This is a genomic window from Micromonospora sp. URMC 105 (assembly GCF_051386295.1).
In the GTDB taxonomy this organism is placed as follows: Bacteria; Actinomycetota; Actinomycetes; order Mycobacteriales; family Micromonosporaceae; genus Micromonospora.
In genome coordinates this window covers 1-53827 of the sequence record NZ_JBPQTL010000025.1, presented here as the reverse complement: position 1 = coordinate 53827, position 53827 = coordinate 1, and the positions used below count along the sequence as shown (strand labels likewise).

General features: G+C 74.7%; 60 protein-coding genes (1 of these 60 cut by a window edge). 28 read left to right on the top strand and 32 right to left on the bottom strand.

Annotated features, from left to right (window positions below; translation table 11 throughout):
- On the top strand, window positions 1-215 hold the end of the coding sequence (locus tag ACSNN7_RS11480; protein ID WP_436680692.1) for an ATP-binding protein. The gene continues 1189 nt to the left of window position 1, outside the view; the window shows 215 of its 1404 coding nt (coding positions 1190-1404); its start codon lies off the left edge, out of view; it ends in the stop codon at window positions 213-215.
- 424 nt (window positions 216-639) lie between these two features.
- Here ACSNN7_RS11480 and ACSNN7_RS11475 read toward each other — a convergent pair whose 3' ends face one another.
- Both ACSNN7_RS11475 and ACSNN7_RS11470 read right to left on the bottom strand, forming a co-directional pair.
- Window positions 640-1665, bottom strand: coding sequence for an adenosine deaminase (locus tag ACSNN7_RS11475; RefSeq protein ID WP_436680691.1), 1026 nt, complete (start codon window positions 1663-1665; stop codon window positions 640-642).
- The gene (locus ACSNN7_RS11470; protein WP_436680689.1) at window positions 1662-2453 is read right to left on the bottom strand and encodes a trans-aconitate 2-methyltransferase; all 792 of its coding nucleotides are present in this window, start codon (window positions 2451-2453) and stop codon (window positions 1662-1664) included. Before ACSNN7_RS11470 ends, ACSNN7_RS11475 begins: the two co-directional genes overlap by 4 nt.
- Before the next feature lie 85 nt (window positions 2454-2538).
- On the opposite strand from ACSNN7_RS11470, the gene ACSNN7_RS11465 reads away from it, so the two are divergent.
- Both ACSNN7_RS11465 and ACSNN7_RS11460 read left to right on the top strand, forming a co-directional pair.
- The gene (locus ACSNN7_RS11465) at window positions 2539-3522 is read left to right on the top strand and encodes an aldo/keto reductase (RefSeq protein WP_436680687.1); all 984 of its coding nucleotides are present in this window, start codon (window positions 2539-2541) and stop codon (window positions 3520-3522) included.
- Window positions 3523-3610: 88 nt separating this feature from the next.
- Entirely contained in the window at window positions 3611-3805 is a 195-nt protein-coding gene (locus ACSNN7_RS11460; RefSeq protein ID WP_436680685.1) for a hypothetical protein, read from the top strand.
- A 186-nt stretch (window positions 3806-3991) separates the two neighbouring features.
- Here ACSNN7_RS11460 and ACSNN7_RS11455 read toward each other — a convergent pair whose 3' ends face one another.
- From ACSNN7_RS11455 to ACSNN7_RS11425, 7 genes are all read right to left on the bottom strand, one after another.
- Window positions 3992-4195: a cold-shock protein gene (locus tag ACSNN7_RS11455; RefSeq protein ID WP_007075740.1), complete on the bottom strand. Its 204-nt coding sequence runs from the start codon at window positions 4193-4195 to the stop codon at window positions 3992-3994.
- A 289-nt stretch (window positions 4196-4484) separates the two neighbouring features.
- Entirely contained in the window at window positions 4485-4757 is a 273-nt protein-coding gene (locus ACSNN7_RS11450; protein ID WP_436680684.1) for a DUF4235 domain-containing protein, read from the bottom strand.
- Window positions 4754-5095, bottom strand: a complete 342-nt coding sequence (locus ACSNN7_RS11445; RefSeq protein WP_436680683.1) for a DUF3618 domain-containing protein — start codon at window positions 5093-5095, stop codon at window positions 4754-4756. The genes ACSNN7_RS11450 and ACSNN7_RS11445 overlap by 4 nt, the downstream gene beginning before the upstream one ends.
- Entirely contained in the window at window positions 5092-5526 is a 435-nt protein-coding gene (locus tag ACSNN7_RS11440; RefSeq protein WP_436680682.1) for a phage holin family protein, read from the bottom strand. The genes ACSNN7_RS11445 and ACSNN7_RS11440 overlap by 4 nt, the downstream gene beginning before the upstream one ends.
- 183 nt (window positions 5527-5709) lie before the next feature.
- Window positions 5710-6933, bottom strand: coding sequence for a mechanosensitive ion channel family protein (locus ACSNN7_RS11435; protein WP_436680680.1), 1224 nt, complete (start codon window positions 6931-6933; stop codon window positions 5710-5712).
- 70 nt (window positions 6934-7003) lie between these two features.
- A complete protein-coding gene (locus ACSNN7_RS11430) occupies window positions 7004-7825 on the bottom strand; it encodes a DUF1206 domain-containing protein (protein ID WP_436680679.1) in 822 nt (273 codons plus the stop codon).
- 56 nt (window positions 7826-7881) lie between these two features.
- Window positions 7882-8247 (bottom strand): hypothetical protein, encoded by a 366-nt coding sequence (locus ACSNN7_RS11425; RefSeq protein ID WP_436680678.1) that lies wholly within the window; start codon window positions 8245-8247, stop codon window positions 7882-7884.
- 84 nt (window positions 8248-8331) lie between these two features.
- Here ACSNN7_RS11425 and ACSNN7_RS11420 point away from each other — a divergent pair, with 84 nt between their 5' ends.
- A complete protein-coding gene (locus ACSNN7_RS11420) occupies window positions 8332-9558 on the top strand; it encodes a cysteine desulfurase-like protein (protein WP_436680677.1) in 1227 nt (408 codons plus the stop codon).
- Window positions 9555-9842, top strand: coding sequence for a GNAT family N-acetyltransferase (locus tag ACSNN7_RS11415; RefSeq protein ID WP_436680676.1), 288 nt, complete (start codon window positions 9555-9557; stop codon window positions 9840-9842). Before ACSNN7_RS11420 ends, ACSNN7_RS11415 begins: the two co-directional genes overlap by 4 nt.
- Window positions 9843-9929: 87 nt before the next feature.
- Here ACSNN7_RS11415 and ACSNN7_RS11410 read toward each other — a convergent pair whose 3' ends face one another.
- Window positions 9930-11414, bottom strand: a complete 1485-nt coding sequence (locus tag ACSNN7_RS11410) for a glycoside hydrolase family 3 protein (protein ID WP_436680675.1) — start codon at window positions 11412-11414, stop codon at window positions 9930-9932.
- A 141-nt stretch (window positions 11415-11555) separates the two neighbouring features.
- Here ACSNN7_RS11410 and ACSNN7_RS11405 point away from each other — a divergent pair, with 141 nt between their 5' ends.
- The 5 genes from ACSNN7_RS11405 (at window position 11556) to ACSNN7_RS11385 (ending at window position 16201) form a co-directional block, all read left to right on the top strand.
- Complete coding sequence (locus ACSNN7_RS11405) at window positions 11556-11681, top strand: hypothetical protein (protein ID WP_436680673.1); 126 nt, start codon at window positions 11556-11558, stop codon at window positions 11679-11681.
- A 78-nt stretch (window positions 11682-11759) separates the two neighbouring features.
- Window positions 11760-12710 carry a TIGR03557 family F420-dependent LLM class oxidoreductase gene (locus ACSNN7_RS11400; RefSeq protein WP_436680671.1) on the top strand — a complete coding sequence of 317 codons (951 nt, stop codon included), beginning with the start codon at window positions 11760-11762 and terminating at the stop codon, window positions 12708-12710.
- A gap of 139 nt (window positions 12711-12849) precedes the next feature.
- A complete protein-coding gene (locus ACSNN7_RS11395) occupies window positions 12850-14481 on the top strand; it encodes a RecQ family ATP-dependent DNA helicase (protein WP_436680670.1) in 1632 nt (543 codons plus the stop codon).
- Window positions 14482-14532: 51 nt separating this feature from the next.
- The gene (locus ACSNN7_RS11390) at window positions 14533-15036 is read left to right on the top strand and encodes a hypothetical protein (protein WP_436680669.1); all 504 of its coding nucleotides are present in this window, start codon (window positions 14533-14535) and stop codon (window positions 15034-15036) included.
- Window positions 15037-15139: 103 nt separating this feature from the next.
- A complete protein-coding gene (locus ACSNN7_RS11385) occupies window positions 15140-16201 on the top strand; it encodes a helix-turn-helix domain-containing protein (RefSeq protein WP_436680668.1) in 1062 nt (353 codons plus the stop codon).
- Window positions 16202-16388: 187 nt separating this feature from the next.
- On the opposite strand, the gene ACSNN7_RS11380 is transcribed toward ACSNN7_RS11385, so the two are convergent.
- The 8 genes from ACSNN7_RS11380 to ACSNN7_RS11345 are packed head-to-tail and all read right to left on the bottom strand — an operon-like array spanning window position 16389 to window position 25077.
- Entirely contained in the window at window positions 16389-17372 is a 984-nt protein-coding gene (locus ACSNN7_RS11380; protein WP_436680667.1) for a DNA topoisomerase IB, read from the bottom strand.
- Window positions 17356-18297: a glycosyltransferase family 9 protein gene (locus ACSNN7_RS11375; RefSeq protein WP_436680665.1), complete on the bottom strand. Its 942-nt coding sequence runs from the start codon at window positions 18295-18297 to the stop codon at window positions 17356-17358. The genes ACSNN7_RS11380 and ACSNN7_RS11375 overlap by 17 nt, the downstream gene beginning before the upstream one ends.
- Window positions 18294-18995 carry an SDR family oxidoreductase gene (locus ACSNN7_RS11370; RefSeq protein ID WP_436680664.1) on the bottom strand — a complete coding sequence of 234 codons (702 nt, stop codon included), beginning with the start codon at window positions 18993-18995 and terminating at the stop codon, window positions 18294-18296. Before ACSNN7_RS11370 ends, ACSNN7_RS11375 begins: the two co-directional genes overlap by 4 nt.
- Window positions 18992-20488 (bottom strand): PfkB family carbohydrate kinase, encoded by a 1497-nt coding sequence (locus ACSNN7_RS11365; protein WP_436680663.1) that lies wholly within the window; start codon window positions 20486-20488, stop codon window positions 18992-18994. The genes ACSNN7_RS11370 and ACSNN7_RS11365 overlap by 4 nt, the downstream gene beginning before the upstream one ends.
- A gap of 11 nt (window positions 20489-20499) precedes the next feature.
- Window positions 20500-21189 carry a D-sedoheptulose-7-phosphate isomerase gene (locus ACSNN7_RS11360; protein ID WP_436680661.1) on the bottom strand — a complete coding sequence of 230 codons (690 nt, stop codon included), beginning with the start codon at window positions 21187-21189 and terminating at the stop codon, window positions 20500-20502.
- On the bottom strand, window positions 21189-22406 hold the full coding sequence (locus ACSNN7_RS11355) for a glycosyltransferase (protein ID WP_436680660.1): 1218 nt from the start codon (window positions 22404-22406) through the stop codon (window positions 21189-21191). Before ACSNN7_RS11355 ends, ACSNN7_RS11360 begins: the two co-directional genes overlap by 1 nt.
- Window positions 22391-23365, bottom strand: a complete 975-nt coding sequence (locus ACSNN7_RS11350; RefSeq protein WP_436680659.1) for a glycosyltransferase — start codon at window positions 23363-23365, stop codon at window positions 22391-22393. Before ACSNN7_RS11350 ends, ACSNN7_RS11355 begins: the two co-directional genes overlap by 16 nt.
- Window positions 23362-25077, bottom strand: coding sequence for an HAD-IIIA family hydrolase (locus ACSNN7_RS11345; RefSeq protein ID WP_436680657.1), 1716 nt, complete (start codon window positions 25075-25077; stop codon window positions 23362-23364). The genes ACSNN7_RS11350 and ACSNN7_RS11345 overlap by 4 nt, the downstream gene beginning before the upstream one ends.
- 176 nt (window positions 25078-25253) lie before the next feature.
- On the opposite strand from ACSNN7_RS11345, the gene ACSNN7_RS11340 reads away from it, so the two are divergent.
- Window positions 25254-25712 carry an SRPBCC family protein gene (locus tag ACSNN7_RS11340; RefSeq protein WP_436680656.1) on the top strand — a complete coding sequence of 153 codons (459 nt, stop codon included), beginning with the start codon at window positions 25254-25256 and terminating at the stop codon, window positions 25710-25712.
- An 82-nt stretch (window positions 25713-25794) separates the two neighbouring features.
- On the top strand, window positions 25795-26562 hold the full coding sequence (locus tag ACSNN7_RS11335; RefSeq protein WP_436680654.1) for a polyprenol monophosphomannose synthase: 768 nt from the start codon (window positions 25795-25797) through the stop codon (window positions 26560-26562).
- A 152-nt stretch (window positions 26563-26714) separates the two neighbouring features.
- Here ACSNN7_RS11335 and ACSNN7_RS11330 read toward each other — a convergent pair whose 3' ends face one another.
- The gene (locus ACSNN7_RS11330; RefSeq protein ID WP_436680653.1) at window positions 26715-28319 is read right to left on the bottom strand and encodes a phytoene desaturase family protein; all 1605 of its coding nucleotides are present in this window, start codon (window positions 28317-28319) and stop codon (window positions 26715-26717) included.
- 72 nt (window positions 28320-28391) lie between these two features.
- Here ACSNN7_RS11330 and ACSNN7_RS11325 point away from each other — a divergent pair, with 72 nt between their 5' ends.
- Entirely contained in the window at window positions 28392-29825 is a 1434-nt protein-coding gene (locus ACSNN7_RS11325; RefSeq protein WP_436680652.1) for an aldehyde dehydrogenase family protein, read from the top strand.
- A gap of 63 nt (window positions 29826-29888) precedes the next feature.
- On the opposite strand, the gene ACSNN7_RS11320 is transcribed toward ACSNN7_RS11325, so the two are convergent.
- Complete coding sequence (locus ACSNN7_RS11320; protein ID WP_436680651.1) at window positions 29889-30311, bottom strand: ChaB family protein; 423 nt, start codon at window positions 30309-30311, stop codon at window positions 29889-29891.
- 155 nt (window positions 30312-30466) lie between these two features.
- Between ACSNN7_RS11320 and ACSNN7_RS11315 the strand changes: the two genes are divergently transcribed.
- The 4 genes from ACSNN7_RS11315 (at window position 30467) to ACSNN7_RS11300 (ending at window position 32814) form a co-directional block, all read left to right on the top strand.
- On the top strand, window positions 30467-31450 hold the full coding sequence (locus ACSNN7_RS11315; RefSeq protein WP_436680649.1) for a YihY/virulence factor BrkB family protein: 984 nt from the start codon (window positions 30467-30469) through the stop codon (window positions 31448-31450).
- 53 nt (window positions 31451-31503) lie between these two features.
- The gene (locus tag ACSNN7_RS11310) at window positions 31504-31920 is read left to right on the top strand and encodes a DUF2795 domain-containing protein (protein ID WP_436680648.1); all 417 of its coding nucleotides are present in this window, start codon (window positions 31504-31506) and stop codon (window positions 31918-31920) included.
- A gap of 52 nt (window positions 31921-31972) precedes the next feature.
- Complete coding sequence (locus ACSNN7_RS11305) at window positions 31973-32434, top strand: SRPBCC family protein (RefSeq protein WP_436680647.1); 462 nt, start codon at window positions 31973-31975, stop codon at window positions 32432-32434.
- Window positions 32435-32550: 116 nt separating this feature from the next.
- Window positions 32551-32814, top strand: a complete 264-nt coding sequence (locus ACSNN7_RS11300; protein WP_334453195.1) for a hypothetical protein — start codon at window positions 32551-32553, stop codon at window positions 32812-32814.
- 61 nt (window positions 32815-32875) lie between these two features.
- On the opposite strand, the gene ACSNN7_RS11295 is transcribed toward ACSNN7_RS11300, so the two are convergent.
- Window positions 32876-34066, bottom strand: a complete 1191-nt coding sequence (locus ACSNN7_RS11295; RefSeq protein WP_436680645.1) for an MFS transporter — start codon at window positions 34064-34066, stop codon at window positions 32876-32878.
- A gap of 162 nt (window positions 34067-34228) precedes the next feature.
- Between ACSNN7_RS11295 and ACSNN7_RS11290 the strand changes: the two genes are divergently transcribed.
- Window positions 34229-34441 carry a hypothetical protein gene (locus ACSNN7_RS11290; RefSeq protein ID WP_334453199.1) on the top strand — a complete coding sequence of 71 codons (213 nt, stop codon included), beginning with the start codon at window positions 34229-34231 and terminating at the stop codon, window positions 34439-34441.
- Here ACSNN7_RS11290 and ACSNN7_RS11285 read toward each other — a convergent pair.
- On the bottom strand, window positions 34438-34887 hold the full coding sequence (locus tag ACSNN7_RS11285) for a hypothetical protein (RefSeq protein ID WP_436680644.1): 450 nt from the start codon (window positions 34885-34887) through the stop codon (window positions 34438-34440). The two genes, ACSNN7_RS11290 and ACSNN7_RS11285, sit on opposite strands and share 4 nt — an antisense overlap.
- A gap of 165 nt (window positions 34888-35052) precedes the next feature.
- Here ACSNN7_RS11285 and ACSNN7_RS11280 point away from each other — a divergent pair, with 165 nt between their 5' ends.
- Window positions 35053-35421 (top strand): DUF6401 family natural product biosynthesis protein, encoded by a 369-nt coding sequence (locus tag ACSNN7_RS11280; protein ID WP_436680643.1) that lies wholly within the window; start codon window positions 35053-35055, stop codon window positions 35419-35421.
- A gap of 69 nt (window positions 35422-35490) precedes the next feature.
- On the opposite strand, the gene ACSNN7_RS11275 is transcribed toward ACSNN7_RS11280, so the two are convergent.
- The gene (locus tag ACSNN7_RS11275) at window positions 35491-36348 is read right to left on the bottom strand and encodes a mechanosensitive ion channel family protein (RefSeq protein WP_436680642.1); all 858 of its coding nucleotides are present in this window, start codon (window positions 36346-36348) and stop codon (window positions 35491-35493) included.
- Window positions 36349-36549: 201 nt separating this feature from the next.
- On the opposite strand from ACSNN7_RS11275, the gene ACSNN7_RS11270 reads away from it, so the two are divergent.
- The 3 genes from ACSNN7_RS11270 (at window position 36550) to ACSNN7_RS11260 (ending at window position 40787) form a co-directional block, all read left to right on the top strand.
- The gene (locus tag ACSNN7_RS11270) at window positions 36550-38676 is read left to right on the top strand and encodes a SpoIIE family protein phosphatase (RefSeq protein WP_436680641.1); all 2127 of its coding nucleotides are present in this window, start codon (window positions 36550-36552) and stop codon (window positions 38674-38676) included.
- A gap of 42 nt (window positions 38677-38718) precedes the next feature.
- Window positions 38719-39432, top strand: coding sequence for an HAD family hydrolase (locus tag ACSNN7_RS11265; protein WP_436680640.1), 714 nt, complete (start codon window positions 38719-38721; stop codon window positions 39430-39432).
- A gap of 68 nt (window positions 39433-39500) precedes the next feature.
- Window positions 39501-40787 (top strand): cation:proton antiporter, encoded by a 1287-nt coding sequence (locus tag ACSNN7_RS11260; protein ID WP_436680639.1) that lies wholly within the window; start codon window positions 39501-39503, stop codon window positions 40785-40787.
- On the opposite strand, the gene ACSNN7_RS11255 is transcribed toward ACSNN7_RS11260, so the two are convergent.
- Together ACSNN7_RS11255 and ACSNN7_RS11250 are read right to left on the bottom strand one after the other, a co-directional pair.
- Window positions 40746-41735 carry an anti-sigma factor RsbA family regulatory protein gene (locus ACSNN7_RS11255; protein ID WP_436680637.1) on the bottom strand — a complete coding sequence of 330 codons (990 nt, stop codon included), beginning with the start codon at window positions 41733-41735 and terminating at the stop codon, window positions 40746-40748. The two genes, ACSNN7_RS11260 and ACSNN7_RS11255, sit on opposite strands and share 42 nt — an antisense overlap.
- 99 nt (window positions 41736-41834) lie before the next feature.
- The gene (locus ACSNN7_RS11250) at window positions 41835-42782 is read right to left on the bottom strand and encodes an NAD(P)/FAD-dependent oxidoreductase (protein ID WP_436680704.1); all 948 of its coding nucleotides are present in this window, start codon (window positions 42780-42782) and stop codon (window positions 41835-41837) included.
- A 99-nt stretch (window positions 42783-42881) separates the two neighbouring features.
- Between ACSNN7_RS11250 and ACSNN7_RS11245 the strand changes: the two genes are divergently transcribed.
- Entirely contained in the window at window positions 42882-43097 is a 216-nt protein-coding gene (locus ACSNN7_RS11245; protein WP_436680636.1) for a DUF3072 domain-containing protein, read from the top strand.
- Between the two features lie 3 nt (window positions 43098-43100).
- On the opposite strand, the gene ACSNN7_RS11240 is transcribed toward ACSNN7_RS11245, so the two are convergent.
- On the bottom strand, window positions 43101-43601 hold the full coding sequence (locus ACSNN7_RS11240; protein ID WP_436680635.1) for a metallophosphoesterase family protein: 501 nt from the start codon (window positions 43599-43601) through the stop codon (window positions 43101-43103).
- Window positions 43602-43686: 85 nt separating this feature from the next.
- Window positions 43687-44466, bottom strand: a complete 780-nt coding sequence (locus tag ACSNN7_RS11235; protein ID WP_436680633.1) for a glucose 1-dehydrogenase — start codon at window positions 44464-44466, stop codon at window positions 43687-43689.
- 345 nt (window positions 44467-44811) lie between these two features.
- Here ACSNN7_RS11235 and ACSNN7_RS11230 point away from each other — a divergent pair, with 345 nt between their 5' ends.
- The gene (locus ACSNN7_RS11230; protein WP_436680632.1) at window positions 44812-45399 is read left to right on the top strand and encodes a general stress protein; all 588 of its coding nucleotides are present in this window, start codon (window positions 44812-44814) and stop codon (window positions 45397-45399) included.
- 54 nt (window positions 45400-45453) lie between these two features.
- On the opposite strand, the gene ACSNN7_RS11225 is transcribed toward ACSNN7_RS11230, so the two are convergent.
- Window positions 45454-46044: a DUF1684 domain-containing protein gene (locus ACSNN7_RS11225; RefSeq protein ID WP_436680630.1), complete on the bottom strand. Its 591-nt coding sequence runs from the start codon at window positions 46042-46044 to the stop codon at window positions 45454-45456.
- A gap of 186 nt (window positions 46045-46230) precedes the next feature.
- Here ACSNN7_RS11225 and ACSNN7_RS11220 point away from each other — a divergent pair, with 186 nt between their 5' ends.
- Together ACSNN7_RS11220 and ACSNN7_RS11215 are read left to right on the top strand one after the other, a co-directional pair.
- Entirely contained in the window at window positions 46231-46710 is a 480-nt protein-coding gene (locus ACSNN7_RS11220; RefSeq protein ID WP_436680629.1) for a MarR family winged helix-turn-helix transcriptional regulator, read from the top strand.
- A 10-nt stretch (window positions 46711-46720) separates the two neighbouring features.
- Entirely contained in the window at window positions 46721-47707 is a 987-nt protein-coding gene (locus ACSNN7_RS11215) for a pirin family protein (protein ID WP_436680628.1), read from the top strand.
- 43 nt (window positions 47708-47750) lie between these two features.
- On the opposite strand, the gene ACSNN7_RS11210 is transcribed toward ACSNN7_RS11215, so the two are convergent.
- Window positions 47751-47879: a hypothetical protein gene (locus ACSNN7_RS11210; protein WP_436680627.1), complete on the bottom strand. Its 129-nt coding sequence runs from the start codon at window positions 47877-47879 to the stop codon at window positions 47751-47753.
- Between the two features lie 135 nt (window positions 47880-48014).
- Here ACSNN7_RS11210 and ACSNN7_RS11205 point away from each other — a divergent pair, with 135 nt between their 5' ends.
- Entirely contained in the window at window positions 48015-49604 is a 1590-nt protein-coding gene (locus ACSNN7_RS11205; RefSeq protein ID WP_436680626.1) for a phospholipase D family protein, read from the top strand.
- Here the strand turns inward: ACSNN7_RS11205 and ACSNN7_RS11200 are convergent.
- Window positions 49553-50308, bottom strand: coding sequence for a hypothetical protein (locus ACSNN7_RS11200; protein ID WP_436680625.1), 756 nt, complete (start codon window positions 50306-50308; stop codon window positions 49553-49555). The two genes, ACSNN7_RS11205 and ACSNN7_RS11200, sit on opposite strands and share 52 nt — an antisense overlap.
- A gap of 379 nt (window positions 50309-50687) precedes the next feature.
- On the opposite strand from ACSNN7_RS11200, the gene ACSNN7_RS11195 reads away from it, so the two are divergent.
- Window positions 50688-51512: a SigB/SigF/SigG family RNA polymerase sigma factor gene (locus tag ACSNN7_RS11195; protein WP_436680624.1), complete on the top strand. Its 825-nt coding sequence runs from the start codon at window positions 50688-50690 to the stop codon at window positions 51510-51512.
- 168 nt (window positions 51513-51680) lie between these two features.
- On the opposite strand, the gene ACSNN7_RS11190 is transcribed toward ACSNN7_RS11195, so the two are convergent.
- Together ACSNN7_RS11190 and ACSNN7_RS11185 are read right to left on the bottom strand one after the other, a co-directional pair.
- Window positions 51681-52274, bottom strand: coding sequence for a GNAT family N-acetyltransferase (locus tag ACSNN7_RS11190; RefSeq protein WP_436680623.1), 594 nt, complete (start codon window positions 52272-52274; stop codon window positions 51681-51683).
- A complete protein-coding gene (locus ACSNN7_RS11185; protein ID WP_436680622.1) occupies window positions 52271-53791 on the bottom strand; it encodes an APC family permease in 1521 nt (506 codons plus the stop codon). The genes ACSNN7_RS11190 and ACSNN7_RS11185 overlap by 4 nt, the downstream gene beginning before the upstream one ends.
- Between the last annotated feature and the right edge of the window lie 36 nt (window positions 53792-53827).

Sequence of the window (53827 nt, the reverse complement as noted above, 5' to 3'; positions counted from 1 at the left end):
ACATCGCCAAGCGGGTGGCGCTGCAGGCCAACGGTTCGGTGAGCATCGACCGGGCCCGGCTGGGCGGGGCGAGCGTGGTGATGCTGCTGGCCGACCCCGAGGCGACGCCCCGGCAGGTCAACCGCTTCGGGCTGGTCGGCCGGATGGCCCGGGAGGCGCGGGAGCAGAAGACCGGCGGGCGCCGGTGGCCCCGGCAGCGGCCGGCCGACGACTGAACCGGCCGGCCGGGCGGCCGGCGACGCCCGCGCGGCACGGGCCGACGGCGGTGTTTGTGCGGTGGTGCAAGTCTTCCTTAGATCCGGATTAACGCCGTCGGCAGGCCGGCCGCGCGCTGCCAGGATCGGGGGGAACCCATCAGCTCCACCGGTCTTGTCGCCCCTGACAACTGCCGGCCGGTGGAGCCCGAGCGCGCGGCGGGGGCACGGTCCCCCCACACCCACCCCCGTCGCGCGCCCCACCTCTCACCGGCCCGGCAGTCGTGAGGTGCCCCGATGAACCCGTTGGTGACCCGGCTGCTGCGCTGGGCCGTGGTGATCGGCGTGGGCATAGCCCTCACGCTGGCACTCTGGCAGGACCCGGTGCTCGCCTGACGGCGGGCCGGGCGGCGTGGCCCGGACCGCGGCGGCGTGGCCCGGCCGGTCAGCGGGTCCCGGTGGCCGCCCAGGCGTCGATCTCGGCGCTGATCCGGGACTTCTCGCCCGGTTCGAGGAACGAGGCGGTCACCGCGTCCCGGGCCAGCGCGGCCACCCCGTCGGCGTCGAGGTCGAGCAGCCGGGCGGCGACCGCGTACTCGTCGTCGAGGGTGGTGCCGAACATCGGCGGGTCGTCGGAGTTGATGGTGACCAGCACGCCGGCGTCGACCAGCCGCCGCAGCGGGTGCTCGTCCAGGTGCGCCACGGCCCGGGTACGGACGTTGGAGGTCGGGCAGACCTCCAGCGCGATCCGGTGCTCGGCCAGGTACGCCAGCAGTTCCGGGTCCTGCGCGGCGGAGATGCCGTGCCCGATCCGCTCCGCGCCCAGCTCCCGCAGGGCGTCCCAGACCGTCTGCGGGCCGGTGGTCTCCCCCGCGTGCGGCACCGAGCGCAGCCCGGCCGCCCGGGCCTGGTCGAAGTACGGCTTGAACTGCGGCCGGGGCACCCCGATCTCCGGGCCGCCGAGGCCGAAGCTGATCAGCCCGTCCGGCCGCTGCTCCAGCGCGATCCGCAGGGTCTCCTCGGCCGCCGGCAACCCGGCCTCGCCCGGGATGTCGAAGCACCAGCGCAGGGCGATGCCGAAGTCGGCCTCGGCCCGCTTGCGGGCGTCCTCGATCGCCTCGCAGAACGCCGGGGCGGGAATGCCCCGGCGCACATGCGAGTACGGGGTGATGGTCAGCTCGGCGTAGCGGACCTGCTGGCGGGCCAGCTCGCGGGCGACCTCGTGGGTGAGGATCCAGACGTCCTCCGGGTCCCGGATCAGGTCGACCACGCTGAGGTAGACCTCGATGAAGTGGGCGAAGTCGCGGAACGCGAAGTAGTCGGCGAGGGCGGCCGGGTCGGCCGGGACCGGGCTGCGTCCCTCGTGGCGGGCGGCCAGCTCGGCGACGATCCGGGGTGAGGCGGAGCCGACGTGGTGCACGTGCAGCTCCACCTTGGGCAGTCCGGCGATGAAGGTGGGCAGGTCGGTCACAGGTTCTCCTCTGCACGGGCGCCGGTACGGGCGACGGTGAAGATCCGGCGGAACGGGAAGTACACCTGACCCTGCCGTACTGGGTACGCCTCGCCGAGGCGTACCCCCAGCTCGGCCCGGAAGTCCGCCCATTCGGCGGCGTCCAGCGCGGCCCGGACCGGGCGCAGCGCGGTCCCCTCCATCCAGGCCAGCACCGGGTGGTCGGCGGTGCCGGCCGGCAGCAGGTGCACGTAGACAGTCTCCCAGGCGTCGACCGCGCAGCCGGCGGCGGCCAGCGCGGCGGCGTAGTCGACGGCGTCGTCGACCGGGGTGTCGCGCAGCAGCGGCGCCAGCGTGGCCGCCCAGCGGTCGCGGCGGGCCACCTCGCGCAGCGCCCGGTGCGAGGGGGCGTCGAAGTTGCCGGGCACCTGGAACGCCAGCCAGGCGCCGGCGGGCAGCTCGCGCGCCCAGCGGGCGAGCAGTTCCCGGTGCTCGGGAACCCACTGGAGCACGGCGTTGCAGACCACCACGTCGACGTCGGGCGCGGGCCGCCAGTCCCGGACGTCACCCACGGTGAACGCGACCGGGGCGGCCAGGGCGGCGGCCCGGTCGATCATCTCCGGCGACGAGTCGACGCCGTGGACCTCGGCGGCCGGCCAGCGGGCGGCGAGGGTGGCGGTCAGGGTGCCCGGCCCGCAGCCGAGGTCGACCACGGCTCGCGGCCGGTCGGCCGGGACGCGGGCGACGAGGTCGTGGAACGGGCGGGACCGCTCGTCGCCGTAGCGCAGGTAGGTCGTCGGGTCCCACATCACAGCCTCCAAACCGTACGTACGTCTTGCTATGACCCTACGGCCCCCGCTGCGGCCCGGCAAGGCGCTCACTAGGCTCGACCCAATGGAACAGCGCAGCTTCGACCGGCTCGGCCGGCGAGTGGGTGTGGTCGGCCTCGGTGCCTGGCAGCTCGGCGCGGACTGGGGCGAGGTCAGCGAGAGCGACGCCCAGGCCGTCCTTGCCGCCGCCGTGGACTCCGGGGTCACCTTCCTGGACACCGCCGACGTCTACGGCGACGGGCGCAGCGAGCAGCTGATCGGGCGGTTCCTGCATCAGCGGCCCGGGCACGGCCTGACCGTGGCCACCAAGATGGGCCGCCGGGTGGAGCAGACGCCCGAGGCGTACACCCTGGACAACTTCCGGGCCTGGACCGACCGGTCCCGGGCCAACCTCGGCACCGACACCCTGGACCTGGTCCAGCTGCACTGCCCGCCCACGGCCGTCTTCGCCGACGACCGGGTCTTCGACGCCCTCGACACGCTCGTCGCGGAGGAGCGCGTCGCCGGGTACGGCGTCAGCGTGGAGACCACCGAGCAGGCGCTGACCGCCATCGCCCGGCCCGGGGTGGCCAGCGTGCAGATCATCCTCAACGCGGTCCGGCTCAAGCCCCTGGAGCGGGTGCTGCCGGCCGCCGCCGCGGCCGGGGTGGGCGTCATCGCCCGGGTGCCGCTGGCCAGCGGCCTGCTCTCCGGCCGGTACGACGAGCACACCACCTTCCCCGCCGACGACCACCGCACCTACAACCGGCGCGGGGAGAGCTTCGACGTCGGCGAGACCTTCTCCGGCGTCGACTACGACCTGGGCCTGGCGGTCGTGCGGCGGCTCGCCCCGCTGGTCGGCACCGGGCGCACGATGGCCCAGTTCGCGCTGCGCTGGATCATCGACCAGCCCGGCGTCACGGTGGTCATCCCCGGCGCGCGCGACGCCGCCCAGGCGCGGGCCAACGCCGCCGCGGCCGGCCTGCCGCCGCTGAGCGCCGCCGAGCGGGACACCGTCCGGGCGGTCTACGACGAGTTGGTGCGCCCCCGGGTGCACGGCCGGTGGTGAGCCGCGTCGGCGCGGCGCACGCGCACCGCCCGCAGGGGCCGCACGCCGGCCGGAGGCCGGGACGTCCGGCGCAGGTGAGGAGGGACCGATGAGGGGTTGGCTCACGCTCACCCTCGGGCTGCTGGCCGTGGTGGTCGGAGCGGTGTGGACGGTGCAGGGGCTCGGGTACGTCGGCGGGAGCGTGATGACCGACCAGCGGATCTGGGCGGTCATCGGGCCGGTGCTGATCCTGATCGGACTCGTGGTGCTCTGGCGCGGCCTGAAGGCCCGCCGCCGCACCTGACGGCCCGCCGCACCTGACCGGCCCGGCCGGCCACCGGCCGGCGGCGACCGTGGCCGGCACCGGATGCGCAGACGCGCGACACCGGGCCCGCAGACGCGGAAAGCCCCGCGTCCCTGGAGGACACGGGGCTTCTCGTCGATCCGGGGGGCCGGATCACCCGGGCCGGCGGCTGCCGACCGGCACTGCTCAGATGGGGCGGACCTGCTCGGCCTGCGGACCCTTCTGACCCTGGGCGATCTCGAACTCCACCCGCTGGTTCTCCTCCAGCGTGCGGTAGCCGCTGGTCTGGATGGCCGAGAAGTGGACGAACACGTCAGCACCCCCGCCGTCGACGGTGATGAAGCCGAAGCCCTTGTCAGCGTTGAACCACTTCACGGTTCCCTGCGCCATGTGTATCTCCTTCTAAAACTGGCGGCCGAGCACGCCGTGCGGCCGATTGGCCGTTTTCGAGCAGCGGTGCCTGAGGCGGCCCCCACGAAGGAGACTTCTCTCAACCCACGCCATCTCGCAACAGCGGGGATCAGCAAACCACGTACGCAAAAACTCTGCACAGACTACCGGACCGAAATTCTCCGACATGTGACCTGACGGATGCCGAAGATCGCTGGGCGGGTGCCCGGGGCCGTGCGAAAGGCCCCCCACCCGTCGATGCGGTGGGGGGCCTTCGACCCGCTCGGATTCAGTCCGGCCAGCGGCCGGTCAGCCGTCGTACGCCGACTGCGCCGCCGCGATCCACCGCCGCCCGGACCACCGCGAAGATGGCGCCCTGCAACGCCGCCGCGGCCAGGACCTCGCCCCAGCCGCGGTCCTCGTCGGTCGCGCTGGGCGCCTCGCCGTCGCCGGCCGTCATCGTCCAGACCTGCCGGAAGATCGCCCCGGCGACCGTACCGGCGGCCAGCCCGAGGAGCACCCCGACGGGCTTGTACGCGGCCCTACCGATGCCCTTGCTCACCTGCGCCTCCCTCGGACGATCAGCAGCACCACCACCGCCGCCATGGCGCCGGCCGCGACCGTCGCCCACGGCACCGGGTTGCTCCGGACCGTCGCACCCTTCTCGTGCGCCTGGGCCCGCGCCACGTCGGCCTTCTGCGCCGCCTGCCCGCGCACCCGGGCGACGGTCTGCGCGGCCTGCGCGCGCATCCGCTCCTTCGCCTGACCGGCGGACTCCCGCAGCCGGGCCTTCACGTCGGCCTTGGCGGCCAACAGCTCCATCGTCTCGCCCAGCTCCACCCGGGTACGCCGGATCTCGGCGCGCAGCGCCTCGGCGTCGCCGGTCCCGTTGCCCGTCATGCCCGTCCCCTGTCCTTCACCGCGGCGGTGACGACGTCCACGTCCGCCCGGACGCTCTGCACCGTCGACGCCGGCACCGGCGGGACCGCCTGGCTGACCTGCTTCTTGCCCACCAGGGCGAGCACCCCGGCGACCAGGAAGAGCACCACCGCCACGATCAGGGCGGCCAGCCACGCGGGCATGACCAGGTCCAGCAGCAGCACCCCGGCGGCGATCAGCGCGCCCAGCCCGTAGAAAGCCAGCGCACCACCCCCGCCGAAGAGACCGATTCCGATCCCGGCGTGCTTGCCCTTCTGGGTCAACTCCGCCCGGGCCAGCGCCAGTTCGTCCCGCACGAGGCGGGAGACCTGCTCCGTGGCCCGCTGCACCAGTTCGGCGGTGGACGGCTCGCTCCCGGTCCGGGACGTCTGGTGGTTAGCGACGTCAGCCATGCTGTCCTCCTTTCATCATCACCGCGCTGTATGCCCGGAGTCGCCGCCCGTCAATCCTGCGCGCAGTGACCAACCACATCTGACCGCAGGAGGGGCCGCAGCGTCCGGCGAAACGCGGAAGCCGGTACCACGAAGCACCCGCCGACGCGCGCGGGCGGGTCGGCGGGTGCGGGTGGGGCCGGCTCAGCGGCGGGCGTCGGCGTGCTCCTCGGGGCCGACGAAGGCCTCGCGCTCGTCGGGGCCGACGAAGGCCTCGCTGCGGGCGGCGCCGTCGTCGCTGCCGCCGAAGACCCGGGCGTCGTCGGGCACCTCGGGCTCCTGGCGCCGGCGCACCGGCCGGCGGGGCTGCACCCACTGCCAGGCCAGGGCGCCGGACGCGTCGCCGATCTCGGTGCGCTGGCGCGGCAGCGCGGTCGGCCGGTGCTCCCGGATCCAGCCGACCAGGTGCTCCCGGACCAGGCAGCGCAGGTCCCAGAGGCTGCCCGCGTCGGCGGCGCTGACCAGCGCCCGGACGGTGATGCTGCCGCCGGTCGCGTCGGTCACCTGCAGCACGCAGACCCGGCCGTCCCACAGCTCGGTGCTCTCCACCAGGCGGCGCAGCTCCTCGCGCATCGCCTGCACCGGGACCGCCCAGTCCACCTCGAACTCCGCCGTGCCGAGCACGGCCGCCTCGGTGCGGGTCCAGTTCTGGAACGGCTTGCTGGTGAAGTACGAGGTGGGCAGGATCAGCCGCCGGTCGTCCCAGATCTGCACCACCACGTAGCTGAGGGTCAGCTCCTCGATCCGGCCCCACTCCCCCTCGACCACGACCACGTCGTCGAGGCGTACCGCGTCGCTGAAGGCGAGCTGGAGGCCGGCGATGACGTTGCCGAGCAGGCTCTGGGCGGCCAGTGCGGCGACCACACCGACCACACCGGCGGAGGTCAGCACACCGGCGCCGATGCCGCGCACGGCGGGGAAGGTCATCAGCATCACGCCGACGGCCAGCACCACGATCACCGCGATGGTCAGCCGGCGCAGCAGCACCACCTGGGTGCGTACCCGGCGGGCGTGGCGGTTGTTCGGCACGTCCACCCGGAACCGGGCCAGGGCGGTGTCCTCGATCACGACCAGCAGCGAGGCGACCAGCCAGGCCACCGCGGCCACCACGGCCAGCACCAGGGTGTGCAGCACCACCTGCCGCCAGGGTGCGCCGACGGCGTACCCGGTGGTGAACCGGACCGCGAACTGGACCGCGAGTACGGTGCCGGCCACCTGGAACGGGCGGTGCGCGTGCTCGGTGAGCTCGGTCATCAGCAGCGAACGCCGGCCGAACCGGCGGATCATGCGATGCACCACCTCGACGAGCAACACGGCGATCGCCGCCGCGGTGGCCGCGGCGGCTATCGTCTCCAGGTAATCCTGCACAGGCTCTCTCCCTCCGGCCGGGCTTCGGGCAAAAGCCCTATGGTGCCCGGCGTTTCCGGAATCGACCAACTCAGACCTTGCGGTACCGGGACTGCAGGAAGCAGAACGTGCCGAAGGCGGCGATGCCGAGGGCGACCAGCACCAGCAGGACCTGGCCGTAGGACTGCTCGCGCAGGGTGCGCAGCGCGGCGTCCAGGCCGCGGGCCTTCTCCGGGTCGTACTTCACCGCGGCGACCACGATGAGCAGGCCGGCGATGGTGTACGCGATGCCCTTGGCGACGTAGCCGGCGACACCGAGCCGGCGGGCCAGGGTACGGGTCTTCGGGCTCATCTCGCCGGTCTTGAGGTGCTTCTCGAAGCGCTTGACCACGCCGTAGATCACCAGGCCGACACCGATGACGGCGAGCACCAGACCGGCCAGGCCGACCACCAGGCGGCCACTGCCGGAGGTCATCAGCTTGCCGGTGAGCGCCTCCTGCTGGTCGGCGCTGTTGGAGCCGGCGTCCTTGAACACCTTGAAGGCGGTCCAGGCGAAGTAGAGGTAGACGATCGTCCGGCCGGCGGAGGCGAGCCGTTCCCAGACGCGCTCCTTGCCCCGCTCGACGCGGTGCCCGACGGCCGCTTCCAGGCCCTGCCAGATGGCCATCGCCAGCAGGCCGACCGCGATCAGGACGACCAGCGTCTTGCCCAGCGGCTGGGCGGCGATGGTGCGCAGCGCGCCGGACTGGTCGCCGTTCTCACCGGGCTTGCCGAAGGCGATCTGCAGGGCCAGCCAGGCGAACAGCAGGTGCACGACCCCGTAGCCGATGAAGCCGGCCCGGGCGAGGAGTTCCAGCCAGCGACTGTCCGCGGTACGGGCGGCGGTGGCTTCGGCGTTCCGGGTGAGAGACATGGCGCCACAGTCTCCGAATGCCGAGATCGTCAAACGTGGCGCCACGCACCCGGCCCTCAGCTGCTGCTGTTGCGCGCCACGCGGATCGTGACCTGCTGGTCGGTGACGCTGTCCAGGGTGACCGCGAAGCCGCCCACCTCGGTGGCCTGCTGGCCGACGGTGAGGGAGAGCTGCTCGCCGGCGACCTCGACGGTGACCTGGTCGCCCTGGGCGCCGATCAGCTTGGCCTCGACGCCGAGGATGGTGGCCCGCGCGTCGACGCCGCGGTCGAAGACGACCGTGCAGGCGTCCAGGCCGCAGTCGGTCTGGGCGCCCTCGGAGCTGCATCCGGCCAGCACGGCCACGCCGAGCGCCAGGCCGGCCAGCAGACCGGCGACACGGCGGGTGGGGGTCAGCGGGGAGGTACCGGGTCGCGTCGTCACGCGACCAAGGGTACGAGACGGCGGCGAGACCGCCACCGCACAGTGATCATCGGACCCGGCGGCGGGCCGCGTTAGGGTCCGGTCATGCCGTTCGACATCGCCCGGACCCGGGCCGCCTACCCCGCCCTGACCGAGGGTTTCGCCCACTTCGACGGTGCCGGCGGCACCCAGACCCCGCAGTCGGTGATCGACGCGGTCAGCTCGGCGATGGGCACCGCCCTCGGCAACCGCACCCCCGCCTTCACGCCCGGCCGGCGCGCGCTGGAGCTGGTCGACGCGGCCCGCGCCGCGGTGGCCGACCTGCTCGGCGCGACGCCCCGCGGGGTGGTGCTCGGGCCGAGCGCGACCGCGCTGACGTACACGCTGGCCCGGACCCTCGGCGAGACCTGGCGCCCGGGCGACGAGGTGGTGGTCTCCCGGCTCGACCACGACGCGAACGTGCGGCCGTGGGTGCAGGCGGCCCGGGCGGCCGGCGCGACGGTGCGCTGGGCGGAGTTCGACCCGGCCACCGGTGAGCTGCCCGCCGGCCAGTACGCCGACCTGGTCGGCGAGCGGACCCGGCTGATCGCGGTGACCGCCGGCAGCAACGCCGTCGGCACGGTGCCGGACGTGGCGGCGATCGCCAAGACCGCGCACGCCGCCGGGGCGCTGGTCTGCGTCGACGGGGTGCACTCGGTGCCGCACGGCCCCACCGACCTGGCCTCCACCGGCGCGGACTTCCTGGTCACCAGCGCCTACAAGTGGTCCGGCCCGCACCTGGCCGCGATGGTGGCCGACCCGGCGCGCTGGGAGTCGCTGCGCCCGGCCAAGCTGGTGCCCTCCTCCGACGCGGTGCCGGACCGGTTCGAGGCCGGCACGCCGAGCTTCCCGCTGCTGGCCGGGGTGGCCGCCGCGGTCGACCATCTGGCCGGGCTGGACCCGACCGCGACCGGCGACCGGCGGGAGCGGGTCCGGGCCGGGCTGGCCGCCGCCCAGGCGTACGAGGAGGGGCTCTTCGACCGGCTGCTCGCCGGGCTGGCCGACAACGGTGCGGTGACCGTGTACGGGGCCGCCGCCCGGCGCTGCCCGACGGTGTCCTTCCGGCTCGCCGGCTGGTCGCCGGCCGGGCTGGCGGCGGCGCTGGGCGAGGCGGGGCTCTGCCTCTCCTCCGGCGACTACTACGCCTACGAGTACTTCCAGGCGATGGGGCTGCGGGAGACCGGCGGGGCGGTGCGGGCCAGCGTCTACCACTACAACACGGCCGACGAGGTGGACCGGTTGCTCACCGAACTGGTCACGCTGGCCGGACGGCGGGAGACAATGGGCCGGTGAGCATCCTGGTCGAGGAGAACCCCGCCAAGCGCCGCTTCGAGATCCTGGTCGACGACGCGCTGGCCGGCTTCACGGCGTACCTGCCGCGCGGCGAGGTGCGGGTCTTCACCCACACCGAGGTGCGCCCGGAGTTCCAGGACATGGGGGTCGGCGCCGCGCTGGTCCGGGCGACCCTGGAGCAGGTACGCGAGCAGGGCGGCCGGCTGGTGCCGCAGTGCCCGTTCATGCGGGCCTACATCGAGCGGCACCCCGAGTACGCCGACCTGATCTTCCAGCCGGCCTGATCTTTCAGCCGGCGTCGCACCGGCCGACGCCGGCGGGCGGCGGGCCGGGTGTCCGCGTACCGGACGTCCGGTCCCCCAGGGTGCGGTTCAGCGCGGGCCGGCGAGCAGTTCCGCGGCGGCCCGCGCGCCGGCCCGGGTGGCGCCGTGGGTGGCCACGTGCACCCGGCCGACGACCAGCTCGGGCACGCCCAGCTCCACCACGACCGCGTCCGGCCGGGCGGTCAGGGCCCGCTCGACGGCGTCGCGCATCCAGTCGTGGCGGTGCAGGTCGCGGACGACCAGGACGACCGGCCGGCCTCCGGCCCCGGCCGTCGGCTCCGCCGGCACCTCGGCCTCGGCGAACCGGGCGCTGGTGGTGCCGGGGCGCAGCGCGGCGAGCGGGGCGGCGATGCCCCACGGGGTCTCCGGACCGATGGCGATGTTGCGCGGCGGGGAGAACTCCACCACGTGGGCGGGGGCGACCAGCGGCAGTGCGGTGGCGGCACCGCTGACCCGCAGCGCCCGGCGCGCGGCGGCCAGGCCGACCGCCGACCCGTCGGCCGGCGACCCGGCCGCCGACGGACGGTCGGCGCGGGCGGCCACCGTCCAGGCGGCGAGCTGACCGACCCGCTTGGCCGCCTCGGCGAGCCGCTCCTCGGGCAGCTCGCCGGCGACGACGGCGGCGACGATCGCGTCGCGCAGGTGCCGGGCGGCGTCCTCGTCGGCCCGCTCGCCGCCGACGCAGATCGCGTCGGCCCCGGCGGCGAGGGCGCGCACGGCCGCGCCGGTGAAGCCGTACCGGTCGGTGACCGCCCGCATCTCCACCGCGTCGGTGACCACCACCCCGGAGAAGCCGAGCTCGTCGCGGAGCAGGTCGCCGAGGATGCGGGGACTGAGGGTGGCCGGCAGTTCCTCGTCGAGGGCGGGCACGAGCAGGTGTCCGGTCATCACGGCCTGCACTCCGGCCGCCACGGCGGCGCGGAAGGGGACCAGCTCGCCGGCGTCGAGGCGGGCCCGGTCGGCACCGATGCGGGGCAGGTCGTGGTGCGAGTCGACCTGGGTGTCGCCGTGGCCGGGGAAGTGCTTGGCGCAGGCGGCCACGCCGGCGGACTGCAGACCGCGTACCCAGGCGGCGGTGTGCCGGGCGACCAGCTGCGGGTCGGCGCCGAAGGACCGCACCCCGATCACCGGGTTGGCCGGGTTGTTGTTGACGTCGGCGTCCGGGGCGTAGTTGAGGGTGACGCCGAGCCGGGCGAGGTCGACGCCGAGATCCCGGGCGACCTCCTCGGTCAGCGCCGGGTCGTCGACGGCGCCGAGGGCGAAGTTGCCCGGCCGCGAGCTGCCCAGCGCCGACTCGATCCGGGTGACGTCGCCGGCCTCCTCGTCGATGGCCACCAGGACGTCCGGGCGTTCGGCGCGCAGGGTCGCGGTGAGCGCGGCGAGCTGGCCGGGGTCGACGACGTTGCGGGCGAAGAGGACCACCGCGCCGAGCCCCTCGCCGAGCCACCGGCAGACCCACTCGGGCGGGGTGGTGCCGACGAAACCGGGCTGCAGGACGGCGGCCGCCAGGCCCGCCAGGTTGCGCTCGCTCATGCGGCCCCCGTACCCCCGTGTGGATGTCCGACGGCCGGTCGCCGTCGCGGTGCTGCCATGGTCACACCGGGCAACGAAATAGTCAATAAACCTTACTGTTACCGTCTGGCGTCTCCCCGGGCGGCGTGCGACAGTGCGGGAATGGACCTGCTGCCACTCGCCGACGCCACCTCGCCGGCCGACGTCCCCGGCGTGCGCCTGCTCGGCGTGGTGGTCGGCGGCCTGCTGCTGCTCGCCGCCATCCGGGCGATGTTCCGCCGCCGCTGACTGATCCCCCGAGTCCGGGGTAGGGCACCCCGTGGTCAGCCCGGCGCGACCGGTGCCGGGCGACGGCGAGGGGGAAAGATGAAGATCGGTTACTTCCTGTCCAGTGAGGAGTTCACCCCGGCAGAGCTGCTGGAGCAGGCGCGCGGCGCCGAACGGGCCGGGTTCGAGGCGCTGTGGATCTCGGACCACTACCACCCGTGGGTGGACGCGCAGGGGCAGAGCCCCTTCGTCTGGTCGACCATCGGCGCGCTCAGCCAGGTCTGCTCCCTGCCCGTCACCACCGCGGTGACCTGCCCGACCGTCCGCATCCACCCGGCGGTGCTCGCCCAGGCCGCGGCCACCAGCGCCGTCCTGCACTCCGGGCGCTTCGTGCTCGGCGTCGGCTCCGGCGAGGCGCTCAACGAGCACATCCTCGGCGACGCCTGGCCGCAGACCGACGTCCGGCTGGAGATGCTGGAGGAGGCGGTCGAGGTGATGCGCGAGCTGTGGCAGGGCGGATTCGTCAACCACCACGGCAAGCACTACACCGTCGAGCACGCCCGGATCTACACCCTGCCCGACGCGCCCCCACCGGTCTACGTGTCCGGCTTCGGCCCCAAGGCCATCGACCTGGCCGCCCGGATCGGCGACGGCTACGTCAGCGTCATGCCCGACGCCGACATGGTCCGCCGGTTCCGGGAGAGCGGCGGCGGCGACAAGCCGTGCCAGGCCGGCTTCAAGGCGGCGTACGCCGACAGCGAGGACGAGGGGATGCGGATCGCGTACGGGAAGTGGCCGAACGCCGGCCTGCCGGGCGAGCTGTCCCAGGTGCTCCCCTCCCCGCGCCACTTCGAGCAGGCCGCCCAGCTGGTCAAGCCGGAGATGATGAAGGAGTCGTTCGTCTGCGGCAACAGCGCCGACGCGCACCTGGAGATGATCGACCGGTACGCCAAGGCCGGCTTCGACGAGGTCTACGTGGCCAACACCGGCCCGCACGCGCAGGGCCTGTTCGACCTCTACCAGCGCGAGGTGCTGCCCCGCCTGCGCTGACCCGCGGCGCCCGGGCCGGCGGTGAGCCGGCCCGGACACGCGCGGTCGCCTCGTACGCGATGACCTGAGCCACTCCGACGGCGCTCCGCGCGCCTGCGCCGGTTTCGCCGGTGATCGGCTCGGGTACCTCCGGCCCTCGATGAAGCTGTCCATGCATTCGACGACGTTGCGCCGCGCGGCGCGGAGCCTCTTCGGCTGGACCGCGCTGCGGCCCAACCAGCTCGCCGCGATGCGCGCGGTGATGAAGCGACGCGACGCGCTGGTGGTCCTGCCCACCGGCGCCGGCAAGTCGGCGATCTACCAGATCCCGGCCAGCCTGATCCCCGGTCCGACGGTGGTGATCTCCCCACTGCTGGCGTTGCAGCAGGACCAGATCGCCGCGCTGAACGAACGGCAGCGCCCCGAGCTGCGGGCGGTGCGGATCAGCTCCGACGAGTCCTCCGCCCAGCAGGCCGAGGCGATCGAGGAGATCCGCGACGGCCGGGCCGAGTTCCTCTTCATCACCCCGGAACAGCTCAGCAACCCCGACCGGCTGGCCGAGGTCAGATCCCTCAAGCCGGCGCTGGTGGCGATCGACGAGGCGCACTGCATCTCGGCGTGGGGTCACGACTTCCGCCCGGACTACCTGGCGCTGGGCCACCTGATCGAGGGCATCGGCCGGCCGCCGGTGGTCGCCCTGACCGCCACCGCCTCGCCCCCGGTCCGCGACGACATCATCGCCCGGCTGCGGCTGCACGAGCCGGAGGTGGTGGTCTCCGGGCTGGACCGGCCCAACATCTTCCTTGAGGTGGCGCACTGCCCCACCGACGACTACCGGTGGCGGCGGCTGCTGGCGCTGCTCCGCGACGACCAGCGCCCCGGCATCATCTACGTGCCGACCCGGCGGGCCGCCGAGGACCTGGCGCAGCGGCTGACCGACGCGGGGTTCCGGGCGCAGTTCTACCACGGCGGTATGCCCACCGGCGCCCGGCACGACCTGCACGAGGCGTTCCTCGCCGACCAAGTACCGATCATGGTGGCCACCTCGGCGTTCGGCATGGGCATCGACAAGCCGAACATCGCCTGGGTGGTGCACATGGCGCTGCCCGACTCCCCGGACAGCTACTTCCAGGAGATCGGCCGCGCCGGCCGTGACGGCGCGCCCGCCCGGGTGCTGCTGCTCTGGCGGGCGGAGGACGTCGGGCTGCAGCGCTACTTCAGCGGGGGCCTGCCCGACGCCACCGAGCTGCGCGACCTGGCCGCCCTGCTGCGCAAGCAGGCGCGGACCAAGAAGGAGCTGCGCGAGGTGACCGGCCTGGGTCCGCGCAAGCTCGGCCAGTACCTGTCCCTGCTGGAGCAGATCGGGGCCGCCGAGCCACGGGCCCGGCAGAAGATCGGCGCGCCGCGCTACTCCCCCACGCCGGTGGACGCCGCGGCGGCGGCCCTGGCCGAGGCGGAACGGCAGCAGACCGTGACCCGGTCCCGCACCGACATGATGCGCGCCTTCGCCGAGACCACCGCCTGCCGCGGCCAGACGCTGCTGGCGTACTTCGGCGAGCAGATGTCCGAGGTCTGCGGGCACTGCGACAACTGCCACGCCGGCACCAGCACCGCCGACGACGGCGCGGTCGGCCCGTTCCCGGTGCACAGCCAGGTCCGTCACCCCGAGTGGGGGCCAGGGCTGGTGCTCAACTACGAGGAGGACCGGATGACGGTGCTCTTCGACGAGGTCGGCTACAAGACGCTCTCCGTGCCCGTGGTGTCCGAACAGGGCCTGCTGACGCTCGACTAGCCTGACCGGGCACCGGGGGCGCAGACGCAACGAAACGAGAGGGGCTCAGTCGTGATCGAACAGCCGGCGTACACCGGGTTCGGGTTCTCCGACGAGGAGTGGGGGCTGCTGGTCGGCCTGCCGCAGGCGGTCCTGACCGCGGCCAGTGCCGCGGAGCACGACGGCAGCCGGCGCACCCGCGCGGAGAACGCCGCCGGGCTGGAGACCATCTCCGCCGGCCGCGAGTCGGCCAACCCGCTGGTCGCGGCGGTCGCCGGGGAGATCGTGTCCCGGGTGGGCGACCCGGAGGCGGGCGAGGAACTGCCGGTCATCGAGCCGGCCGACCCGCAGGGCCTGATCGACGACGTGCTGGCCCGGGCCGGCCAGGCGTCCGCACTGCTCGCCGCCAAGGTGGACGAGGGCGAGGCCGGGGCGTACCGGCACTGGCTGGTGGAGATCGCCGAGCAGGTGGTCGTCGCCGCCCCCAGCGGTGGTCTGCTCGGCCTCGGCGGCGACCAGGTCAGCGACTCGGAGCGCCGCTTCCGCGACCGGCTCTCGCACGTGCTCAACGACTGACCGCCACCGCCGAGGAGATCCGCGCGCCCTGACCGGGTGGCGCGGATCCGGCGTTTTCGTCGGCTTTCGCGCATCGCGTCGCTGACCGACAATCGACCCGCACGTGCGACAGATTGGGGTGGGCGGGAAGATGCTGGACCGGAACGTCGTCGACACGGAGGCGTTGCCGCCACGCGAGCGGTTCGGGATGTGGCTCGACCTGGTCGCCCGCACCGCCGCGCCGCTGCGGATGCGCTCCGCGCACGCCGACGACTTCACCGCCCGGGCCGAGATCATCCCCCTGGGCCCGATCCAGCTGGTGAACTACCGCTACCCCTCACTGGACGCGGTCCGGACGGCGAAGCTGGCCCGGCAGACCGAGCTGGACTACTTCCTGCTCGCCCTGACCACCACCGGCACCGGCGCGTCCGGGCAGGCCGGCCGGCAGAGCGTGATCCGGCCCCGGGAGTTCACCTTCTACGACGGATCGCGTCCGCACCAGGTCAGCCACGAGGGGGAGCAGGGCGGGCGGCAGCTCGCCACCTCCGTGGTGGCCCTGATCCCGTACGGCGCGCTGCCGCTGCCCCCGGAGCGGCTCGCTCCCCTGCTCGCCGGCCGGATGTCGGGCACCGAGGGGGTGGGCGCCCTGCTGGCGCAGTACCTCATGCAGATCGCGGGTAATCCCGAGCAGTACCACGCGGCGGACGCCGAGCGGCTCGGCACCACCGGTCTCGACCTGATCGCCACCCTGCTCGGCCGGCACCTGGTCGCCGAGGACGAGGTGCCCCGGGAGGTCCGCCGCCGGGCGCTGCTCGCCCAGGTGCGCGCCTACGTCCAGCGGCACCTGGGCGACGCCACGCTGACCCCGCAGACGATCGCCGAGGCCCACCACGTCTCCGTCCGTACCCTGCACCGGCTCTTCGAGGCGGAGGAGACCACCGTGGCGTCGTACGTGCGGGACCTGCGCCTGCAGCGGTGCCGCCGCGACCTCGCCGACCCGGCGCAGGCGCACCGGCCGATCCAGGCCGTCGCCGCCCGCTGGGGCTTCGCGGACAAGGCGGTGTTCAGCCGCGCCTTCCGGGCCGCCTACGGCGAGTCCCCGCAGGGGTACCGGGCGGCCCGGCGGGAACAGGCACGGATCGTCAACGGCTCGGCATCCGTCGTCAACTCGACCTCGCCATACTGACTGCGGATCGGCGGTCGGCAGGCCCGTGCCGGCCACCGATAACGGGGGACCGCGGTGGCGCCCGTGACCTCCTTGTCACGGGCGGCCGCCCCGGTTGCCGTACGGACGGCGGCACCGGCGTCCGCTCCCCCGCCGCACTGGCCCCGGTCCCGCCGCTCTTCCCCCCCAGGACTGACGGCGGGGCCGGTCAGGCGTCCTCCAACAACTCCAGGACCGTCCGCTCGGCCTCGGGCCGTGGGGGGTCCGGCCGGACCGGCGCGACCACCCCGTCGTGGTACAGGTCGACCACCCGCGGGTCCACGTAGGAGGTCCGGGCCACGGTCGGGGTGTTGCCCAGCAGCTCGGCGACCTCCTTCATCACCCCGGCGACCGCCCTCCGGCGGGCGGTGGCGGAGCGTGGCACGCCGACGGTGGCCAGCTCGATCGCCGCGAGCACGGTGGCGTGCCAGGTACGGAAGTCCTTCGCGGTCATCTCCCCGCCGCTGGCGTCACGCAGGTACTCGTTGACCTCGTCGCTGCGCACGTCGCGCCACTGCCGCCCGTCCCAGTAGCCGAAGAGGCGCTCCTCCGCCCGGCGCCGCCGGCGCAGGTTGGTCAGCACCTGGCACAGCTCCCGGTCCTCGATCCGGCGGACCTGCTCGATGCCGCCCTTGGCGGGGAACTCGAAGACCACACACCCGCCCCGGGACCGGGCGTGCTCGGGACGCAGCGTGGAGACCCCGAAGGTGGCGTCCTCGCCGATCGCGTACTGGTCGTTGCCGACCCGGAACATCCCCATGTCCAGCAGCCGGGCGACGGTGGCCAGCACCCGGTCCCGGTTGAGGCCCCGTTTGCCCAGGTCGTCGGCGATCCGCCGGCGCAGCACCGGCAATCGGTGGGCGACCTGGAGCACGTGGTCGAACTTCGCCTCGTCGCGCTTGCGCCGCCACTCCGGGTGGTAGAGGTACTGCTTGCGGCCGGCCGCGTCGACGCCGGTCGCCTGGATGTGCCCGTTCGGGTACGGCGAGATCCAGACGTCCTGCCAGGCGGGCGGGATGACCAGCTCGCGCAGCCGGGCCAGCACGTCGGGGTCGCGGACCGGCTCGCCCCGGGGGTCGAGGAACACCCAGCCCTTGCCGGCCCGGCGGCGCCCGTATCCCGCCCGGCCCGGATCACTACGCCGCAATCGCACCGGGGATCCGCACCGCCTCTTCGGCCTCTGCCACGGCGGCCAGCACCCGGTCCACGGGCAGGGCCGCCAACGTCGGATGGCTTCCTACCCCGGGCGGGCCGGGCCAATCCCGCGTCCCGGCGAAGAGCACCCGGTGCCGGAGGCGGTCCGGCGGCGGGCCCCACTCGGCCGGTGGGACCGGGCCGAAGAGCAGCACGGACGGGGTGGCGTAGGCGGTGGCGAGGTGCCCGACGCCGGTGTCGCCGCTGACCACCAGGCGGGCGCCGGCGACCAGTGCGGCCAGCTCGCCTAGGTCGGTCCGGCCGGCCAGGACGGCGGCGCCGGGCAGGCCCGCCGCCCCGGCCACCCGCCGCGCCAGTTCCCGCTCGTCGGCCGAGCCGGTCACCACCACCCGGTGCCCCCGCTCGGCGAGCGCCCGGGCGACGGCGGCGAACCGGGCGGCCGGCCAGCGCTTCTCGGGGATCTTGCTGCCCGGGTGGACGACGCTGACGCCGGTCGGCGCCCGGCCCGCCGCCGGCCGGCGCAGGGCGAGGTCGCCGGGGTCGGCGGGAATCCCGTACCAGGCGAGCAGCCGGCACCAGCGGTGCACCTCGTGCTCACCGGCGCGCCACCGCGGGCCGTCCGGGTGGCCGGCCTCCGGGCAGCGGAAGGCGAGCAGCCGGCCCGCGCCGGCCAGCATCCGGTGCGAGCCGGGACCGCGCCCGTGCAGGTTGACCGCGACCGGCGGGGGCGGCCACGGCGGCGGGCCCAGGCCGTCGGTGGGCAGCAGCCGGTCGACGCCGCCGACGAGGTCCACCAACGGCCCGAGCCAGGCCGGCGCCGCCAGCGCCAGCTCCCGATCCGGGTACGCGGCCCGCAGCGCGCGCAGCGCCGGCACCGCCGTGGCCAGGTCGCCCACGCCGAGGGCGCGGAGCACGAGGATCACGGGTACGACGTCTCCTGCTCGGCGCAGACCACCATCTCGCGCACCGCGCAGCCGGGCGGCTGGGAGAGGGCGAACATGATCGCGGCGGCGGTGTCGCCCGGCGCGTTGAGCTTGGCGTCCGGGCCGGGCCGGTACTGCGGGTCGCGCTCGTCGAAGAAGGCGGTGCGCATCCCGCCGGGGATCAGCAGGGTCACGTTCACCCGGCCGGCGAGTTCGGCGGCGAGCGCGCGGGTGAAGCCGACCACCCCGAACTTCGCCGCGCAGTACGCGGTGGCGTCGCTGACCGCCTTCACCCCGAGGGTGGAGGCGACCGTGACGATCCCGCCCCGGGACGCCTCCAGGTAGGGCAGCGCCGCGCGGATCACCGCCACCGTGGCGAGCAGGTCGACCGCGACGATCCGCTCCCAGGTCTCCCGGGGTACGTCGGCGAGCTTGCCGGGCACGTCCATGCCGGCCGCGGTGACCACCGCGTCGAGGCCGCCGGAGCGCTCGGCCAGCTGCCGGGTGGCCTCCTCGGCGGCCCGGGTGTCGGCCAGGTCGCACTCGATCCAGGGCACCCCGTCACCGGGGCTCTGCCGGTCCAGCACCAGCGGACGGCCGCCGGCGCGGGCCACCGCGGTGACCACCGCCGCGCCGAGCCCGCTCGATCCGCCGGTGACCAGGACGGTCGGACCGGCACCGGGTGGACTGTTCGTCATCGTGCTCCCTCCGCCGTCGGACGCTGTGCACCGGCCGGCGGGGCGCCGCCGGCGGGTGCGGCGCGGTACGCCCCGGGGCGCTCGCCCCGGGCCGCCGCGATCATGTCGGTGGTGGAGCGCCCGTCCAGGTAGGGCACCACCACCGCGTGCCCGCCCCAGCGGCGCAGCGTCTCGGCCTCCGGCAGGCTCGCCGGATCGCCGCCGCCGGTGGCGTAGTCGCCGCCCTTGACCCAGATGTCCGGCCGCAGCCAGCCCAGCACCGCGTCCGGGGTCGACTCGTCGAAGACCAGCACCGCGTCGACGCAGCCCAGCGCCGCGAGCAGCCGGCTGCGGTCGCCCTGCGGCACGACCGGGCGCTCCGGCCCCTTCAGCCCGGCGACGCTGGCGTCGGAGTTGAGACAGACGATCAGGCAGTCGCCGAGCTGCCGGGCGGCCTGGAGGGTGGCCACGTGCCCGGCGTGCAGCAGGTCGAAACAGCCGCCGGTGGCGACCACCGTGCCGCCGGCCGCGCGGACCTCGGCCACCACGGCGCCGGCGGCGGCGGCCCCGATCCGCTCCCCGCCGCCGCCCAGCGGCGCCGGCGCGGCGGCGCTGACCTCGGGCGGCAGCGCGACCGCCACTCCCCCGCCGGCCACGTACGCCGACGCCTCCGCCACCGCCTCCTGCACCGCCTCGGAGACCAGCGCACCACGGGCCAGCGCGAGGGTGGCCGCCGAGGCGAACCGGTCCCCCGCCCCGCAGGTGTCCCCCTCGGCGTTGACCGGGGCGGCCACCACCAGCGGGGTGGCACCGGCGTGGCAGAGCAGCGCGCCGTCGCCGCCCAGGGTCACCGCGACCGCGCCGGCGCGCCACCGCTCGCGCAGCCCCTGCGCGCCCCGGGCTGCGGTGGCCAGCCGGGACGAGCCGGGCGGGACCTTGGTCAGGTCGCGTACCTCCGCCTCGTTCGGGGTGGCCAGGGTGACCCCGGGCACCGCCGCCGGCCCGCGCGGGTGCGGGTCCCAGACCACCGGCGCGCGGGTCGCGGCGAGCGCGGCGCGCAGCGCGGGCTGCCGGACGACGCCCCGCCCGTAGTCGCTGACCAGCACGGCGGACGCCCCGGCGATCAGCCGCAGCACCGCCTCGCTCGGCGGTCCCGGGTCGGCGGCCGACCCGCCCCGGTCGTGGCGCAGCAGCACCCGGCCGCGGGCCCGCAGGCGGATCTTCTCCGGGGTGGCGCCGGGCAGGGGCAGCGCGTACACCTGGACCCCGGCGGCGGTGAGCAGGCAGCTCAGCCGGGCTCCGCCGGCGTCGTCGGCCAGGGCCGTCACCAGCGCCACCTCCACGGCGCCTCCGGCGGCGGCGAAGACCGCGGCCAGCCCGGCGCCGCCGGGGCGGTCGGCGTACGACGTCTCGTCGAGCACCGGTACCGGCGAGTCCGGGCAGAGCCGATTCACCACGCCCTCGACGTCGCGGTCGAGCAGCGTGTCGCCGATGACCACCAAGGGTCCGCGCACCGCCGGCCCCCTCATCCCGCCTCGACCCGCCGCTCGCCGTCGAGCACCACCTCGACACCGGTACGCACCGGCGCGGTCGGCTCGCCGACGGGCGCGGCAGCGGCCGCAGCGGTCACCGCCAGCGCCGCGGGCAGCGCGCGGTCGACGTATTCGCAGAGCACGTGGGTGGAGACCAGGTGCAGCTCCTGCACCACCTGGCTCTCCGGGGAGGCGATGGCGAGCACCTCGTGGCAGGCGTCGGCGAGCGGGTTGGGCGCCGGGCCGGTGAACGCCCAGCAGCGCAGCCCGGCCTCTCGTCCGGCGCGGGCGGCGGCCAGCAGGTTGGCGCTGGCGCCGCTGGTGGACATCAGCAGCAGGACGTCGTCGCGGCGGCCGTGGGCGCGGACCTGCCGGGCGAAGACCTCGTCGTAGCCGTAGTCGTTGCCGATCGCGGTCAGCGCGGAGGTCTCCGCGTGCAGCGCGATCGCCGACAGCGGCCGGCGGTCGTCGCGGAGCTTGCCGACCAGCTCGGCGGTGAGGTGCTGGGCCTCGGCGGCGCTGCCGCCGTTGCCGGCGACCAGCAGCCGGCCCCCGCCGGCCAGGGTGGCGGCCAGCTCGGTGCCCCAGCGGGCCAGCAGCTGCTCCGAGGACCGGTAGGGCAGCAGCGCCTCGGCCAGCAGGGTCAGGTGGGCGTCCAGCAGTCCCGGAGTCGCCGTCGTCATCAGGCGACCACCCGGCTCGGCCGGCGCACCGCGGCCACCTCGCCGTACAGCTCCGCCAGCCGCTCGGCGGCGCTCGCCCAGGAGTAGCTGCGCCGGGCCCGTTGCAGCGCCGCCGTGGCGTACCCGAAGCGGCGGATGCGGTCGTCGAGCAGCCGCTGGATCGCGGTGCCCAGGGCCTGCGGGTCGCGGGCCGGGACCAGGTCCCCGGTCAGCCCGTCGACCACGGTGTCCTTGATCCCGCCGACCGCCGTGCCGACGACCGGTACGCCGCAGGCCATCGCCTCCAGCGGGGTGAGCCCGAACGGCTCGTACCAGGGGGCGGCGACCAGCACGTCGGCGGAGCGGTACCAGAGCCCCATCTCCTCCCGGGGCACCGCGCCGACCAGCCTGACCCGGTCGGCCACCCCGCAGGTGGTGGCGAGGGCGCGCAGCCGGCGGGCGTACGGGTCGGTCTCCAGCAGGCCGGCCGGCGGGCCGCCCACCACCACGCACTCGGCGTCGGGCACCAGGGCCATCGCCCGGATCACGGTCTGGAACCCCTTGCGTTCCACCAGCCGCCCGACGGTGAGGATCCGGGGCCGGTCGGGCTCCCGCTCGGCGGCCGGGCCGAGCGGGGCGAAGCTGGCCAGGTTCACCCCGGACGGCACGATCGTCATCCGCGAGCGCGGGACGCCGAGCCGGACCAGCTCCCCCACCTCGTCCTGGCACTGCGCGACCACCCGGTCGACCGAGCGGCCCAGCTCCCGCTCGTAGGCGATCCGCCGCGCCGGGCTGGTGTCCTGCACGCCCTGGTAGCGCCGCTTCACCGCGCCGAGCGCGTGGTAGGTCTGCACCACCGGCACCCCGGTCTGCCGGCTGGCGGTGAGCGCGGCGAGACCGCTCATCCAGAAGTGCGCGTGGATCACCTCGGGCACCCAGTCTCCGCCGCGCCACCGGTCCACCAGCCAGGCGCTGAACTCCTTCATGTGCGGCAGCAGGGCGTCCTTGGCCAGCGGCTCCGCCGGACCGGCCGGTACGTGCACCACGTCGTACCCGGCCGGGGCGCGGACACTGACCGGCAGGTCGACGGCGTCGCGCCGGGTGTAGACCCGGACGTCGTGCCCGGCGGCCACCAGCGCGGCGGAGAGCTCGGCGACGTGGGTGTTCTGCCCACCGGCGTCCTCACCGCCCAGGATGGCGAGCGGGCTGGCGTGCTCGGAGATCATCGCGATGCGCATACTTCCTCCTCCAGCAGGCGGTCCCAGTCGGCGAGGAAACGGTCCAGGCCGTAGCGGGCCCGGGCGGCGGCGCGCGCCCCGGCACCGACGCGGCGGGCCTCGGCGGGCTGCGCGACGAACCGCCCCGCGGCCTCCACCAGCACGTCCACCCGGGTGGAGAGGGCGCCGGCCCCGGGCGGCACGGCCTCGACGGCCTCGGTGGTGGCCAGCGCGACGATTGGCATGCCCATCGTCATGGCCTCGATCAGGCTCAGTCCCAGCGACGTCCACCGGCACAGGTGCAGGTACGCCCGCCGGCGCGCCAGCTCGGCGTGCATCTGGTGCTGCGGCACGTCGTCGTGGCTGGTCAGCCGGTCGGCGGGCAGGCCCAGGTGTGCCGCGAGCCCGGCGACCTTCATGCCGAACACGTCCAGCGGGGCGAGTTCGGCGAAGCGTGGCAGCAGGTCGGTGCCGGTGACCCGCCAGCGGCGCACCGGCTCGTTGATGACGACCGCGAGCCGGTCCAGTTCGCCGGTCCACTCCACCGCCGGTGGGACCACCCCGTGCTCGACGACGGCGGTGCGGGTGCCGCCGTTGTCCCAGAACAGTTCGTTGAAGTGGGTGACGTGGGTGAGCAGCAGGTCGTCGCGGTCGGCCATCGGGTGGCGGGTGTTCGGTACGTCGCCCTTGGGGGTGTTGTGCTCGACGTACACCGCCGGCACGTCGCGCCCGGGCCGCCGGCCCAGCCAGTCCCCGGCGAGGTCGATCTCCTCGGGGCGTTGCAGCAGCACCACGTCGACCTGCTCCCGGCGCAGCTGCTGCGGGGTGACCTCGACGGCGCTGTCCGGCCAGGGGTAGGTGCGGGCCCGGCCCAGCCCGTACGGGCCGCGGTCGGGGGTGACCGGCACCAGGTAGCGGTGCCGGCCGTGCACGAAGGACGTGGTCCAGGAGCCGTGCACGTGCCAGACCAGGATGTTCATCGGGCGCTCCCGCCGCCGGCGATCACCGGGTCGATGCCGACCGTGGCCGGCGCCGCGCCCGGCGGGGGCGCGTCGGCGGGTACGCCGAGCAGGCGTACCGCGGCCAGGACGTGCCCCGGCTCGATGGCGGACAGGCAGGGGTGGCCGGGCACCGGGCAGCGGGTGGCCCGGGTGTCCCGGCAGGGTGCGCCCGCGTCGCCCAGGCGGACGGCCGGCACCCGGTAGGGCCCCCACTGTCCGAACGGGACGGTGGGGGCGAAGAGGCTGACCACCGGTACGCCCAGCGCGGCGGCCAGGTGCGCGGGACCGGTGTTGCCGACCACCAGCGCGCCGGCGCCGGTGAGCACGGCGGCGAGGTCGGCGAGGCCGGTCCGGCCGCCCAGGTCGATTCCGGCGTCCCCGGCCACCCGGGCGGTCAGTTCCGTCTCGTCCGGTCCCCCGGTGACCGCCACCCGGTGTCCGGCCGCGGTGAGCACCCGGACGATCCGGGTGGCCAGTTCGGGCGGGCAGGCCCGGGTCGGCACCGCCGAGCCGGGGTGCAGCACCACGTAGCCGGGGCCGCCGAGCCGGGCCGGTGGGGGCGGCAGCCCGTCGGTGCGGATGCGCAGCGCCTGGTCGTCGGCGGCCGGGAGCGGGAAGCCGGCGGCCGCGGCCAGCGCCAGCGCCCGCTCCGGTTCGGGCGGCCCGTTGGGCACCCGGTGCCGCACGTCGAGCAGGGAGCCGGGGTAGTCGTCGCTGATGGCGCTGATCCGGGGCACGCCGGCCAGCCGCAGCAGCAGGGCGAGCGGGAGCGGGGACTGGTGGAAGGAGGTGAAGACGACCGCCTCGTCGGCGCGCACCGTGGCGAGCCGGTCGGTGAGCCGGCGGATGTCGTCCGGGTCGACCGGGGCCGGGTCGCCGTCGATCCAGGGCAGCGGCCATTCGACGAGTTCGTCGACGCCGGGCAGCAGGGCGGCGGCGTCCCGGCCGCGCGGGCCGTGCAGCAGGACGACGCGCCGTGCGCCGGCGGCGACGGCGCGGATCGCCGGGCCGGTGACCAGCACGTCCCCGGCGGAGTCGGCGCGCACCACCAGCACCGTCCCGGCCCGCCGCGGGGCGGTGGGGTGCAGCGCGGCCTGGCGGCGCAGGATCTCCTCGACGGCCGCCGGCAGGTCACGCGCGACGTGCGGGGCGGCGGCCACCTCCGCGGACCGGGTGACCGGGGTCGGCACCAGCACGCCGGTGGCGCCGGCGGCCAGCGCGGCGGTCATGTCGCGGCCGATGTCACCCACCATCACGCAGCGGGCCGCCGTGGTGCCCACCGCGGCGGCCGCCCGGGTGACCAGGCCGGGGGCGGGTTTGCGGCAGTCGCAGCCGTCCCCCTCGTCGTGCGGGCAGACCTGCCAGGTGTCGAACGGCCCCAGCAGTTCCTCGATCCGGGCGTGCACCGCCCGCAGCTGCCCGGCGGTGAAGAGCCCCTTCGCCAGCCCGGACTGGTTGGTGACGACGCCCAGGCGCAGCCCGGCGGCCCGTAACCGGTCCAGCGCCTCCCGCGCGCCCGGCACCGGCCGCACCTTCTCCGGATCGCCGTTGTACGGCACGTCCTCGACCAGCGTGCCGTCCCGGTCCAGCAACACGGCGTCGAACAGGACCGGCCGGATCACGCTCCGGTCGGCGGCCGGGTCGACCCGGCCTGACCTGCGCTGATCCGGCTCCAACTGGTCCCGTCGCACGGGCGGCGCGTTCCCGGAGCCCCGGGGAGTAAACATCATCTACCCGGCGGTACGGCTCGTCGCCGTCCGGGCCGTGCACAGGTCGCCGACCGGGCCTTACCCGCCGCCCCGGAGAAGCTAACGCGTTGCCCGCAGCGGTCGGTTAGCCGCGGTGACCGCCGGGGTACTGCACGGCAGTGGCGATTGTGGAGAAGGTAATCGACGCCGAACCGCAGCACGTCTTCGCCGTGCTCGCCGACGGGTGGACGTACAGCGACTGGGTGGTCGGCACGGTGCACGTGCGGGACGTCGACCACGACTGGCCCCGGGTGGGCACGCAGCTGCATCACAAGGCCGGGCCGTGGCCGTTCTCGCTGGAGGACTCCTCGACGGTGCTGGCCTGCGAGCCGCCGCACAAGCTCGTCATCAAGGCCGGGCTCTGGCCGGCCGGTGAGGCGATCGTGGTGTTCACCCTGGAACCGGTCGGCGACGGCGCCACCCGGGTCCGCATCGGCGAGGACTTCGCGGCCGGGCCGCTGCGCTGGGTCCGCAACAAGCTCAACGACCTGGTCCTGCACCAGCGCAACAAGGAGACGTTGAGCCGGCTCTGCGACATCGCGGTGCGGCAGAAGGCGGATCAGCGCGAGCCGCGGTGAGAGGCGGGGAGCCTCGACGAGGCCCGGCGGGGCACTGGCTACCCTTTGGGGGAAAACCGTCGGCAACCAGAGGATGTCCGTCATGATCGAACCCGTGGAGCTGCCCTCGCCGTGGCGGGATGCACGCCTGACCGTCGTGGTCCCGACCTACAACGAGGCGGGCAACCTCCCGGTGCTGGTCGAGCGGCTCCTCACCCTGCCGCTGCCCGGCCTGAAGGTGCTGGTGGCGGACGACAACTCCCCCGACGGCACCGGCGAGGTGGCCGACAAGCTGGCCATCGAGCACCCCGACCGGGTCCAGGTCGTGCACCGCGCCGGCAAGGAGGGCCTGGGCCGGGCGTACGTCGACGGCATCGGCCGGGCGCTCGACGGCGGGGCCGAGTACGTGGCGCAGATGGACGCCGACCTGTCCCACCCGCCGGAGGCGCTGCCCGGCATGCTCGGCGCGCTGCTCTCCACCCAGGCCGGCGTGGTGATCGGCTCCCGGTACGTCCCCGGTGGCGAGCTGGACGAGAACTGGCCGCTCTACCGCCGCGCGCTCAGTGGCTGGGCGAACCTCTACGTGCACACCCTGCTGCGGGTGCGCATCCGTGACCTCACCGCGGGTTTCAAGATCTGGCGGGCGGACGCGCTGCGCGACATCGGCCTGGAGCGGGTGCAGTCCAACGGGTACAGCTTCCAGGTCGAGATGCACTACCTCGCCACCAAGCTGGGGCACACCATCCTCGAGGTGCCGATCCGCTTCGAGGAGCGCCGCGACGGCGCGTCGAAGATGACCACCGCCACCAAGGTGGAGAGCGCCCTGATGCCGTTCAAGCTGCGGGCCAAGCACCGCAACCTGGAGCGCTGACCCGCTTCCACCCCCGCCCGGCCGTCACGCGCAGTGCTGCCCGGGGCGGCGGACAGTTTCGTGAGCGACATGCCTGAGAGGCGGGACGACACCTCTCAGGCATGTCGCTGCTACACACCCTGAGTCGCTGGGAGCTGACGCCGGGAGCCGGGTCAGCGGTAGACCGCGCGGTGCGCGGCGCCGACCGCCCGGGCGTACAGGCCGCCGGTGAGGGCGCGGTTGCGGCTCAGCGCCGCCTGCGCCGCGTTCGCGCCCGGCGCGCCGTGCACCCCGCCGCCCGGGTTGGCCGAGGCGCTGGCCAGGTAGAGCCGGTCGACCGGGGTGTCCGGCCGGCCGAGCCCGGGCACCGGACGCAGGAAGAGCTGCTGGTACGCGGCGGCCGTGCCGCCGCCCACCGAGCCGCCGACCAGGCTCGGGTTGCGCTCCTCCAGGTCGGCCGGGCCGGCCACGAAACGGCCCCGGACCAGGGCCTTGAAGCCGGGGGCGTGGCGCTCCAGCACCGCCTCCATCCGGTCCACGTGCGCGGCCACGTCCTCGGCCCGCCAGTCCCGGCGAAACGGCAGGTGGGTGTACGACCAGAGCGACTCCGTACCGGCCGGTGACCGGGTGGCGTCGGCGGTGGTCATCTGGCCGACCAGCAGGAACGGGTCCTCCGGCACCTCGCCGCAGGCCAGGTCCGCCGCGTAGCGGGTGAGCCCGTCGACGTCGGTGGCCAGGTGCACCGTGCCCGCCCCGGCGACCTGCGGGTTGGCCCACGGCATCGGCCCGTCCAGCGCCCAGTCGACCTTCACCGTGGACCCGTCCCAGCGGAAGTGGTCGAGGTCCTCCACCAGCCGGGGCGGCAGCCAGGCGGCGCCGACCAGGTCCAGGTAGAGCGTGGGCGCCGGCACGTCGGCCAGCACCGCGCGGCGGGCCCGCCAGGTGGCGCCGCCCTCGGTCCGTACGCCCATCGCCCGGCCCCGGGCCACCAGCACCCGGTCCACCCGGGCGGAGTAGGTGATCCGGCCGCCCTTGGCGATCAGCCGCGCCACCAGCGCGTCGGTGATCCGCTGCGCGCCACCCAGCGGCACCGGCCAGCCGACCTCCTGCCCCAGCATGGCCAGCAGCCAGCCGTAGATGCCCGAACCGGCGTCGTCCGGCGACAGATCGGTGTGCAGGGCGCAGCTGGCCATCAGCGCCGGCGCGCCCTCGCCCCGGAACACCTCGCGCCCGAACTGCCGGCTGGGCAGCACCAGCCGGCGGGCCAGCCGCAGCGCCCCCGCGGTGCGGAGCCGGCCCAGCAGCTCCAGCCCGTCGCGGACCGGCGGGAAGGGGGTGAAGAGGGCGTTCACCAGGGGACGGGAGATGACCCGCCAGTCGTCGTACGTGTCGAGCCAGCGCTGCCCGTCGCCGGGCGCGAACGCCTCCATCGACGCGGCGCTGCGGTCGGGGTCGCGGTTGAGCACCGCCGCCCGGCCGTCCGGCAGCACGTGCGCCAGCACGTCGGGGGCGTGCGTCCAGGCCAGCCCGTGCGCGTCGAGGCGCAGCCGGCGCAGCACCGGCGAGGCGTACCCGAGGGGGTAGAAGGAGCTGTAGAGGTCGCTGAGGTAGCCGGGGGCGGTGACCTCGGCGGAGCGCACCGCCCCGCCGGGGGCGCCGGTGGCCTCCAGGACCAGCACGTCCCAGCCGGCGTCGGCGAGCAGGTTGGCGGCCACCAGTCCGTTGTGCCCGGCGCCGACGACGACGGCGTCGGCGGTCTCGGTGCCGGTCGCGATCATCCGATCCGCCTACCCGGCCAGCAACCGGGCGAAACGCGTTTGCCTTGCCGGGACCGGGGCATCCACTGCCGCATGTACAGGGTTGAACAGCTCATCGGTGGAGTGTGGGGCGCGGGCGGCGCGGGCGGCGAACTGGTGGTGCACGATCCCGCCGACGGCACGCCGGTCAGCACCGTTCCGGTCGCGACGGCGGACGAGGTGGCCAAGGCGGTCGAGGCGGCCCGGGGCGCGGCGGCGGAGTGGGCGGCGACGGCCCCCGCGGAGCGGGCGGCGGCGCTGCACCGGGCCGCGGACGCGCTGGCCGGGGCGGCCGACGAACTGGCCGCGGCGACGACGGCGGAGATGGGCAAGCCGCTCGGCGACGCCCGCGGCGGCGTGGAGGCGGGCATCGGCACGTTGCGACAGTACGCCGAGCTGGGCCCGGTGCGGGGCGGGCGGACGCTGCACGGCGGCGTGGACGCGATCGACTTCATGGCACCGGAGCCGCGCGGGGTGGTGGCCGCCATCACCCCGTGGAACGACCCGGTGGCGGTCTCCTGCGGCCTGCTCGGCGCGGCCCTGGTCACCGGCAACGTGGTGCTGTACAAGCCGAGCGAGCGGACCCCGGCCACCGGCTGGCTGCTGGCCCGGATCCTCGACGGGGTGCTGCCCGCCGGGGTGCTCACCCTGCTGACCGGCGGTGGCGAGGTGGGCGCGGCGCTGGCCGCGCAGGAGGTGGACGTGGTGGCCCACGTGGGCTCCACCGCCACCGGCCGGGCCATCGCGGCGGCCTGCGCCCGGACCGGTGCGAAGGCGCTGCTGGAGAACGGCGGCAGCGACCCGCTGATCGTCGACGCCGGGGTGGACCCGGTCTGGGCGGCCGGGCAGGCGGCGATCGGCGCGTTCGCCAACGCCGGGCAGATCTGCGTCGCGGTGGAGCGGATCTACGTGCACCGGGACGTGGCGGAGGACTTCGCCGACGCGCTGGTCGACCGGGCGCAGGCCCTGCGGGCCGGGCCGGGCCGGGACCCGCAGACCGAGCTGGGGCCGCTGGTGGACCGGCGGCACCGCGACCACGTGCACGGGCAGGTGACCGCGGCGGTGGCCGAGGGGGCGACGCTGCGGACCGGCGGGGTGCTGCCGGAGGGGCCGGGGGCCTTCTACCCGGCGACGGTGGTGACCGGCTGCCGGCACGAGATGACGCTGGTCCGCGAGGAGACCTTCGGGCCGGTGGCGCCCGTGGTGGTGGTGGACTCGTTCAGCGAGGCGTTGCGCTGCGCGGCCGACTCGCCGTACGGGCTGGCCGGCACGGTGCTCACCGCGTCGATGAGCCACGCGCAGCGGGCCTGGCGGGAACTGCCGGTGGGCACCGTGAAGGTCAACGCGGTGTTCGGCGGCGCGCCGGGCGGTGCCGCGCAGCCGCGCCGCGGCAGCGGACAGGGCTTCGGGTACGGCCCGGAGCTGCTCGACGAGTTCAGCACCGTCAAGACGGTGCACATCGAGGCGCCGGGCGGCGGCCACTGGTGAGTGCGTGACGCGGGAGCCCGGGACCGTGCGGTCCCGGGCTCCCGTGCGTCGTACCCCCCCGGCTCAGCGACCGCCGCGGGCCTTGGACTTCTCGCGGGCCTTCGTGGTCTGCCGGGCGTTGGCCTTCTCGATCGCCTTGACCAGTTCCGGCTTGGTCATCCGGGACCGGCCCGGCACGTCCAGCTTCTTGGCCACGTCCATCAGGTGGTCCTTGGTGGCGTTGGCGTCCACGCCGCTCGCCGTGGGGGCCCGGCGGGCCGGTCCGCCGCCCTGCGCCTGCCGGTCGCTGGGTCCCTTGCGTCCCTTCGGCTCCCAGTGGTCGCCGACCTTCTCGAACTCGTGCTTGACGGCGGCGAACGCGGTGCGGTGCGCCCGCTCCCCCTCGCCGTAGGTGTCCACCGCCGAGTCGTGCGTCTTCTCCCAGGTGCGCTGCGCCTTCTCCGGGGAGCGCCGCAGCGTGCTGGGCAGTACCTCGCGCCCGGGCATCTCGTCCTCCTCCGCGTCGGTGTGCTCCGCATGAACGGTTCCCGGGGACCCCAGCGGCAAACTCGTCCGCCGGGTTTGTCGATTTCCGGCACCGGGTACCGGCGGGGCCAGCGGGTGCCGGTTGATCCGGCGGGGCCGGGCGACGGGAGCGGGACATGGCAGCGACGACGGAGCCGGCCGCGGTCACCGACGGGCGGGAGGGGCTGCGGGTCCCCGCCCGGGTACGGCAGTTGCGCTGGTCCACCTGGCGCGGGGCGCTGCTGCGCAGCGGGCGCAACTTCGTCAACGACAACTGCGCGGACTGGGCGGCGGCGCTGACCTACTACGGCGTGCTCGCCCTCTTCCCGGCGACCGTGGTGGTGGTCGCCCTGGTCGGCCTGGTCTCCGACGGCGAGCGCACCGTCGACACGGTGCTGGACCTGGCACGGGACCTCGGCGCCGGCGCGGTGGTCGCCGACGACGGCTTCGTGTCGGTGGTGCGCACCGTGGTCGACCAGCAGAGCGGGGCGAAGGTGCTGCTCAGCTTCGGTCTGGTCGGCGCGCTCTGGTCGGCGTCCGGGTTCATCGGGGCGTTCACCCGGGCCTCCAACGCGATCTACGGGGTCCAGGAGGGACGGCCGTTCTACCGGCTGCGCCCGCTGCAGATCGGCCTGGCGGGCCTGTCGCTGATCCTGCTGGCCGTGGTGGCGCTCGGCCTGATCGTCAGCGGGCCGGTGACCGACGCGGTGGGCAACCTGGTGGGCGCCGGCGGGCTGGCCCGCACGGTGTGGAGCATCGCCAAGTGGCCGGTGCTGGCGCTGGTGATGATGACGCTGCTGTCCCTGCTGTTCTGGATCGCCCCGAACGTGCAGCAGCCGAGGTTCCGCTGGCTGACCCCGGGCGGGGCGGTGGCCCTCTTCTCCTGGATCGTCGCTTCCGCCGGTTTCGGGCTCTACGTCGCCAACTTCGGCTCCTACGACGTCACGTACGGCAGCCTGGGCGCGGTCATCGCCTTCCTGGTCTGGCTCTACCTGTCCAACTGCGCGCTGATGTTCGGCGTGCAGATCAACGCCGAGCTGCAGCGGGGCCGGGTGCTCCAGGCCGGTGCGGAGGACCCGGGCGAGCCGGTTCTGCCGCCGAAGGCCCCGGCCGATTCGTGACCGCGTGCCGGGTTCGGCGTTTCCCCCGGGCCGCGAGGGGTAGCACACAGGGCATGGAACGTGGCAGCAGCAAGCACGGACCCAGGATCGACGAGCAGATGAGCCAGGAGGTCGCCGGCCTGCTCCAGGGGCCGGGTACCGGAGGCTCGCGCGCCGAGGAGTACCGCCAGCCCGAGCCGGCCGGTGAGGACCAGCCGGAGGCCACCACGGCCCCCGCGGGTGAGCTGCGCACCGGCGCCCCGAAGGGCATGAGCTCGCGGGACGTGGAGGAGCGCAGCCGGCTGGGGCGCTTCATCACGATGACCGCCCTGCCCGGCAACCGCGAGGCGCTGATCGCGAACGCCCGCGATAACGAGGCTCCCGCCGACCTCATCGCCGCGCTGGAGCGGCTGCCCGACGGTACGCGGTACCGCACGATCTCCGAGGTGTGGGCCGCACTCGGCAACAAGAACGAGACGACGCGCTGGTGACCGGATCGGCCCATGATCCGGACGCACACCAGCGGCCAGAGGAGGAATCTTCATGAGCGGCGTTACCGAGCACGTGGACGTCTCCGTCCCGATCCGCACCGCCTACGACCAGTGGACCCAGTTCGAGGAGTTCCCCCACTTCATGGAGGGGGTGCAGGAGGTCCGGCAGCTGTCGGACACGATGACCCACTGGACCGTCGAGATCGCCGGGGTCAAGCGTGAGTTCGACGCCGAGATCACCGAGCAGCTCCCGGACGAGCGGGTGGCGTGGAAGTCGACCGGCGGCACCCAGCAGGCCGGCGTGGTCACCTTCCACCGGCTCGACGAGGGCAAGACCCGGGTCACCCTGCAGATGGACTTCGAGCCGCACGGCGTGGTCGAGAAGGCCGGCGACAAGCTGGGCGTGGTCGACCGGCGCGCCAAGGGCGACCTGGAGCGGTTCAAGCAGTTCATCGAGCGCCGCGGTCAGGAGACCGGCGCCTGGCGGGGCAAGGTGGACCGCCCGCAGCCGTGACCCTTTCCCCCCGCAACTCACGTTCTGACGGCCGCCGGTGATCCGGCGGCCGTCGCGGCGTTCCGGCCCCGCCCGCGCGGCCGTTTGCGATCATCCGCGCCGGGTACGGCAGGGGGATGACGGAGAACGACGACAGGGTGTGGCGGGACGAGCAGAAGACCCCGCTGGAGGCACTGGACCGGGCGATCGCCCGGTCGACCATCGACGGGCAGGCCGACGACGTGACCGGCCACGACGCCGGCGAGGAGGCCGCCTTCGGGCACGGCCCCGAGGCGGTGGACCGGGGCGCCGGGCCGGAGGCCGAGCGGCGGGAGATGACCGACTCGGAGCGCGCGTACCGGCCCTCCACCACCGGCCGGACCGGCCCCGACACCCTCTGAGGCACTCGGGGCGCCCCGGGCGGGTACGCCCGGGGCGGGCCCGTCCGGCTGGCGGGGCGGCTCAGCGCGTCCCGGCCACCGGCGTGCGCCGGGCGAGGCCGTACAGGAACAGCAGCAGCACCGCCAGGACGGTCAGCGCCGGCCCCAGCATCGCCACCGAGGTGTGACCGAACAGCACCCCGAGCCCGCCGGGGATCAGCGCCCCGCCGAGCCCGGCGGAGGCGGCGATCTGCACGCCGATGGCGCGGTCCGCGTGCGCCGCGCCGACCCGCTCCGCGGTGGTGTGGGTGAGCAGCGGGAACACCGGCGCGGCGGCGAAACCCACCAGGAACAGACCGGCCACGGTCACCCAGGCCGGACCGGGCAGCGCGATGAGCAGGGCGCCGGCGGCCATGCCGAGCAGGCTCGCCCGCAGGATCGGGCCGGCGCCCAGCCGCTCGGCGACCACGCCCTGCACCACCCGCCCCACGAAGAGGCTCCCCCAGTACCCGGCGACACAGAGGCCCGCGGCGCTCGCCGCCAGCCCACGCTCCTCGGTGAGCAGCAGGAACGCCCAGAGCCCGGCGGTGATCTCGATCGCCACGTAGACCCCGAAGGCGAGGGCGCCGAGCCAGACCGCGGGCAGCCGCAGCGTCTCGCGTACCGGCACCGGCCCGGCAGCGACCGCGACGGGCACGGCGGCGTGCGCCGACCGGTTCCGCCAGGCCCGTACGGTCAGCGCGAAGGCGCCGGCCAGGGCGACCTGCGCCACGGCGACGAGCCCGTAGCCCCAGCGCCAGCTCAGCCCGGCGCCGAGCACGGCGGTCATGATCAGCGGGCCCATCGCCACGCCGAGGCCGAAGAAGGCGTGCAGCCAGGTCATGTGCCGCGGCCCGAATGCACCGGCCGCGTAGGCGTTCAGCCCGGAGTCGATGGCGCCCGAGCCGACCCCGAGAACCAGGGCGCAGCCGATCATCAGGGCCAGGTACGGGGTCGAGGCGTACCCGGTGAGCGCCAGGCCGGCCAGCGCGGTGCTGCCGGCCAGCAGCCGGCCGACACCGAGCCGGGCGAGGGTGAAGCCGGCGAGCAGGCTGGAGGCGAGATAGCCGACGGTGCCCGCGGCGAGCACCAGACCGACCGCTTCCGTGGGTACGCCGAGGTCCGTCCGGATCGACGGCCAGCCGACCCCGATCAGCCCGTCGGGCAGGCCGAGGCTGACGAAGGCGAGATAGGCGAGCAGGAGCAGGGCGGCGCGGGGCGGGGTGGCGGACACGGGCGCACATCATGCCGGATCAACCGAGAACACTACGACGCGGCGGTGGCCTCCCCCGAACCGGCAAAAAGCAACGCCCGGACGGGCAGCAATGCGGACAGGCCATCCAGAATCGGCCGATCGGGTGACGGCAATCAGGGGGTGTCGCGTCAGACTTTCGGGATGCAACAGGGCTCCGGCTTCCTCACCCCACGTCAGCGGCGTCTCGCCTGGCTCGGCTTCCTGCTCGCCGCGCTGCAGGCCCCGGTCTCGGCCAAGCTGGTCGCCGACGACTCCTGGCTGTTCAGCCTCTGCGTCGCGCTCATGGTGGCCACCGTCATCATCGCCGACGACACGGCTCGTCGCCGTCCGGCCGACGCGCCTACGGCCGACTAGCCGTCGCCGGCCGGGCGCGCCTCGTGCCCGGGACGGCCCGGGGTGCGGCGCCGCTCCTTCATCTCCGCCTCGTAGAGGTGGCGGCGGCCGTCCACCAGCTGGTCCCGGGCGGCGCGGTCCAGCTCGCGGAAGAGCGCGTAGTAGTTGTCGTCGAAGTCCTCGACGATCTGGAACGTCCAGCGTCCGGCGATCACGTTGCGGCCGAGCAGCTCGGTGCGGACCCGCTCCGCGATGTCGTCGTGCCCGGCCGCGCGGAACTGCGCGACCGCGTCGTCGAGCATCAGGTCGGCGTGCCCGATCAGCTGGTGCAGCGAGTAGAGGTGCCCGCGCGCCCGCTCCACCGTCTCCAGCGCCTCGCTGAGCTTGCCCAGCGCGGCCACCGTGCCGTCGGTCACCCCGTCCGGCCGGCGGTGCTGCCGGTCCGGGCCGTCCGCGTGCTGTCCCATCCGTGCCTCCATCGTGCCGGCCGCGCCCGTTCGCGCCCGGTTCTCCTTCTGCCCGCACTCCGCCGGGTCAATCCCCGCGGAGGAGGGCGGCCGACCGGAGGAGGACCCGGAACCGGCCGAGCGGCCGAGACCGCCGGGGCGGCCGGGTGGCTAACCTCGGTCACCATGCGTGTGCCGTACCCCCAGGTAGCGAAGCGGACCGCCGCGAACGCGGCACGGTCCGCCCTCGCCCTGCTCAGCACCTCGATCGGTGCCTCCGGCCTGGCCGCGGCCGCCGCCGACCCCGGCCTGCTCGCCGCGGTCGACCAGCACGCGGCGGCGGTCCGTGACAGCCTCGACGGCGACCGGCACCCGCTGAGCCCGGCAGGCCTGGTCGGGTACGCCGACGGCCTGCGGGCGGCGGCGCTGGAGCACGGTCTGGTCCCGCCCACCGGCGCGGTCGACTGGACCGAGCCGGACTGGCTGGCCATCCGCCTGCTGGCGATCTGCGCGCTCGCCCGCACGCTCGACCCGCGCCACCTCGAACCGGCCTGACCCGCCCGGGACACGACGGAGGGGCGTCCGCGCCACGCACGGACCCCCTCCACCGCCTGCGCCGCCGACTCAGGTCCCCGGGCGACGGAACTGCTGGGTCTCCTCGCCCACGTTGGCACCCCGGCCCCCGGCCATCGGGTGGACCCCCTCCTGGGGCCGCGGCGCGGCCTGGCCGCCCCGGTCGGCCATCTGCCGGTCCATGTCGCCCCGTCCGGCCGCCTGGGCCTGGCGATGCACCTGGATGGCCCGCGACTCCTCGGCCGCCCGGTCCAGCCAGCGGTCCCAGCGGCTCTGCATCGGCTTCACCAGACCACCGCCGACACCGACGACGATGATGCCGGCCACGGTGGCGAGCACCGTGATCAGCACCGGCGTGGTCACCGTGGTGGCGATGCCCACCTGGTTCAGCGCGGCGATGACGCCCAGCGCCAGGATGAAGACCGCGGTCAGATCACCCAGGATCCTGCCGTACGACAGGCCTCCCAGCGCCCCGGTGACCAGGTCCCGGACCGCGTTGGCGATCGCGGCCGCCACGACCACGATGACGATCGCCACGAACGCGCGCGGCAGCCAGGCCACGACGCCCCGGATCAGGTCGCTGATCGCGTTCGGCCCCCACACCCCGAAGGCGAACTGCAGGGTGAACAGCAGGACTGCGTAGTACGCGAGCTTCGCCAGGATGTCGCTGGCGTCGTACTTGGTGCGTTCCAGTGCGCGTCTGATGCCGCCCCGTTCGACCGCGCGGTCGAACCCCACCCGTTCCAGTACCTTGTCCACGATTTTGAGTACCGCTCGGGCGATGATCCAGCCCACCACGAGGATCGCGATGAACGCGATCGCCCTCGGGATGAAGAGCAGCACCGACCTCCACATGTCGGCCAGTGCGTCGCCGATGTCGACCTGCCTGACCGCAAGGGTTTCCGGCATGATGTCCCTCCTGTCGCATGGACTGCGCCGGGCGGATACCCGGTCGCTTCCGCAGCACGCCGCGACACCCGGGATCAATTTCCCGACATGCCCGCCGAAAGGGCTCGCGAGCTGCCCTAACACCGCCGCCGACGGGCCCTGCGGCGCGGTCGGGGGGCATGATCGAAACTCCGGCGCAAGGCTCCGGCTAGGCTGCGTGACATGCCAGGCACGGTCGGGCGAGTCCCCACGCCACCGCCCGCCGCCCCCGGACCGGCCCCGGTCGCGCAGGTGGCGGCGGCCGTGCTCGCGCACCCCTGGGCGAACACCCCGCTCGGGCCGCCGCAGCAGTGGGACCCGGCGGTACGCGCGCTCGTGGACGTCGTCCTCTCCTCGCCGGTGCCGATGGCGCTCCACTACGGCGACGAGTTCGTCCTGCTCTACAACCAGGGCTACGCCGAACTGATCGGCGACCGGCACCCGGCGGCCCTCGGCCGGCCCGCCCCCGAGGTGTTCGCGGACCTGTGGCACCTGCCGGGGGTCGGCGACGTGATCGAGCGGGCGTACCGGCGGGGTGAGTCGTTCCTGCAGCGGGAGTCGGTGCTCCCGGCCGACCAGCACCCGGCGGCCACCGGGGACCACGCGGTCTTCACCCGCGGCAACTCGCCGGTGCGCGACAGCGCCGGCCGGATCGTCGGCGTACTCACCGTCGCCGCCCAGACCACCCAGCTCACCCAGCAGTTGCAGAGCCTCAGCGACTTCGCCGCCGCCCTCTCCGGCACGCTCACCCTCGACGACGTGGCCCGGGTGACCCTGCGCTACGCGCTCGGCTCCTTCGACGCCGACCGGGTCACCTTCGCCGTCGACGACGGCCCGGGCTGGCGGATCGTCCGGCGCATCCGCGGCGAACTGCTCGACGAGGCCGACGAGCGGCTGCCCCCGCTGTGGCGGCCGGTCCCCGCCGACGCCCCCGACCCCGTGGTGGTCACCGCCGGCAGCGGGGTGCCGTACTTCGTGGGTGACGGCCAGCCGCTGCGGGCGAGCGCGGTCGACCGGCACGACCAGAAGATCCGCGCGCTGGCCGCGCTGCCGCTGCGCTCCTCGGTGATCCGGGGCGGGATCGCCGTCGGCTACCAGCGCCCGCACGGCTGGTCCGCCGCGGAGCGGGCGTTGCTGGCCGCCTCGGCGGAGCTCGTCGGTCAGGCGGCCGAGCGGGCCCGCCGGTTCGAGACCCAGCACGGCACCGCCCAGCTGCTGCAACGCAGCATGCTGCCGGAACGGCTGCCGGCGCTGCCCCGGCTGCGCATCGCCGCCCGGTACGACCCCGGCGTCGACGGCAACGCCGCCGGCGGCGACTTCTACGACGCGTTCCTGCTGCCCACCGGCGACCTGGGCGTGGTCCTCGGCGACGTCGCCGGCCACGACGTGCAGGCGGCGGCCCGGATGGGGCAGGTACGGGCGGCGCTGCGCGCGCTCGCGCTCTCCGACCCCCGCCCGGACGCCGTCCTGGCCGGGCTGGACCGGCTGGTGGCCAGCCTCGGCACCGAGACCGGCACCCAGGAGCTCTTCGTCACCGTGGTCTTCGGCGTGGTGAACGCCGACCGCGGCGAGATCACGCTGGCCAGCGCGGGGCACCCGCCGCCGCTGATCCGCCGCTGCCACCCCGACGGCACGGTGACGACCACCTTCGTCGAGCTGCCGACGGGCGCCCCGCTGGGGCTGGGGTGCCGGCCGCGGACCGCGACCGTGCCGTTCCAGCCCGGGGACACCCTGCTGCTGTACAGCGACGGGGTGGTCGAGCGGCGCCGGCAGAGCCTCACCGCGGGCCTGGACCGGCTGGCCGCGGCGGTGGCCGACGCGGTCAGCGGGGACCCGCGGGCGGTCTGCGCGGTGGCCACCCGCGCGGTGCACGGGGCGACGGAGGACGACGTGGCGGTGCTGGCGGTGGAGCACGCGCTGAAGCCGAGCCGCTCGGCGAGCATGGAGATGCCGGCCGAGCCGACCGCGCCCAGCCGGGTGCGGCACTGGATGACCGCGCAGCTGGCCGAGTGGCGGGTACCGGAGGCGGTGGTCGGCGCGGCGGTGCTCTGCACCAGCGAGCTGACCACCAATGCGCTGCTGCACGCCGGCACGGCCGCCCGGGTGGAGATCGACCTGAGCCCGGAGCGCCTGCTGGTGTCGGTCGCCGACTCCGGCACCCGGGGCACCGTGACCCGGGCGCAGACCGACACGTTGAGCAGCCGGGGCCGGGGCCTCGGGCTGATCGAGCAGCTCTCCGACGCCTGGGGCACCGACCCCACGGTCCGCGGCTCCACCGTCTGGTTCGAGATCCTCATCCCGCCGGGATGAGCACGGGCGTCAGCGGCGCCCGAGCGGGGTAGGAGGACGCTTATGAGCGCAGAGACTCCCTCCGGCGTCCTCTTCGACGTCGACGGCACCCTGGTCGACACCACCTACCTGCACACCGTGAGCTGGTGGGAGGCGCTGCGGCAGGCCGGCCACCGGGTGCCGATGGCGGAGATCCACCGGTCCATCGGGATGGGTTCGGACAAGCTCCTGGACCACCTGCTCGGCCCGGAACGTGACCGCAACGCCGACGGCAAGCTGCGCGACGCCCACGACAGCCTCTTCGCCGAGTACTGGGAGCGGCTCGTCCCGCTGCCCGGCGCGGCGGAGCTGCTGCGCGCCTGCGCCGCCCGGGGCCTGCGGGTGGTACTCGCCACCTCCGCCGCCGAGCACGAGGTCGCGGCGCTGCGCGCGGCGCTGGACGCCGACGACGTGGTCGACACCGTCACCTCCTCGGCCGACGCGGAACAGAGCAAGCCGGCCCCGGACATCCTGGTCGCCGCCCTGGAGCAGTCCGGCCTGGACGCCCGGCGGGTGGTCTTCGTCGGCGACTCGGTCTGGGACGTCGCCGCGGCCGGCAAGCTCGACATCCCCTGTATCGGGCTGACCTGCGGCGGCACCAGCCGGGGCGAGCTGGCCGGGGCGGGCGCGGTCGCCGTGTACGACGACCCGACGGCGCTGCTGGACGCCCTGGCGGACTCCCCCCTCGTCACGCCGAGGCGGACGTCACCGGGGGACAAGGCGGACACCGAGGCTTAACCCCCCGGGCGACGGGGCACAGTCCCCACCTCGCCCGCGAGCGCGGGCGAGGTGGGAGAGGCGGTGCCGTGGAACCGGTCGATGTCGCGTTCGCGCTGGTGGGCGTGGGCGCCCTGCTGGCCGGGATCCTGCCCCGGCTGCTGGAGCGCCGCCCGCTGTCCATGCCGATCGCGTTCCTCGGCCTGGGCATGCTGGTGTTCCTGCTGCCCACCGGGCTGCCGTCGCCGGACCCGCTGGCCCACCCCGACCTGACCACTCACCTCACCGAGATCGGGGTGATCGTCGCCCTGATGGGCGCCGGCCTCAAGATCGACCGGCCGTTGAGCTGGCGGCGGTGGTCGTCCACCTGGCGGCTGCTGGCGATCGCGATGCCGGTGTGCATCGCGGCGGTGGCGCTGCTCGGCTGGTGGTGGGGCGGCCTGGTGCCGGCCGCGGCGCTGCTGCTCGGGGCGGCGCTGGCCCCGACCGACCCGGTGCTCGCCGCCGACGTGCAGGTGGGCGAACCCACCGACGTGGAGGACTCCGAGGACGAGGTCCGCTTCGCCCTCACCTCCGAGGCCGGCCTCAACGACGGGCTGGCCTTCCCCTTCGTGTACGCGGCCATCGCCATCGCCACCACCAGCCTGGCTCCGGCCCAGTGGTTCGGCGAGTGGTTCACCGTCGACGTGCTCTACAAGCTCGCCGTCGGGGTCGGGGGCGGGCTGCTCGTCGGCTGGCTGCTGGGCAAGCTCTTCTTCCGCGCCCCCAGCGAGCTGCGGCTGGCCCGGCACGCCGAGGGCTTCCTCGCCCTGGCCGCCACCTTCCTGGCGTACGGGCTGGTGGAGGTGGTCGGCGGGTACGGCTTCCTGGCCGTCTTCGTCGCCGCGCGGGCGATCCGGGCGGCCGAACGCACCCACGAGTTCCACTCGGTGCTGCACGACTTCGCCGAGCAGGTCGAGCGGCTGCTGACGGTCATGCTGCTGCTGCTCTTCGGCGGCGCGGTGATCGGCGGCCTGCTGGGGCCGCTGACCTGGCCCGCGGCGGCGGTCGGGCTGGCCCTGGTCTTCGTGGTCCGGCCGCTGATCGGCTGGCTGTCGCTGCGGGGCGCGCCGGGACGCCCGGCCGAGCACTGGGTGATCTCGTTCTTCGGCATCCGCGGCGTCGGGTCGTTCTACTACGTGGCGTACGCCACCAGCACGACCGACTTCCCCCAGGCCGAGCTGATCTGGGCGACCGTCGGGCTGGTGGTGGTCGTCTCCGTGGTGGTGCACGGGATCGCCGCCACTCCGGTCATGCAGTTGCTGGACCGGGCGGGCGAGCGCACCGAGCAGCCGTCAGAGCGGAGCGAGCCCGCGCTCGACGGCGTCCGGAGCTGACCGCGGGGCGGGCAGCACGGCCGGCACCGGCAGCTCCATCTGCACCCGGACGGTGCTGCCCCCGTCGACCACCCGGATGTCGACCAGGTCGCAGAGCTGCTGCACCAGCAGCAGTCCGCGCCCCCGCTCGGCCGACGTCGGGGCCGGGAGCCGGCCGGCGAACGGGTCGGCGATCACCCCGTCGCCGCTGACCTCGCAGCTCAGCTCGTCCGGCGCCACCCACCAGCGCACCGTCGCGGGCCCGCCGCCATGGGTGATGACGTTGGCGGCCAGCTCGGTGACCGCGATCCGGAGGTCGTCGACGCGGTCGGCGGGCAGACCGGCGGCCACGGCGGTGGCGGCCACGGCGGCCCGCAGCGCAGCCAGGTCGGCAGCTTCCACCCGGCGGGCCGCCGCGTCGGCCGGCGGCGGAGGCAGCGCCTGGGCGCAGCCGGCCAGCACCTCCTCCGGGTGCTGGTAGCCGGCGCTGGGCCGGGTCACCGGCCCGAGCCGCACGACGGGATGGGTCCGGCCCACGTCGGCGAGGGCGTCGGCGGGCAGCCGGGACCGGTCGAAGAGGCAGAGCGCGTCCAGCGGGTACGCCCCGAGCGCCAGGTTGATCATCGCCTCGTGCTCGACGCAGTGCCGGTACGCCGCCGGGCGCCGACCCGGCCAGAGCGACTCCCCCACGATCCGCAGCCGCCGCCCGGGGAACCGGTGCACGAACTCGCGCAGGGCGGTGGGGATGATCGCCGCGGGGTTGCGCCCCATCGTGCTCATGTCCGCGAGGGTCACCCCGGCGGATGCGCCGAGGACGGCCCCGACCTGAGTGAGGCGGTGGGCGGGCACGGCCACCAGGACCGGCTCGTCGGCGGCCCGGCCGGCGGCCACGAAGGCGCGGATCGCGTCCAGGTAGTCCTCGTCGCCGGCGTAGAGCAGCGCGTCATGGCGCAGGCCACGGCCGGTCACGCCGCCCCCCGCCGTCCGGAAACCCCGTCCACGTCGCGCACACCTCCCCGCACGGACGATACGCCCACCGCCGGGAGCCGGTGCGCGCACCGGCACCGGTCAACCACGAACGGCGAGCACCCGCTCGGCCAGGGCGCGTCCCAGGTCCCGCCCGGAACGCCAGGCGCTCTGCACCCGAGGCCGGCCGAACGCGTCGCCGGCCAGCCCCACGCCGTCGTCGTCGAGGTGGTACGTCCCGTCCCCCGCGGCGGTCGGCCGGGCGTACGTCCAGCGGTGCACGTGCACCAGCTCGGCCGGCTCGGGCAGCCCCAGCAGGTCCCGGACCGCCTCCTCGACGGCCGGCCCGGCGGCGCTCGGCTGCGCCAGGTGACCGGCGGCGAACTCCGGCGTGGTGTGCGCGACCAGCACCGGGGCGGCGTCACCACGCCGGTCGCCGTCGTCGCAGACCAGCGCGAGCAGCGGGTGGTCGTTGACGAAGGCGCCGCGGAAGTCCGGCCAGCGGCGGCTCGGGAAGCGCAGCACCGCGCTCAGCGCCGGCGCCCAGCGCTGGTCCAGTGCGGCGCGGCCGGCGTGGGCCAGCGCCGGGTCGAGCAGCAGCGCCGCCTGGGGGCCGGGCATGCACAGCGCCACCGCGGCACACCCGGCTCCGTCCACCGCCGGGCCCGGCTGCACGGCCATGACCAGCTGCTCCGTCGTCACCGGCAGGTCCCGGGCCAGCTCCTCGACCAGCGAGCGCAGGCCGCGCGGGGCGGACCAGCGCATCGGGCCGGTCACCTCGCGCCGGCCGTCCGGGCCGTACGCCACGAAGGTGTCGGTCCACTCCCGGACCAGCCCGGCGGCCCGCCACCGGTGCACCACCTCGGCGAAGCCGGGATCGTCGACGGTGAAGTACGCGGCGCCGGTGTCGGCGGGGCGGCCGTCGAAGCGCCGGCTGGCCATCCGCCCGCCCGCCACCCGGCCGCGTTCCCGGATCTGCACGGTGACGCCCGCCCGGACCAGCTCTCCCGCGCACGCCACACCGGCGATGCCGGCACCCACCACGATCACGTCCGAGTCCACCGGGCGATCGTATGTGCCGCGGCGCGGGGCGGCATGAAGGACCGAAAGCCTGGGTAGGGGTACACCTGTTCGAAGAAAGGGGACGTCATGGCCGACCACAACAGGCAGCAGCCCGACCCACGGAGCGCGATCAAGGACCCGGACGACTGGGTGACCGGCGAGGAGCCGCCGACCGCCGCCCAGGAGTCGTACCTGCACACGCTGGCCCGGGAGGCCGGCGAAGAGGTGCCGGACGACCTGACGAAGGCCGAGGCGTCCCGGCGGATCGACGAGTTGCAGGAGGAGACCGGCCGGGGCCGGTGACCGTCAGCGCGGGGGCAGGCGGTGCAGCTCGACCTCGTCGAGCCGCCCCGCCGCCACCCGCGCGGTCAGGTAGGTGGCGTACGGCTGGGACCGCCGGTCGGTGGGCGAGCCGGGGTTGAGCAGCCGCAGCCCGCCCGGGGCGACGCTGTCCCACGGGATGTGCGAGTGGCCGAAGATCAGCAGGTCGCGGTCGGGGAAGCGGGCCGCGCAGCGCTCCTCCCGCCGGGTCTTCGGGCCGGTCTCGTGCACCACCGCCACCCGCAGGCCGTCGAGCTCGACGCGGGCCACCTCGGGCAGCCGGGCCCGCAGCTCCGGGCCGTCGTTGTTGCCGTACACGCCGACCAACCGGCGGGCCCGGGCGGTGAGGGCGTCCAGCAGCGCCACGTCGATCCAGTCTCCGGCGTGCACCACCACGTCGGCGGCCTCGACCGCCGCCCAGACGGGCGCGGGCAGGTCGCGCGCCCGCTTCGGTACGTGGGTGTCGGCGAGGATGACCAGGCGCATCCGGTCATTGTCCGCCCGCCGCCGGGTCCGCACCACGCGCCGGGCCGCCCGTACCGTGATCGCCGGTGGGTCCGCGCCGGTCCGGTCAGGCGCCCTGACCCTGGTTCTGCATGAGCCCGCCGTCCATGAAGTAGGTGGAGCCGGTGACGTAGTCGGCGTCGTCGCTGGCCAGGAAGACCGCCAGCTTCGCGATCTCCTCGGGCTGCGCGGCCCGCTTCCACGGGATCGACTGCACCTGCTCCTCCAGGTACTTCGGGTCGTCGATGGCCCGCTGGTTGAACGGGGTCAGCACCATCCCGGGCCCGATGTTGTTGACGTTCATGTGCATCGGGGCGACCTCCAGGGCGAGGCTCTTCGCGAACTCCAGCATGGCGCCCTTGCTGGTGTCGTAGTCCGCCCCGCCGGCCCGGGCCACCTCCTGGTGGATCGAGGTGATGTTGATGATCCGCCCGCGCCCACCCTGGTCACGACGGTGCTGCACGAACCGTCGCGAGCAGAAGAACGTCCCGTAGACGTTGGTCCGGATCGCCCGGTCCCACGTCTCGGTGTCCAGGTCCGCGACCGGAATGCCCGAGGCGTCCACCCCGGCGTTGTTCATCAGGATGTCCAGCCTGCCGAACGCCGTCAGCGCCTCGTCGAACATCGCCTCGACCTGGTGCTCCACGCTGATGTCGCCCTGCACCACCACCGCTCGCCGGCCGGCCTTCTCCACCTCCGCCCGGGTGTGGTCGGCCCCGGCGTGGTCGCGCAGGTAGTGCACCACCACGTCGGCGCCCTCCCGGCCGAACTCGATCGCCGTGGCCTGCCCGATCCCGGAATCCGAACCCGTGATCAGCGCCGTCATCCCCTCGAGACGTCCCGCCATCAGCCTGCTCCCTCCGTGGCTCCCGCACCGGCCGGCACGGGCTGTCGGTCACCTTGCGTGGCCCTGTCGGCCCGCTCGTCGGCGGCGGTTTTCCGGTCGCCGAGCAGCCGCCCGCGCTCCGACGGCCCGTCGCACCGCGGCACACCACCGGCCGGCCGGGCCGGCCCGGTCCACCGGTGCGGCGGTGTCACCGTCGGCCGGCGCCCCGTGGTCACCGGGTCGTCCGTTTGCACGCACGCCGGTGCCTACCCGGGGCCGGGAAGCAGCATTCCTCGACGTGGGCGGCGGTTGGGCGTTACCGGTGCAGACCCTCGGGAAGACGGATGGCCGACGAAGGAGGCAGCGATGACCAGACCCTCGAACCCGAGCGCGGCCTGGCGTCCCGGGACGTCGGGCGGCGAGAACCTCCCGTCCGGCCCGGCCGGCCGGCCGTCTGCGCCGAGCGGTGACGGGCACGGCCCGCAGACCGGGCCGCCCACCGTGACGATCGGCTCGTACCCGGACTACCCGTCCGCGCAGCGGGTGGTGGACTATCTGGCCGACAACCGGTTCCCGGTGGAGCGCACCGCGATCGTGGGGACGAACCTGACGCTGGTGGAGACGGTGCTGGGCCGGCTGACGACCGGACGCGCGGCGTTGCTGGGCGCGGGCACGGGAGCCTGGTTCGGGCTCTTCATCGGCCTGCTGTTCGGCATCTTCACGGTGGGCAACTGGCTGGCGGTGATCCTGGTCGGCCTGGTCATCGGCGCGATCTGGGGTGCCGTGTTCGGCGCGGTCGCGCACGCCATGTCCGGTGGCCAGCGTGACTTCACCTCGGCCAGTTCATTGCGCGCCGGCCAGTACGCGGTGACCGTGGAGGCGGACGTCGCCGAGCAGGCGCGTCAGCTGCTGGGCCGGATGCACCTCACCCCGACCGGCGCGACCGCCCGCTGACCCGCTCTTCCCGACGCCCCGGCGCACCGCGCGCCGGGGCGTCGCGGTGCCGGGTCAGGGTCGCCGGTACGCCAGCTCGCCCGCCCGGATCGGCACGTCGACCCGGTTCTCCGGCGGGGCCAGTGGGCAGGCCCACCGGTCGTCGTAGGCGCAGCTGGGGTTGTAGAGGTAGTTGGCGTCCAGGCGGACCCGCCCGCCGGGGAGCACGGTGAGGCCCCGGCCGTACGTGCCCTTGACGGTGTCGGTCAGGTACCGCCCGCCGCCGTAGCTCTCCCGGCCGCTGGTGCCGTCGCGCAGCGGCACGAAGAGCCCGCCCCCGTACGCCTCGATCCACCAGAGGGTCAGCTCGCCCCACGGCGTCTGTGCCACGGCCACCCGCCGGTACGCCACCACGCCGTCCGGCCCGCCGGTGTCGATGCGCTCGGTGCCGGAGGCGGGACGCAGCGGCGCCTCGATCACGGCGTCCGGATTGGGCGGGAACCAGCCCAGCCCGGTGAAGGCTGCGCGGTCGGCGTCGGGCACCGGGCTGGCCGGGTGCCCGGCGAACAGTTCGTCCCGGGCCGCCCGGAATCCGGCCAGGTCCAGCTCGGAGAGGTAGAGCCGGGCCACCCGCTCCCGCCAGTCGAACAGTTCCAGGTCGTCCACCCGCCGAGCCTAGCCGGGCCGGCGGCCCGGCGACGGCGACCGACGGTCGCGGTACCGCTACGGGTGGCGCACCTCGACGCGCGCTTCTTCAAATCGGCAGGACCGTGACGTGCCCGCGCGATTCCGGCAGCGATGCCCAGGCTGGAGGAAGGTTGTTTAAATTTTAAATAGTGCTACTCTCGGCGCGTGACCGAGAGCATGGACCACGAGCGGATGGCCGGCTGGCGCGCCTACATCGAGGCGAGCCAGCGGCTGTTCACCCAGTTGGAGGAGGACCTGCGGGCCGACCGTGGCCTGAGCTTCGCCGACTACCACGTGCTGGTCCTGCTCGCCGAGGCGCCGGGGCAGCGGCTGCGGATGGGCGAGCTGGCCGGCCGCCTGGTCTTCTCCCCCAGCCGGCTGACCTACCAGATCACCTCCATGCAGCGGCGCGGCCTGGTCGCCCGGCAGTCCTGCCCGCAGGACGGCCGGGGCAGCGAGGCGGTGCTGACCGCCGCCGGGCTGCTCGCGCTGCGCGAGGCCGCGCCGGGGCATCTGGCCTCGGTCCGCCGGCACCTGATGGACGACCTCGACGACGTCGAGGTGGCCACCCTGACCCGGGTCTTCGAACGACTCGGCCGGCGCCTGCGCGCCGACCGCGACGCGTCGTCCACCCAGAGCGACTAAGGAGTTCGCGATGCCCGCCATCACCGTCGACGACGTCCTCGTCCTGCCCCGCCTGCCCCGTCTCGACGAGAGCACCAGCTTCCGTCCGGTGAGCCGCCTGATCACCGCGCCGCGCGGCTACGAGGGCGAGGGCTTCCCGGTCCGCCGGGCCTTCGCCGGGGTGCCGATGACCGAGCTGGACCCGTTCATCCATTTGGACCAGATGGGCGAGGTGGACTACGCCCCGGGCGAGCCGAAGGGCACCTCGTGGCACCCGCACCGCGGCTTCGAGACCGTGACCTACATGATCGACGGGATCATGGACCACCAGGACTCGCAGGGTGGTGGCGGCACCATCACCAACGGCGACACCCAGTGGATGACCGCCGGCCGTGGCCTGCTGCACATCGAGGCCCCGCCGGAGCACCTGGTGGTGAGCGGTGGCCTGTTCCACGGCCTCCAGCTCTGGGTCAACCTGCCCAAGGTGGCCAAGATGAAGCCGCCGCGCTACCAGGACATCCGGGGCCGGGAGGCCGCGCTGCTCACCACGCCGGACGGCGGGGCGCTGATCCGCGTGATCGCCGGCGAGGTGGCCGGGCACCGGGGCCCGGGGTCGACCCACACCCCGATCACCATCGCGCACGTCACGCTCGAGCCAGGCGCCGAGCTGAGCCTGCCCTGGCGGCCCAACTTCAACGCGCTCGTCTACGTGCTGGGCGGCCGGGGCACCGTCGGCACCGACCGGCGGCCGGTGCGCACCGGCCAGCTGGCCGTGCACGGGCCGGGCGACGCGCTGCGGGCCACCGCCGACGCCCGGCAGGACGCCCACACTCCGGCGCTGGACCTCTTCATCATGGGTGGCCGGCCGATCCGGGAGCCGGTGGCGCACTACGGGCCGTTCGTGATGAACACCCGCGCCGAGCTGCTGCGGGCCTTCGAGGACTTCCAGGCCGGCCGGCTCGGCGTCGTGCCCGCCGAGCGGCTGCCGCACACCGGCGGGCAGAGCGAGCGTCCCTGACGACGAGGGCGCCCCGGTCCGCCGGGGCGCCCCACGTCACGCCTCAGGAGACGGCGAAGATCCCGGCGACTCCGAGGATCACCATGAGCAACACCGCCAGCAGCGCACCCCGCTCGCTCTCCACCGCCTGGGGGCGGTACTCGGTCACGGGGCTCGTCGTCTCGGCGGGCATGCGGTGGCCTCCTCGGTGTTCGCGTCTCGGTCTGGCAGGGCCCCCACCAGGGCACCCGGATGCGAACCCGGCGTGCGGACCGGTGGCACGGCACCTACCGTGAGGACGTTGTCGACGACCTCGGGGGGCTGGAACGTGGCGACACAGGATTGGTTCCTGACCGCTGACGAACGCGCCAACCCGGTCTCGGTGTTACCCGTCTGGACGACCGGAAACCTCGCCGAGCCGTTGATTCACGGTGCGGCGTACTTCGACCGGCTGGTCACCGAGGTGGAGGCGCTGCGCGCCGGCGACCACCTCTTCTTCACCGACTGGCGTGGCGATCCGGACCAGCGGATGCGCCCGGACGGCCCGACCGTGGCCCAGCTCTTCGCGCAGGCCGCCCAGCGCGGCGTCCTGGTCAAGGGCCTGATCTGGCGCTCCCACCTCGACGTCCTCTCCTACAGCGAGGCGGAGAACCGCACCCTCAGCGAGGCGATCTGCGCCGCCGGCGGCGAGGTGCTGCTCGACCAGCGGGTCCGGCGGGGCGGCTCGCACCACCAGAAGCTGGTCGTACTGCGGCACGCCGGCGCGCCGGAGCGGGACATCGCGTTCGCCGGCGGCATCGACCTGTGCCACAGCCGGCGCGACGACGCGGCGCACCGGGGCGACCCGCAGGCCGTGCAGATGTCTCCGAAGTACGGCCCGCACCCGCCCTGGCACGACGTGCAGCTCGCCCTCCGCGGCCCGGTGGTCGGCGCGCTGGACACCACGTTCCGGGAGCGCTGGACCGACCCGATGCCGCTGGACTCGGAGAACCCGCTGGCCTACCTGCGCGACCGGCTGCGCGGCGCCGACCTCAGCCCCGACCCGCTGCCGGAGCAACCGGCCGACCCGCCGCCCTGCGGCCCGCACCGGGTCCAGGTGCTGCGCACCTACCCGGCGGTCCGGCCCCGCTACTCCTTCGCCCCGGACGGCGAGCGCACCATCGCCCGCGGCTACACCAAGGCGGTACGGCGGGCCCGCCGGCTGATCTACCTGGAGGACCAGTACCTGTGGTCCACCGAGGTGGCCGAGCTGTTCGCCGAGGCGCTGCGGAACAATCCCGACCTGCACCTGGTGGCGGTGGTCCCCCGCCACCCGGACGTGGACGGCCGGCTGGCCCTGCCGCCGAACATGGTCGGCCGCGAGCAGGCGCTCTCCCTCTGCGGGAAGGCCGCGCCGGACCGGGTGCACGTGTTCGACCTGGAGAACCACGAGGGCGAGCCGGTCTACGTGCACGCGAAGGTGTGCGTGGTGGACGACGTCTGGGCCAGCGTCGGCAGCGACAACTTCAACCGCCGCTCCTGGACGCACGACAGCGAGCTCTCCTGCGCGGTGCTCGACGACACCCGCGACGAGCGGGCGCCCGTCGATCCGGCCGGCGAGGGCGACGGGGCTCGGGTCTTCGCCCGCGAGCTGCGCCTGCGGCTGTGGCGCGAGCACCTCGACCGCGACCCGGACGGCGGCGAGGACGACGACCTGCTCGACCCGGCGGCGGCGATCAAGGCGATCACCTCGGCGGCCGACGCGCTCCAGCGGTGGTACGACGACGGCCGCCGGGGCCCCCGGCCTCCCGGCCGGCTGCGCCCGCACCGGCCGGAGCGGCTGCCCTGGCTGACGAGGCTCTGGGCGCTGCCGGCGTACCGGCTGGTCTACGACCCGGACGGCAGGCCGCTGCGGGACCGGCGCGCCGGCACCTGGTGAGGCGTCGCCACGTGCTCGGCACGGGCCGGCTGCCCCGCGTACGGGGTGAGCCCGCCCGGGTACGCGAACGAGGTGCGCGGGGCGTAGAAGCCCCAGGTGATCAGTAGCGGGTTCTCCGGACGCAGCGCGTAGACCGGGTGCCCGGGCTCCAGGAACTCCACCGACTCGATCTCGAACGGGTCGACGGTCTCCGAGATGAACGGGTAGACGGCGCTGAGCAGCTGCCCGTTGCAGCGGGTGAAGTAGCGGTGGTGCCCGGAGCGGACCAGGTGCCCGGTCTCGCCGACCCGCGCGCGGGCCCGGATCAGCGGCGACCCGTCGGCCGCGGTCTCGGCCACCAGCGCCTCGCCCCGCACGTCGATGGTGGTCCGGCCGAGCACGGCGGGGGCGCCGCGGGCGGCCGCGTACTCCCGCACCAGCGGGCTGGAGGTGACGTAGTGGGTCCACCAGCCGCCCGCGGTCACCCCGTCCGGGGCGTTCACCCCGTCCAGCGCCACCCCGAGGTACGTCAGCGAGTAGGCGCCGAAGCCGGAGGTCTGGGCGTCGTCGTCCACCACGTACTGGTTCATGAAGACCTGCCGGTCCGGTCGCGGCCGCAGTCCGCGCGGCACGAGCGCGGCGACGGCGTCCGGATCCGCCGGCAGCCAGCTGAAGTGCAGCGTGCGACTGTCGACGACGAGTTGCGGATCCGCGGGGTCCAGCACGACGCCTCCGTACCGATGGGTGTAGGGCGACGCTACGTGCGGTCCCGTCAATGGGACAACGACGGAAAGCCGACACTCCTCCACCGTGTCGGGTCCGCGCTTGACCGGTCGGTCCGGCCGGAGGCACCGACCGGAGGGGGACGGTACGGGCGCGCGATGGACACCGCATCGGACGAGCGACCCGGTAACGGTGATCACAAACCGGCCGAATTATGTCCGGGATGAGAAGTTGATGACTCAAAATTACTTAAGCACATCGTCCTTTCGGCTAGATTTCGTCGAGCCGATCAGGCTAAGGTGAGTCCCGAACGGACCATCTGAAGTTAAACCACAGCGTCACGTCTTTTTGTCCGCGGACGAGGTGCAGGGAGGACCACCCATGACCGCGCCAGCGACCACCGAGCAGCCGGCCACCACCGCGACGACCACCGAGAAGCTGGACCCGCGCGCGCTCACCGACAGCGCCGCCGACCTGCTCAACGCGATGGCCGCGCTGCCCGCCAACCACCCGTCCCGGGCCGCGATGCGCGACCGGGCGATCGAGGCGTGGCTCCCGCTCGCCAACCACCTGGCCCACCGCTACAGCGGTCGCGGCGAGCCCACCGACGACCTGGCGCAGACCGCCGCCGTCGGCCTCATCAAGGCGATCGACAAGTTCGACCCGTCCCGCGGCGTCGACTTCGCCGGCTACGCGATCCCGACCATCATCGGCGAGCTGAAGCGGCACTTCCGCGACCGCACGTGGGACATCCGGGTGCCCCGCCGCCTGCAGGAGCTGCGGCTGGCCATCTCCGACGCCAACAGCTCGCTGCTGCAGACCCTCGGCCGCTCGCCGACGGTCGCCGACATCGCCGCCCACCTCAAGCTCACCGAGGAAGAGGTCCTGGAGGGCCTGGAGGGCGCCCGCGCCTACAACGCGGTCTCGCTCTCCACCCCGACCGGCGACGGTGACCGGGCGACCGAGCTGGGCGACATGCTCGGCGGCGAGGACACCGAGTTCGAGCTGGCCGAGCTGCGGGTCGCCCTCGGCCCGGCGCTCGCCACGCTCGACGAGCGCGAGCAGAAGATCCTGACGCTGCGCTTCTACGGCAACCTGACCCAGTCGCAGATCGCCGAGCAGATCGGCGTCTCGCAGATGCACGTCTCGCGGCTGCTGGCCCGGGCGCTGACCAAGCTGCGGGGTCAGCTCGACGGAACGTACTAGGGGAGACCGACGGCGGCCGGGTCGGCGGACCCGGTCACCGTCGCGTCCTTCTGGCCCGGTCGGCGGTTCGCCGGCCGGGCCGTTTCCGTCTCCGCACCCGGTGACCCGCCGCGCGGCTGGGCGGCGGGTCCGATCCGGCCGGCACCCGCCGCACCCCGCACGGCGTGCTCAGCGGCCGGCCGGTTCCCGCCACATCGGGAAGAACGGGGTGCCGTCGGGCAGCCGGAACGGCTCGGACCCCCGGTAGCCGTGCCGGGCGTACAGGTCACGGCTGCGCTCGCTGCTCGCCTCCAGGTACGCCGGCACGCCCGCGGCGTCCAGCGTCGCGAGGTGGTGCCGCAGCAGGGCGGTGCCGACGCCCTGCCCCTGCCGCTGCGGCGCCACCGCCAGGAACGCCAGGTGGTGGTGGTCGTCGTGCGGGTGGTGCGCCTCGAAGAGGGTGTCCAGGTGCTGGAAGCGCTCGGTCCACTCCCCGCAGGCCGCGGCCAACCGCTCGTCGTAGTCCGCCGGTGGCGGCACCGGGTCGCCGGTCTGCGGGAACCAGACCGCCACGCCCGACCGGTCGGCGGTGGCGTGGACCAGGCCGTGCCGCATGGCGTGCGCGACCAGGATCTCGAAGTTGTCCGCCAACACCGCCTCCCGCTTGGCCGCGTCCGGCACCAGCCACCGCGTCGCCGGCAACGCCGCGAACGCGCCGGCGATCCGCTCGGCGACCGCCCGGGTCTCCGCCGGCCCGAGCCGCTCGACGGTCAGCCCGCTCACCGCCGCACCCCCGCCTCGACCGGCGCCGGCCGGCCCGGCTCCGCCAGCACGCCCGCGGCGGCGCTCTCCGCGCCGAGGCCGATCCGCGCGTACACGTCGGGGCGGCTGCGCCGCAGCACCAGGCCCCAGAGCACGCCGAGCAGCGCGGCGACCGGGTAGACCGCGGGGATCGCCCAGCGCAGCGGGGAGTCCGGCGCGACGCCGAGCAGGTTGGCGAAGTTGTCCAGCGCCACCACGATGATCACGGCCAGCGCGACCGCCGCCAGGCCCGGGGCGACCGCCCGCCGCCAGAGGGTCTCCGGCACGCCCTGCCGGGCGAAGAACGAGATCACCGCGACCGAGGTCGCCGCGATCAGCAGCAGCACGCCGAAGCCGCCACCGGTACCGGCCCAGTAGAAGAGCTTCAGCACCGGGTCCCAGCCGTTGACCGCGTACAGCACGATCACCACCAGGCCGAGGGCGGTCTGCGCCAGTGACGCCACCCGGGGCGACCCGGTGCGCGGCGAGGTCTGCCCGAACGCGGCGGGCAGCACCCGCTCCCGGCCGAGCGCGAAGGCGTACCGGGCCGTGGTGTTGTGGAACGAGATCATCGCGGCCAGCACCGAGGTCACGAAGAGCGCCTGGCCGATCAGCACGGCGGTGTCGCCGAGGTGCTCGCCGGCCAGGTTGAAGATCAGCAGGACGCTGTCCGCGCCGGCCCGCTCGGCGATCCGGTCCGGCCCGGTGGCCACGGTCATCGTCCAGGACGACAGCGCGTAGAGCGCCGCGATGATGGCGATCGAGAGGTAGGTGGCCATCGGCACCGTACGGCGCGGGTCCTTGCTCTCCTCGCTGAACACCACCGAGGACTCGAAGCCGACGAAGCCGGTGATGGCCAGCACCAGCACGGCCCCGGCGCCGGGGACGAGGAGGTTCTCCGGCGACAGCGCGGCGACGCTCACCGCACCGCCCGCCGGGTGGGTGAGCTGGGCGAGGTCGTAGACGACGATCACCGCGATCTCGGTGATCAGCAGCACGGCCAGCACCAGGCCGTTGATGTCGACCCGGAGCAGGCCCAGCACGCCGACCAGGGCCCAGGCGACCAGGGCCACCACCCACCAGTGCGGGTGGCCGCCGAAGAGCCGGTCGAGCACCGGCTCCGCGGCGATGCCGATGGTGCCGTAGAGCCCGACCTGGAGGGCGTTGTACGCGATCAGCGCCACCCAGGCCGCGCCGACCCCGGCGGGCCGGCCCAGCCCGCGGGAGATGTAGGCGTAGAAGGCGCCGGCGTTGGCCACCCGGCGGGCCATCGCCACGTAGCCGACGGAGAAGAGCACGAGCACCGCGGCGACCGCCAGGAAGGCCAGCGGGATGCCGGTCACGCCGGTGACCGCGTACCCGGTGGTGACCACCCCGGCGATCACGGTGAACGGCGCGGCGGCGGAGAGGACGAAGAAGATGACCGAGGGGACGCCCAACCGGCCACGGGCCAGGGCGTCGGAGACGTTACTGGGGCGTTCCAGCGTCGTGGGAGGCATGGGGGCTGCTCCGGTTCGAGGGGGGACTGTCTCTTA

Coding starts and splice junctions, on each gene's coding strand:
- ACSNN7_RS11210 (WP_436680627.1), bottom strand. CDS start 47,879: ATGCCCGCCGAGACGACGAGCCCCGTGACCGAGTACCGCCCCCAGGCG.
- ACSNN7_RS11335 (WP_436680654.1), top strand. CDS start 25,795: ATGATCGAACCCGTGGAGCTGCCCTCGCCGTGGCGGGATGCACGCCTG.
- ACSNN7_RS11230 (WP_436680632.1), top strand. CDS start 44,812: ATGACCAGACCCTCGAACCCGAGCGCGGCCTGGCGTCCCGGGACGTCG.
- ACSNN7_RS11405 (WP_436680673.1), top strand. CDS start 11,556: ATGGACCTGCTGCCACTCGCCGACGCCACCTCGCCGGCCGACGTCCCC.
- ACSNN7_RS11355 (WP_436680660.1), bottom strand. CDS start 22,406: ATGCGCATCGCGATGATCTCCGAGCACGCCAGCCCGCTCGCCATCCTG.
- ACSNN7_RS11455 (WP_007075740.1), bottom strand. CDS start 4,195: ATGGCGCAGGGAACCGTGAAGTGGTTCAACGCTGACAAGGGCTTCGGC.
- ACSNN7_RS11300 (WP_334453195.1), top strand. CDS start 32,551: ATGACGGAGAACGACGACAGGGTGTGGCGGGACGAGCAGAAGACCCCG.
- ACSNN7_RS11280 (WP_436680643.1), top strand. CDS start 35,053: ATGCGTGTGCCGTACCCCCAGGTAGCGAAGCGGACCGCCGCGAACGCG.
- ACSNN7_RS11445 (WP_436680683.1), bottom strand. CDS start 5,095: ATGACGGGCAACGGGACCGGCGACGCCGAGGCGCTGCGCGCCGAGATC.
- ACSNN7_RS11290 (WP_334453199.1), top strand. CDS start 34,229: ATGCAACAGGGCTCCGGCTTCCTCACCCCACGTCAGCGGCGTCTCGCC.
- ACSNN7_RS11470 (WP_436680689.1), bottom strand. CDS start 2,453: ATGTGGGACCCGACGACCTACCTGCGCTACGGCGACGAGCGGTCCCGC.
- ACSNN7_RS11430 (WP_436680679.1), bottom strand. CDS start 7,825: ATGTCTCTCACCCGGAACGCCGAAGCCACCGCCGCCCGTACCGCGGAC.
- ACSNN7_RS11440 (WP_436680682.1), bottom strand. CDS start 5,526: ATGGCTGACGTCGCTAACCACCAGACGTCCCGGACCGGGAGCGAGCCG.
- ACSNN7_RS11305 (WP_436680647.1), top strand. CDS start 31,973: ATGAGCGGCGTTACCGAGCACGTGGACGTCTCCGTCCCGATCCGCACC.
- ACSNN7_RS11400 (WP_436680671.1), top strand. CDS start 11,760: ATGAAGATCGGTTACTTCCTGTCCAGTGAGGAGTTCACCCCGGCAGAG.
- ACSNN7_RS11275 (WP_436680642.1), bottom strand. CDS start 36,348: ATGCCGGAAACCCTTGCGGTCAGGCAGGTCGACATCGGCGACGCACTG.
- ACSNN7_RS11310 (WP_436680648.1), top strand. CDS start 31,504: ATGGAACGTGGCAGCAGCAAGCACGGACCCAGGATCGACGAGCAGATG.
- ACSNN7_RS11240 (WP_436680635.1), bottom strand. CDS start 43,601: ATGCGCCTGGTCATCCTCGCCGACACCCACGTACCGAAGCGGGCGCGC.
- ACSNN7_RS11315 (WP_436680649.1), top strand. CDS start 30,467: ATGGCAGCGACGACGGAGCCGGCCGCGGTCACCGACGGGCGGGAGGGG.
- ACSNN7_RS11325 (WP_436680652.1), top strand. CDS start 28,392: ATGTACAGGGTTGAACAGCTCATCGGTGGAGTGTGGGGCGCGGGCGGC.
- ACSNN7_RS11460 (WP_436680685.1), top strand. CDS start 3,611: ATGAGGGGTTGGCTCACGCTCACCCTCGGGCTGCTGGCCGTGGTGGTC.
- ACSNN7_RS11235 (WP_436680633.1), bottom strand. CDS start 44,466: ATGGCGGGACGTCTCGAGGGGATGACGGCGCTGATCACGGGTTCGGAT.
- ACSNN7_RS11245 (WP_436680636.1), top strand. CDS start 42,882: ATGGCCGACCACAACAGGCAGCAGCCCGACCCACGGAGCGCGATCAAG.
- ACSNN7_RS11465 (WP_436680687.1), top strand. CDS start 2,539: ATGGAACAGCGCAGCTTCGACCGGCTCGGCCGGCGAGTGGGTGTGGTC.
- ACSNN7_RS11360 (WP_436680661.1), bottom strand. CDS start 21,189: ATGACGACGGCGACTCCGGGACTGCTGGACGCCCACCTGACCCTGCTG.
- ACSNN7_RS11370 (WP_436680664.1), bottom strand. CDS start 18,995: ATGACGAACAGTCCACCCGGTGCCGGTCCGACCGTCCTGGTCACCGGC.
- ACSNN7_RS11195 (WP_436680624.1), top strand. CDS start 50,688: ATGACCGCGCCAGCGACCACCGAGCAGCCGGCCACCACCGCGACGACC.
- ACSNN7_RS11350 (WP_436680659.1), bottom strand. CDS start 23,365: ATGAACATCCTGGTCTGGCACGTGCACGGCTCCTGGACCACGTCCTTC.
- ACSNN7_RS11285 (WP_436680644.1), bottom strand. CDS start 34,887: ATGGGACAGCACGCGGACGGCCCGGACCGGCAGCACCGCCGGCCGGAC.
- ACSNN7_RS11215 (WP_436680628.1), top strand. CDS start 46,721: ATGCCCGCCATCACCGTCGACGACGTCCTCGTCCTGCCCCGCCTGCCC.
- ACSNN7_RS11410 (WP_436680675.1), bottom strand. CDS start 11,414: ATGAGCGAGCGCAACCTGGCGGGCCTGGCGGCCGCCGTCCTGCAGCCC.
- ACSNN7_RS11420 (WP_436680677.1), top strand. CDS start 8,332: ATGCCGTTCGACATCGCCCGGACCCGGGCCGCCTACCCCGCCCTGACC.
- ACSNN7_RS11265 (WP_436680640.1), top strand. CDS start 38,719: ATGAGCGCAGAGACTCCCTCCGGCGTCCTCTTCGACGTCGACGGCACC.
- ACSNN7_RS11330 (WP_436680653.1), bottom strand. CDS start 28,319: ATGATCGCGACCGGCACCGAGACCGCCGACGCCGTCGTCGTCGGCGCC.
- ACSNN7_RS11270 (WP_436680641.1), top strand. CDS start 36,550: ATGCCAGGCACGGTCGGGCGAGTCCCCACGCCACCGCCCGCCGCCCCC.
- ACSNN7_RS11185 (WP_436680622.1), bottom strand. CDS start 53,791: ATGCCTCCCACGACGCTGGAACGCCCCAGTAACGTCTCCGACGCCCTG.
- ACSNN7_RS11320 (WP_436680651.1), bottom strand. CDS start 30,311: ATGCCCGGGCGCGAGGTACTGCCCAGCACGCTGCGGCGCTCCCCGGAG.
- ACSNN7_RS11395 (WP_436680670.1), top strand. CDS start 12,850: ATGAAGCTGTCCATGCATTCGACGACGTTGCGCCGCGCGGCGCGGAGC.